This window comes from Streptomyces sp. NPDC020965 (assembly GCF_044333555.1).
Taxonomy (GTDB): domain Bacteria; phylum Actinomycetota; class Actinomycetes; order Streptomycetales; family Streptomycetaceae; genus Streptomyces.
This window is the reverse complement of sequence record NZ_JBIRRE010000022.1, coordinates 1-51,534: the sequence shown is the minus strand read 5'-3', so window position 1 is coordinate 51,534 and position 51,534 is coordinate 1. Positions and strand designations below refer to the sequence as shown.

The 51,534-nt window shown below is 69.6% G+C and carries 32 protein-coding genes and 1 pseudogene; 8 read left to right on the top strand and 25 right to left on the bottom strand.

Annotated elements, in window-relative coordinates:
* From ACH4S7_RS36325 to ACH4S7_RS36295, 7 genes and pseudogenes are all read right to left on the bottom strand, one after another.
* Positions 1-2,087 (bottom strand): type I polyketide synthase (locus ACH4S7_RS36325; RefSeq protein WP_398525704.1); only part of this gene is annotated, 2,087 nt, incomplete at its 3' end.
* Between the two features lie 94 nt (positions 2,088-2,181).
* A complete protein-coding gene (locus ACH4S7_RS36320) occupies positions 2,182-14,760 on the bottom strand; it encodes a type I polyketide synthase (RefSeq protein WP_398525703.1) in 12,579 nt (4,192 codons plus the stop codon).
* An 846-nt stretch (positions 14,761-15,606) separates the two neighbouring features.
* Positions 15,607-17,724 (bottom strand): FG-GAP-like repeat-containing protein, encoded by a 2,118-nt coding sequence (locus ACH4S7_RS36315; protein ID WP_398525702.1) that lies wholly within the window; start codon positions 17,722-17,724, stop codon positions 15,607-15,609.
* Between the two features lie 147 nt (positions 17,725-17,871).
* Positions 17,872-19,035, bottom strand: a complete 1,164-nt coding sequence (locus ACH4S7_RS36310) for a low temperature requirement protein A (protein ID WP_398525701.1) — start codon at positions 19,033-19,035, stop codon at positions 17,872-17,874.
* A gap of 159 nt (positions 19,036-19,194) precedes the next feature.
* A pseudogene (locus ACH4S7_RS36305) lies at positions 19,195-20,302 on the bottom strand (alkene reductase).
* 117 nt (positions 20,303-20,419) lie between these two features.
* Entirely contained in the window at positions 20,420-21,424 is a 1,005-nt protein-coding gene (locus tag ACH4S7_RS36300) for an LLM class flavin-dependent oxidoreductase (RefSeq protein ID WP_398525700.1), read from the bottom strand.
* Positions 21,425-21,754: 330 nt separating this feature from the next.
* Positions 21,755-22,519, bottom strand: a complete 765-nt coding sequence (locus ACH4S7_RS36295) for a hypothetical protein (protein ID WP_398525699.1) — start codon at positions 22,517-22,519, stop codon at positions 21,755-21,757.
* A 164-nt stretch (positions 22,520-22,683) separates the two neighbouring features.
* On the opposite strand from ACH4S7_RS36295, the gene ACH4S7_RS36290 reads away from it, so the two are divergent.
* On the top strand, positions 22,684-23,286 hold the full coding sequence (locus ACH4S7_RS36290; protein ID WP_398525698.1) for a TetR family transcriptional regulator: 603 nt from the start codon (positions 22,684-22,686) through the stop codon (positions 23,284-23,286).
* A gap of 393 nt (positions 23,287-23,679) precedes the next feature.
* Positions 23,680-24,903: a thiolase family protein gene (locus ACH4S7_RS36285; RefSeq protein WP_398525697.1), complete on the top strand. Its 1,224-nt coding sequence runs from the start codon at positions 23,680-23,682 to the stop codon at positions 24,901-24,903.
* A 58-nt stretch (positions 24,904-24,961) separates the two neighbouring features.
* Here the strand turns inward: ACH4S7_RS36285 and ACH4S7_RS36280 are convergent, their stop codons facing one another.
* The 5 genes from ACH4S7_RS36280 to ACH4S7_RS36260 all read right to left on the bottom strand — a co-directional run bounded on the left by ACH4S7_RS36280 (position 24,962) and on the right by ACH4S7_RS36260 (position 28,423).
* The gene (locus tag ACH4S7_RS36280; protein ID WP_398525696.1) at positions 24,962-25,816 is read right to left on the bottom strand and encodes an alpha/beta fold hydrolase; all 855 of its coding nucleotides are present in this window, start codon (positions 25,814-25,816) and stop codon (positions 24,962-24,964) included.
* A gap of 313 nt (positions 25,817-26,129) precedes the next feature.
* The gene (locus ACH4S7_RS36275) at positions 26,130-27,152 is read right to left on the bottom strand and encodes an iron-containing redox enzyme family protein (protein ID WP_398525695.1); all 1,023 of its coding nucleotides are present in this window, start codon (positions 27,150-27,152) and stop codon (positions 26,130-26,132) included.
* Positions 27,149-27,388 (bottom strand): CDGSH iron-sulfur domain-containing protein, encoded by a 240-nt coding sequence (locus tag ACH4S7_RS36270; protein ID WP_398525694.1) that lies wholly within the window; start codon positions 27,386-27,388, stop codon positions 27,149-27,151. Before ACH4S7_RS36270 ends, ACH4S7_RS36275 begins: the two co-directional genes overlap by 4 nt.
* Positions 27,369-28,046, bottom strand: a complete 678-nt coding sequence (locus ACH4S7_RS36265) for a HemK2/MTQ2 family protein methyltransferase (protein WP_398525693.1) — start codon at positions 28,044-28,046, stop codon at positions 27,369-27,371. Before ACH4S7_RS36265 ends, ACH4S7_RS36270 begins: the two co-directional genes overlap by 20 nt.
* 221 nt (positions 28,047-28,267) lie before the next feature.
* Positions 28,268-28,423, bottom strand: a complete 156-nt coding sequence (locus ACH4S7_RS36260) for a DUF6131 family protein (protein WP_398525707.1) — start codon at positions 28,421-28,423, stop codon at positions 28,268-28,270.
* Between the two features lie 337 nt (positions 28,424-28,760).
* Between ACH4S7_RS36260 and ACH4S7_RS36255 the strand changes: the two genes are divergently transcribed.
* The gene (locus ACH4S7_RS36255) at positions 28,761-29,279 is read left to right on the top strand and encodes a hypothetical protein (protein ID WP_398525706.1); all 519 of its coding nucleotides are present in this window, start codon (positions 28,761-28,763) and stop codon (positions 29,277-29,279) included.
* Between the two features lie 103 nt (positions 29,280-29,382).
* Here the strand turns inward: ACH4S7_RS36255 and ACH4S7_RS36250 are convergent, their stop codons facing one another.
* Positions 29,383-30,567, bottom strand: coding sequence for an acyl-CoA dehydrogenase family protein (locus tag ACH4S7_RS36250; RefSeq protein ID WP_398525692.1), 1,185 nt, complete (start codon positions 30,565-30,567; stop codon positions 29,383-29,385).
* A 306-nt stretch (positions 30,568-30,873) separates the two neighbouring features.
* Between ACH4S7_RS36250 and ACH4S7_RS36245 the strand changes: the two genes are divergently transcribed.
* Positions 30,874-31,848 (top strand): TerC family protein, encoded by a 975-nt coding sequence (locus ACH4S7_RS36245; RefSeq protein WP_398525705.1) that lies wholly within the window; start codon positions 30,874-30,876, stop codon positions 31,846-31,848.
* Here the strand turns inward: ACH4S7_RS36245 and ACH4S7_RS36240 are convergent.
* Positions 31,772-33,142, bottom strand: a complete 1,371-nt coding sequence (locus tag ACH4S7_RS36240; RefSeq protein ID WP_398525691.1) for an acyltransferase family protein — start codon at positions 33,140-33,142, stop codon at positions 31,772-31,774. The two genes, ACH4S7_RS36245 and ACH4S7_RS36240, sit on opposite strands and share 77 nt — an antisense overlap.
* Positions 33,143-33,301: 159 nt before the next feature.
* Entirely contained in the window at positions 33,302-34,126 is an 825-nt protein-coding gene (locus tag ACH4S7_RS36235) for an SGNH/GDSL hydrolase family protein (RefSeq protein WP_398525690.1), read from the bottom strand.
* A 447-nt stretch (positions 34,127-34,573) separates the two neighbouring features.
* On the opposite strand from ACH4S7_RS36235, the gene ACH4S7_RS36230 reads away from it, so the two are divergent.
* The 3 genes from ACH4S7_RS36230 to ACH4S7_RS36220 are packed head-to-tail and all read left to right on the top strand — an operon-like array spanning position 34,574 to position 37,295.
* Entirely contained in the window at positions 34,574-35,275 is a 702-nt protein-coding gene (locus tag ACH4S7_RS36230) for a response regulator (protein ID WP_398525689.1), read from the top strand.
* On the top strand, positions 35,272-36,744 hold the full coding sequence (locus ACH4S7_RS36225; protein WP_398525688.1) for an ATP-binding protein: 1,473 nt from the start codon (positions 35,272-35,274) through the stop codon (positions 36,742-36,744). Before ACH4S7_RS36230 ends, ACH4S7_RS36225 begins: the two co-directional genes overlap by 4 nt.
* On the top strand, positions 36,741-37,295 hold the full coding sequence (locus ACH4S7_RS36220) for a GerMN domain-containing protein (protein WP_398525687.1): 555 nt from the start codon (positions 36,741-36,743) through the stop codon (positions 37,293-37,295). Before ACH4S7_RS36225 ends, ACH4S7_RS36220 begins: the two co-directional genes overlap by 4 nt.
* 223 nt (positions 37,296-37,518) lie before the next feature.
* On the opposite strand, the gene ACH4S7_RS36215 is transcribed toward ACH4S7_RS36220, so the two are convergent.
* The 6 genes from ACH4S7_RS36215 to ACH4S7_RS36190 all read right to left on the bottom strand — a co-directional run bounded on the left by ACH4S7_RS36215 (position 37,519) and on the right by ACH4S7_RS36190 (position 46,254).
* On the bottom strand, positions 37,519-38,595 hold the full coding sequence (locus ACH4S7_RS36215) for a trypsin-like serine peptidase (RefSeq protein WP_398525686.1): 1,077 nt from the start codon (positions 38,593-38,595) through the stop codon (positions 37,519-37,521).
* A 15-nt stretch (positions 38,596-38,610) separates the two neighbouring features.
* Entirely contained in the window at positions 38,611-39,735 is a 1,125-nt protein-coding gene (locus ACH4S7_RS36210; protein ID WP_398525685.1) for a trypsin-like peptidase domain-containing protein, read from the bottom strand.
* A complete protein-coding gene (locus ACH4S7_RS36205; protein ID WP_398525684.1) occupies positions 39,732-43,049 on the bottom strand; it encodes an AAA family ATPase in 3,318 nt (1,105 codons plus the stop codon). The genes ACH4S7_RS36210 and ACH4S7_RS36205 overlap by 4 nt, the downstream gene beginning before the upstream one ends.
* Positions 43,030-44,196 carry a hypothetical protein gene (locus ACH4S7_RS36200; RefSeq protein WP_398525683.1) on the bottom strand — a complete coding sequence of 389 codons (1,167 nt, stop codon included), beginning with the start codon at positions 44,194-44,196 and terminating at the stop codon, positions 43,030-43,032. Before ACH4S7_RS36200 ends, ACH4S7_RS36205 begins: the two co-directional genes overlap by 20 nt.
* Before the next feature lie 51 nt (positions 44,197-44,247).
* Positions 44,248-45,195, bottom strand: coding sequence for a hypothetical protein (locus ACH4S7_RS36195; protein ID WP_398525682.1), 948 nt, complete (start codon positions 45,193-45,195; stop codon positions 44,248-44,250).
* 168 nt (positions 45,196-45,363) lie between these two features.
* Positions 45,364-46,254 carry a DNA/RNA non-specific endonuclease gene (locus ACH4S7_RS36190; RefSeq protein ID WP_398525681.1) on the bottom strand — a complete coding sequence of 297 codons (891 nt, stop codon included), beginning with the start codon at positions 46,252-46,254 and terminating at the stop codon, positions 45,364-45,366.
* Between the two features lie 181 nt (positions 46,255-46,435).
* Between ACH4S7_RS36190 and ACH4S7_RS36185 the strand changes: the two genes are divergently transcribed.
* Positions 46,436-47,239: a caspase domain-containing protein gene (locus ACH4S7_RS36185; protein ID WP_398525680.1), complete on the top strand. Its 804-nt coding sequence runs from the start codon at positions 46,436-46,438 to the stop codon at positions 47,237-47,239.
* 63 nt (positions 47,240-47,302) lie between these two features.
* Here the strand turns inward: ACH4S7_RS36185 and ACH4S7_RS36180 are convergent, their stop codons facing one another.
* The 4 genes from ACH4S7_RS36180 to ACH4S7_RS36165 form a co-directional block, all read right to left on the bottom strand.
* Positions 47,303-48,244, bottom strand: a complete 942-nt coding sequence (locus tag ACH4S7_RS36180; protein ID WP_398525679.1) for an ATP-binding cassette domain-containing protein — start codon at positions 48,242-48,244, stop codon at positions 47,303-47,305.
* A 121-nt stretch (positions 48,245-48,365) separates the two neighbouring features.
* Positions 48,366-49,586, bottom strand: coding sequence for a cytochrome P450 (locus ACH4S7_RS36175; protein WP_398525678.1), 1,221 nt, complete (start codon positions 49,584-49,586; stop codon positions 48,366-48,368).
* A gap of 83 nt (positions 49,587-49,669) precedes the next feature.
* Entirely contained in the window at positions 49,670-50,491 is an 822-nt protein-coding gene (locus tag ACH4S7_RS36170) for an ABC transporter permease (protein ID WP_398525677.1), read from the bottom strand.
* Positions 50,485-51,534, bottom strand: a 1,050-nt coding sequence (locus tag ACH4S7_RS36165) for a thioesterase domain-containing protein (protein WP_398525676.1), incomplete at its 5' end; no start/stop codon positions are given. The genes ACH4S7_RS36165 and ACH4S7_RS36170, both read right to left, overlap by 7 nt.

Below are 51,534 nucleotides of genomic sequence, written 5' to 3'. Positions count from 1 at the left end.
TTGGGCAGGGCCTGCATCAACCGACCCCGAGCCGCGACGACCTCGGCCGCGTCCTCCAACGACCACACACCCGCCACATACGCGGCAGCCAGACCGCCAATGGAGTGACCCAGAAGGTAGTCCGGGGTCAGGGACCACGACTCGACCAACCGATACAGCGCAACCTCAACGGCAAACAACGCTGCCTGCGTGAACGCCGTCTCATCCAGCAGCGCCGCAGCCTCAGTGTCAGGCTCCGCGAACAACACCTCACGCAACGGACGCTCAAGACGGGCGTCGAGCTGAACGCAGACCTCGTCCAGCGCGAACGCGAACACCGGGAAACGCTCCGCGAGTTCACGACCCATTCCCAGCCGCTGCGCGCCCTGCCCGGTAAACAGGAACGCCACACCACCACCAGCCCCCACAGACGAACCCACCACCACACCCGGCCCCGGCTCACCCTGAGTAGCCGCCGCCAGACCATCCAACAACGCCTCGCGATCCGAACCGAGAACAACCACCCGATCCTCAAAAGCCGACCGCGACACCACCAACGAATGACCAACATCAACCAAGCTGTGCTCAGGGTGCTCAAGCACCCACTCCCGCAGCCGAGCGGCCTGCGCCCGCAACGCGTCCGCACCACGCCCCGACACCACCCACGGCAACAGGACATCGCCCTTCACGGCCGGCTCGGGAACCTCGACCTCCACCTGAGGGGCCTGCTCGATAATCGTGTGAGCGTTGGTACCACTGATGCCGAAGGAGGAGACTGCCGCGCGCCACGGACGGTCCACCTCGGGCCAAACGGTCGTGTCGGCGAGCAGTTCGACCGCGCCGCTGGTCCAGTCGACATGCGGCGTCGGCCCATCGACATGGAGGGTCGCCGGGAGGACGCCGTGCCGCAGCGCCATCACCATCTTGATCACACCCGCCACACCGGCAGCCGCCTGGGTGTGTCCGATGTTGGACTTGATCGAGCCCAGCCGCAGCGGCCGATCCTCGGGACGGTTCTGGCCGTACGTGGCCAGGAGAGCCTGCGCCTCGATCGGATCGCCCAGCGCCGTACCCGTACCGTGCGCCTCCACCACATCCACATCGGCGGACGACAGATCCGCAGCCGCCAGAGCCTGACGGATCACCCGCTGCTGCGACGGACCATTCGGCGCCGTCAACCCATTACTCGCACCATCCTGATTCACCGCACTCGAACGGATCACCGCCAGCACGGGGTGACCCAGTCGCTGCGCGTCCGACAGCCGCTCGACCACGAGCACGCCGACGCCCTCGGCCCAGCCCGTACCATCCGCAGCCGCCGCAAACGACTTGCACCGGCCGTCCACCGCCAGACCCCGCTGACGGCTGAACTCCACGAATCCCGTCGGTGTGGTCATCACGGTGACACCGCCGACCAGCGCCATCGAGCACTCGTCCTGCCGCAGTGCCTGACCGGCTAGGTGCAGGGCCACCAGCGAAGACGAACACGCCGTGTCCACCGTGAGGGCCGGGCCCTCGGTGCCGAGGACATACGCCACCCGTCCGGAGACCACGCTGTTGGCGGTACCGGTCAGCAGATAGCCCTCGACGTTGTCGTCCGGCGCGGCGTCGTAGAGGCGGGGGCCGTATTCCTGGTTGATGGCGCCGACGAAGACACCGGTCCTGCTGCCCTTGAGGGAGAGGGGGTCGATTCCGGCGTTCTCGATCGCTTCCCAACTGGTCTGGAGCAGCAGCCGCTGCTGCGGCTCCATCGCCAGCGCCTCACGCGGCGAAATCCCGAAGAAGGCGGGGTCGAACTCCCCGGCGTCATGGAGGAATCCGCCTTCGGAGGCGTAAGAGGTTCCCGGGTGGTCCGGATCCGGGTGATAGAGCGAATCGAGGTCCCAGCCACGCTCGGTGGGGAATCCCGATATGCCGTCCCGGCCATCAAGTACAAAATCCCACAGCTGTTCCGGGGAGTTCACACCGCCGGGGAAGCGGCAGGCCATGCCCACCACAGCCAGCGGCTCGGCCCAGCGGCCCTCCAACTCCTTGACCCGGTGACGGCTCTCCCGAAGGTCAGCGGTGACCTTGCGCAGGAAGTACTGGAGCTTTTCCTCGTCAGCCATTCCAGAAACACCTTACTCAGAAGACGTACTCGAAGACGTACTCGAAGACGTGCGGGATCCGTACTGGTTTTCTGTATGCGAAAAATCGGTCAGGTCAGGAGATACCGAACTCATCCCTGAGAAGTCCAAAGACTTCGTCGTCGCTCGCCGACATGAGATCGGCAATTTCGTCCTGCTCGTCCTCAGCGGGATTCGCAGGTTCGGACGACCTGACTATTTTCGACAGCCGAGCCAGCACGTCTTCCGACAATGCCCGGTTTCCCGCGACGAGTTGCAACTCGTTCTCCAGCTTGGCCAGGGTCGCAAAAATCTCGGGGGTGGTACTGGTCAGCTCCCGTTGCAGATGCTCGGCGAGCAGGACCGGTGTGGGGTGATCGAAGATCGTTGTTGTGGGCAGCACCAGACCGGTGGCGTTGTTGAGCCGGTTCCGCAGCTCCACCGCCGTCAGGGAGTCGAATCCCACGTCCCGGAAGGCCCGTTCGGCGGTGATGCGCTCCGGAGTCAGGTGCCCCACTACCGAGGCCGCCTGGACCCGGACCAACTCCAGCACCGTCTTGTACTGCTCCGTGTCGGACAGACCGGCGAGCTGACCGGCGAATCCGGACGCGCCCTCGGCGGAAGCGGGCTGGTCTACGGCTGCGAGCGCTGCCGCGACCTGGGGAATGTCATGCAACAGGGGCCGGGGGCGGGCGATCGCGAAGGCCGGATAGAAGCGCTCCCAGTCGGCGTCAACAACCGTCACCGCCGTCTCGTCGTGCTCCAGGGCCCGGCGCAGGGCGTGCACCGCCGACGCGGGCGCCATCGACGCCAGGCCCCGCCGGTCGAGTTCCCGTCCCAGCTCTCCCTCGGCCATGCCGCCGTCGGCCCAGGGGCCCCAGGCCACCGCCGTGGCCGGCAGCCCGGCCGCACGGCGCTGCTCCGCCAGCGCGTCCAGATAGGCGTTCCCGGCGCTGTACGCGCCTTGGCCGCCGCTACCCCAGATCCCGGCACCGGACGAAAACAGTACGAAGGAACGTATCTGCGGCTGATCCACCAGCAGCTCGTCCAGCACGGCGGCACCGCCGACCTTCGCCCTGATCACCTCGGCGAACGAGGCCGTGTCCAGCTCCGTGAGCGGGACCGGCGCGCTGGCGCCGGCGGTGTGCACCACCGAGGTGAGAGGGTGTTCCTCGGGGATTCCGGCGAGGACCCCGGCTACCGCTTCACGGTCGGCGATATCGCAGGCAACCAGGTCAACCTGGTTCCCGGCGGCCTCCAGCTCGGCCATCAGTTCCCGAGCGCCGGGGGCGTCGGGGCCGCTGCGGCTGAGCAGCAGAATGTGCTGCGCACCGTACTCGGCCACCCAGCGGGCGACATGGCCACCCAGGGCACCCGTACCGCCAGTGATCATTACCGTACCGCCGTCCGGGGCCCATCCGGGGCCGGTGGCCCGGGCCGGCAGAGGAGCGGGCACAAGCCGGCGTACGAAGATTCCCGAGGACCGGACCGCCACCTGATCCTCGGCACTTGCACCAGCACCAGCACCAGCACCAGCCAGCGTGGCGCAGACCTGTTCCCAGCAGCGCGAATCGGGGGTCGCGGGAAGGTCGACCAGACCGCCCCAGAGTTCGGGGTGTTCCAGGGCGACGACCCGGCCCAGGCCCCAGAGCAGTGCCTGTGACGGCGATCGCAGCAGGTCGGAGCCGTCGATGCTCACGGCGCCCTGGGTCAGGCACCACAGCGGAGCCCGCAGGCCCGCGTCGCCGAGTGCCTGTGTCAGGGCCAGTAGCCCGGCGGCACCCTGGGGCACCTCGGGGAAGTGAGGGTGCGGCTCGTCCGCCAACCCCAACAGCGAGACCACCCCGACGGGTTCGCCGGTCTCCGCGAGCACGCCCGCTACGGTGGCGTGCCAGGCTGCACGGTCGGCAGAGTCGTCCGTGCCGGACCGAACCACCCGTACGACCGCACCCCGGCGCGCCAGGGCGCCGGCACACTCGTCGACCACGGCCAGACACTCCGGGGCCGCCGAGGTGATCAGCAGCCAGGTGCCGGTCAGCGCGGCTGGCGCTGCGGGCTGGGCACCGGGGGCGGGCTTCCAGACGACCCGGTAACGCCAGGAGTCGGCGGCGGCCTGCGTCCGCTGTATCTGACGCCAGGTGGAGAGCGCGGGCAGGACGGACTCCCAAGCCTGCTCCGGCACGTCCAGGCCCACCTCAGCGAAGGCATCGGCCAGTTCACCGGCGTCGGAACGTTCGACGGCAGCCCAGAACCGGGCCTCCTTGGGGTCCGCTTCCTCGGGTGCCGGCTGTGTCTCCGTTCCGGCCGCCAGCCAGAAGCGCTGGTGCTGGAAGGCATAGGTCGGCAGGTCGATCCGGCCGGCGCCTTCGAAGAGTGCGGTCCAGTCGACATCCGCGCCGTTGACATACAACTCGGCCAGCGCGGTCAGCGCCGTTTCCGTCTCCTCCCGGTCCGAGCGGAGCAGCGGGGTGGCCTGTGCTGCGTCCGGGGCGCTGTGCTGGACCATGGCGCTGAGTACGCCATCGGGGCCCAGTTCCAGGAAGCTGTTCACGCCTTGGTCGGCCAGATAGGTCACCGCCTGGTGGAACAGGACGGGCTGACGGACATGCCCGACCCAGTACGCGGGAGAGGTGGCCTGCTCCGCCGTGAGAGGCAGGCCAGTGGAGTCGGAGATGATCGGAATCCGCGGCGGGTTCAACGTGACCCGGGACAGGACCTGCTCAAACTCGGCGAGCATCGGCTCCATCAACACCGAATGGAAAGCATGACTGACCGTGAGGCGCTTCACCTTCCGACCCCGGGCCCGCCACTCCTCCGCCACCGCCGTGACAGCGTCCTCATCGCCCGAGATGACGACCGCCTGCGGACCATTCACCGCGGCGATCGACACCCGGCCGCCCAGCGACTCCACAACCTCGTCCTCAGCGGCCTGGAGGGAGACCATGGCTCCGCCCTTGGGCAGGGCCTGCATCAACCGACCCCGAGCCACCACGACCTCGGCCGCATCTTCCAACGACAACACACCCGACACATACGCCGCGGCCAGACCACCAATCGAGTGACCCAGGAGATAGTCCGGCGTCAGCGACCACGACTCCACCAACCGATACAGCGCAACCTCAACGGCAAACAACGCCACCTGCGTGAACGCCGTCTCATCCAACAGCGCCGCAGCCTCACTACCCGGCTCGGCGAAGAGCACGTCACGCAACGGACGCTCCAGACGAACATCCACATGCGCACAGACCTCGTCCAAAGCCACAGCGAACACCGGGAAACACTCCGCGAGTTCACGACCCATCCCCAGCCGCTGCGCACCCTGCCCCGTGAACAGGAACGCCACACCACCACCGGATCGTTCCGTGCTCCGGGCGATTCCGGGCCGGATCTCGCCCCGCGCAGCCGCCGCCAGACCATTCAACAGCGCATCCCGATCCGAACCGAGAACAACGAGCCGATCGTCGAAGGCCGACCGCGACGTCACCAGCGAATGACCGATGTCGACCAGACGCTCCTCAGGGCGCTCGAACACCCACCCGTGCAACCGTGCGGCCTGTGCCCGCAATGCTTCCTCACCACGGCCCGAGACCACCCATGGCACCAGGGCGCCGTCATGAGCGACGGGTTCAGCGGCGTTGTCAGTCTCCGGCGTCTGCTCCTCGGGGGCCTGCTCCAGGAGCGCGTGCGCGTTGGTGCCACTGATACCGAACGACGACACGGCAGCACGACGTGGCCGGTCCACTTCGGGCCAGACCACCTGATCGGAGAGGAGTTGTACGCGGCCGGCCGTCCAGTCGACGTGTGGTGTCGGCTCATCGACATGGAGGGTCGCCGGGAGGACGCCGTGCCGCAGCGCCATCACCATCTTGATGACACCGGAAATACCGGCAGCCGCCTGGGTGTGTCCGATGTTCGACTTCAGCGAGCCGAGCCAGAGCGGACGGTCGTCCGTCCTGCCCTGGCCGTACGTGGCCAGCAGTGCCTGCGCCTCGATCGGATCGCCCAGCGCCGTACCCGTACCGTGCGCCTCCACCACATCCACTTCGGCGGACGACAGATCCGCAGCCGCCAGAGCCTGACGGATCACCCGCTGCTGCGACGGACCATTCGGCGCCGTCAGACCATTACTCGCACCATCCTGATTCACCGCACTCGAACGGATCACCGCCAGCACGGGGTGGCCGAGGCGTTGGGCATCCGACAGCCGCTCCAGGAGGACCATGCCGACACCCTCGGCCGGTCCGAATCCATCCGCCGCGGCGGCGAAAGCCTTGCACCGGCCGTCCACCGCCAGACCGCGCTGACGACTCATCTCGACGAACGTGCCCGGCGTCGCCATCACGGTGACGCCACCGGCGAGCGCCATGGAGCACTCGCCCTGACGCAGGGCCTGGCCCGCCAGATGCAGCGCGACCAGCGACGACGAACACGCCGTATCCACCGTCACCGCCGGACCTTCCGCACCCAGCACATACGCCAGTCGGCCGGATGCCACACTGCTCGTGGTACCGGTCAGCAGATAGCCCTCTACGTTGTCGGACGCGTCGGCGACATGCATACGCGGCCCGTAGTCCTGCGTCATCGCGCCGACGAAGACGCCGGTCCGGCTCCCGTGCAGAGACAGCGGGTCGATTCCGGCGCGCTCCACGGCCTCCCAGCCGACCTGCAACAGCAGCCGCTGTTGCGGGTCCATCGCCAGCGCCTCACGCGGCGAAATCCCGAAGAACTCGGCGTCGAACTCGGCCGCGTCGTACAGGAAGCCACCGGCCCGTGTGTACGAGGTGCCCGGTCGGTCCGGATCCGGGTCGTAGAGCCCCTCGATGTCCCAACCACGGTCCGTGGGCAGCTCGGAGATCACATCGCCGCGCTCCATGAGGAGCTGCCACAGCCGCTCCGGCGAGTTCGTACCACCGGGCAGACGGCAGGCCATGCCCACCACGGCCAGCGGCTCGTCGTGGGAGTGGGGTACGGATCCCAGCGCTGCCGCCTCGTCGTCAGGGCTCTCTCCGCCCAGCTCCAGACCGCTCAGAATGTGTCCGGTGATCACCTCGGGCGTCGGGTGGTCGAAGGCCGCTGTGCTGGACAACTTCAGTCCGGTGGCCGTGTTGAGCCGGTTGCGCAGCTCAACGGCGGTCAGCGAGTCAAAACCCAGCTCGCGGAAAGGGCGTCCGGCGACGATACGGTCGGTGCCGGTGTGGCCGAGTACCGCCGCCGCCTGGGCGCGTACCAGCTCCAGTATGGTCTTGCGCCGCTCGACCGGGGAACGGTCCGCGAGCCGGGCGGCAAGGGGGGACGGAAGGTCGGCGCCTGCTGCGCTCTCGCCGGCCACCAGTACCGCCGCGACCTGGGGAATGTCATGCAGCAAGGGCCGGGGGCGGGCGATGGCGAAGGACGGGTAGAAGCGCTCCCAGTCGGCGTCGACCACCGTCACCGCCGTCTCGTCGTGCTCCACCGCGCGCGCCAGTGCACCGACGGCCGTCTCCGGCCGCATCGGCGCCAGTCCGCTCCGGGCCAGCTCGCGGCCCAGCTCTCCCTCGGCCATGCCACCGTCGGCCCAGGGGCCCCAGGCCACCGCCGTGGCCGGCAGCCCAGCCGCACGGCGCTGCTCCGCCAGCGCGTCCAGATAGGCGTTCCCGGCGCCGTACGCACCCTGGCCGCCGCTACCCCAGATCCCGGCACCCGACGAAAACAGTACGAAGGAACGTATCTGCGGCTGATCCACCAGCAGCTCGTCCAGCACGGCGGCACCGCCGACCTTCGCCCTGATCACCTCGGCGAACGAGGCCGTGTCGAGTTCGTCCAGCGGTCCCATGCCGTTCGCGCCCGCGGTGTGCACCACCGCGATGAGCGGCTGCTCCGCCGGGATCCCGTCGAGAATCCCGGCCACTGCGTCCCGGTCGGCGATATCAGCGGCGACGATCTCGACTTCGGCACCCGCGCTCTCCAGCTCGGCCGCCAGCTCACCGGCGCCGGGCGCAGCGGGACCGCTCCGGCTGACCAGCAACAGCCGTCGGGCGCCGCTCTCGATGACCCAGCGGGCGATATGCCCGCCCAGCGCACCCGTACCGCCAGTGATCAGTACCGTACCGCCGTCCAGGGCCCATCCGGGCCCGGTGGCCCGGGCCGGCAGAGGAGCAGGCACAAGCCGGCGCAGGAAGACTCCCGAGGACCGGATCGCCACCTGGTCCTCGGCATCAGCACCGGACAACACGGAGCAGATCCGCTCCCAGCAGCGCTGGTCGGCGTTCTCCGGAAGGTCGATCAAGCCGCCCCAGCGATCGGGGTGTTCCAGCGCGGCTGCTCGGCCCAGCCCCCAGACCAGCGCCTGTTCAGGCGACCGCAAGGCATCGGAGCGCCCCACGGACACGGCGCCACGCGTCAGGCACCACAGTGGAGCAGAGACCTCCAGGTCACCGAGCGCCTGGACCAGACCCAGCACGGCTGCCGCGCTCCGTGGAACGACGGCGGAGCCGGTCGCCGGAGATCCGGCCTCGGTGTCCGCGCTCACTGCGGAGAGCGACACCACACCGGCCAGACCGTCCGGGCGGGCCGTCAGCGCCGTGTTCAGCAGATCGCGCCACCGCGTCCGGTCGACCGGGGTACGGCCGTCGGGGCTGATCAGCTCGACGGAGGCGCCGTGGTCCGTCAGTGCGCGTACACATTCGTCGGCGAGGTCGGTGTGCTCGGGCGAGCCAGGGGCGATGACCAGCCAGGTACCGGAGAGGGCAGCGGGGTGGGTGCCGGTACGGGGCTTCCAGGTGACGCGGTAGCGCCAGGAGTCCGCGGCCGAACGGGCCTGCTGAGCACGCCTCCAGGAGGCCAGCGCGGGAAGCATCGGCTGCCAGGCATCGGCCGATCCGGCCTCGTCCGCGACACCGAGGGCTTCGACCAGTTCACCGGCGTCACCTCTCTCGACGATCTCCCAGAAACGTGCTTCCACACCATCGGCTACAGCAGCCTCGGCAACGGCTGTGCCGGCTTCCAGCCAGAACCGCTCAGTTTGGAAGGCATAGGTGGGGAGGTCGACTCGGCGGGTGTCGAGGTCGGCGAAGGCGGCCGTGTGCCAGTCGATGGGGAGGCCGGCGACGAAGAGTTCAGCCGCTGCGGTGAGGAGGGTTTCGTGCTCGTTCTGGTCTCGGCGGAGGGTGCCGATGGAGACGCCGGTGGCTTCGGCCTGGTCGAGGGTGTCCTGAACGCTCATCGCCAGGACGGGGTGAGGGGAGACCTCTACGAAGGCGGTGAGGCCGTCGGTGATCAGGGCCTGGACGGTCTCGTGGAAGCGGACCGTGCCCCGGATGTTGTCGAACCAGTACGAGGCGTCCATCCGCGACGTGTCGATGACCTCCGCCGACACCGTGGAGTAGAGCGGGATACGGGAGGTCTTGGGCTCGATCCCGGACAGCAGGGACGCCAATTCCTCACGGATACGCTCCATATGGGCAGAGTGGGACGCGTAGTCCACCAGCACCCACTTCGTCCGCACACCCTGAGCAGTCAGTCCCTCCACCACGGGGGTGAGGGCAGACCGGTCCCCTGAGAGGACGACGGACGACGGTCCGTTGACAGCGGCCAGCGACACACCGTCCCCGGTCAACGCCTCAGCCTCAGCGGCAGGGAGCGCGACAGACACCATCGCACCGTCACCCGCCATCCCCCGCACGGCACGGCTCCGCAACGCCACAACCTGCGCCGCATCCTCCACCGACAACGCCCCCGCCACACACGCAGCGGCAATCTCACCCTGTGAGTGGCCCACCACCGCGGCCGGGACAACACCCCACGACTCCCAGACAGCCGCCAGGGACACCATCACCGCCCAGAGGACGGGCTGGACCACGTCCACCCGCTCCAGACCGGGCGTGCCCGGCTCACCCCGTACAACATCGATCAGGGACCAGTCCACCAGCGGATCCAACGCAGCCGCGCACTCGTCCAACCGCGCCCGAAACACGGGCGAAGATGCGTACAACTCCCGCCCCATCCCCACCCACTGCGACCCCTGACCTGGGAAAACGAACACAGCCCGGCTCAGCGACACATCCCCAGACGACTGAACCAACCCCGGCCACGGCGCCCCCTCAGCAGCCGCCGCCAGCCCATCCACCAAAACCTGACGATCAGAACCCAGCACCACCAACCGGTCCCGATGCAACGACCGCGACGACAACAACGAGAAGCCGATATCCGTCGCACTGTGCTGCGGGTGCTCCAGCACCCACTCCCGCAACCGCGCCGCCTGCGCCCGAACACCATCAACACCACGACCTGAAACAACCCACGGCACCAGAACACCGTCACGCACTACCGGCTCAGCGGCGTTGTCAGTCTCCGGCGCCTGCTCCAGAATTGCGTGGGCGTTGGTGCCGCTGATGCCGAATGACGACACCGCGGCCCGGCGCGGACGGTCCGTCTCGGGCCAGGGCGTCGCCTCGGTCAGCAGCTCGACCGCGCCGCTCGCCCAATCGACGTGTGGCGTCGGCTCATCGACATGGAGGGTCGCCGGAAGAACACCGTGCTGGAGCGCCATCACCATCTTGATCACACCCGCCACACCGGCCGCAGCCTGCGTGTGCCCGATGTTCGACTTCAGCGAACCGAGCAACAGCGGCCGGTCCTCGGGACGGTCCTGACCATAGGTCGCCAGCAGGGCCTGCGCCTCGATCGGGTCACCCAGATTCGTCCCCGTGCCATGCGCCTCGACCGCGTCCACATCGGCGGTCGTCAGCCCGGCCGTCGACAGGGCCTGACGGATCACCCGCTGCTGCGACGGACCATTCGGCGCCGTCAACCCATTACTCGCACCATCCTGATTCACCGCACTCGAACGAACCACCGCAAGAATCGGGTGACCGAGCCGCTGGGCGTCCGACAACCGCTCCACCAACACCATCCCAACGCCCTCGGACCAGCCCGTACCATCAGCGCCAGCCGCGAACGCCTTACACCGACCATCCGGCGCCAACCCCCGCTGACGACTGAACTCCACAAACATCCCCGGCGTCGCCATCACCGTCACACCACCGGCCAACGCCATCGAGCACTCACCCTGACGCAACGCCTGCGCCGCCCAATGCAGCGCGACCAACGACGACGAACACGCCGTATCCACCGTCACCGCCGGACCCTCAGTCCCCAGCACATACGCCACCCGACCGGACATCACACTGCCGGCGTTACCGGTCAGCATGTAGCCATCGACGGTGCCCGAGCTGTGCGGCTCGTGCAATCGAGGGCCGTAGTCCTGTGTCATGGCACCGGTAAACACACCGGTGTCGCTGCCCTTCAGCGACAGTGGGTCTATGCCCGCCCGCTCCACTGCCTCCCAGCTGGTCTGGAGCAGGAGCCGCTGCTGGGGGTCCATCGCTAGCGCCTCACGGGGCGAAATCCCGAAGAAGCCCGCATCGAACTCACCGGCCTCGTGAAGGAAGCCACCCTCGTTCGCGTACGAGGTCCCCGGGTGATCCGGATCCGGGTGGTACAGCGACTCAATGTCCCAGCCACGGTCAGTGGGAAGACCGGAGACGGCATCAACGCCCTCCGCGACCAGCCGCCACAACTGCTCCGGTGTGCTGACTCCGCCCGGGAAGCGGCAGGCCATGCCCACGATGGCCACTGGCTCATCAGGATCGGAAGCCGCCGTTCGCGTGCTGGGCAGGGAGTCCGCTTCGCCGCCCAACAGTCGGGTCAGCAGGAAATCCACCACCACCGCGGGCGTCGGGTGGTCGAACACAAGAGTGGCGGGTAGCCGTAGCCCGGCTGCATCGCCGAGCCGAAGCCGGAACTCGGTCGCGTTGATCGAGTCGAACCCTAGGTCTCGGAAGGTCAGCGCTACGTCGATATCGGAGTGGTCGGTATGACCGAGCACGGCGGCGGCGTGCGCGCGGACGAAGTCCGTTACAGCCTGGTGCCGTGCGCCCTGCGGAAGTCCGGCCACTCGCTCGGCCAGGCGCGATCGGCTGCCGGGGACTTCAGGACTTTCGGTGGGCGCGGCTGCAGGCGCACCAACCCGCACTGTCTGCGCGACGGTCTCCAGCCAGTAGGGCCGACGCTGGAAGGCATAGGTGGGCAGGTCGACCTGGCGGGTGTCGAGGTCGGCGAAGGCGGCCGTGTTCCAGTCAATGGGGAGGCCGGCGACGAAGAGTTCAGCCGCTGCGGTGAGCAGGGACCTCTCTTCGTTCTCGTCGCGGCGCAGCGTTCCGATGGACAGACCGGTGGCTTCGGCCTGGTCGAGGGTGTCCCGGACACTCATCGCCAGGACGGGGTGCGGAGACACCTCCACGAAGGCGGTGAGGCCGTCGGCGATCAGGGCTTGAACGGTCTCGTGGAAGCGGACGGTGCCCCGGATGTTGTCGAACCAGTACGAGGCGTCCATCCGCGATGTGTCGATGACCTGCGCCGACACCGTGGAGTAGAGCGGGATACGGGAGGTCTTGGGCACGATCCCGGACAGGATCTCCAACAGCTCGTCGTGGATGCGGTCCATATGGGCCGAGTGGGACGCGTAGTCCACCGGCACCCACTTCGTCCGCACACCCTCGGCGCTCAGTCGCTCCACCACGGGAGTGAGGGCGCACCGGTCCCCCGACAGCACCACGGACGACGGACCGTTGACAGCCGCCAGCGACACACCGTCCCCGGTCAACGCCTCAGCCTCAGCAACGGGGAGCGCGACCGACACCATCGCGCCGTCACCCGCCATCGCCCGCAGAGCGCGACTCCGCAACGCCACGACCCGCGCCGCATCCTCCACCGACAGCGCCCCCGCCACACACGCAGCAGCAATCTCACCCTGCGAATGACCCACCACAGCAGCCGGAACAACACCCCACGACTCCCACACCGCCGCCAGCGACACCATCACCGCCCACAACACGGGCTGAACCACATCCACCCGCTCCAGACCAGGAGCCCCGGACCCACCCCGCACCACATCGATCAGCGACCACTCCACCAACGGGTCCAACGCAGCCGCGCACTCATCCAATCGCCCCCGGAACACAGGCGAAGAGGCGTACAGCTCACGCCCCATCCCCACCCACTGCGACCCCTGACCCGGGAACACAAACACAGCCCGATCAGCAACCACACCACCACCCGACCCACCCACCACACCCGGCCACGGCGCACCCTCAACAAACGCCGCCAGCCCATCCACCAACACCTGACGATCAGAACCCAGCACCACCAACCGATCCCGATGCAACGACCTCGACGACAACAACGAGAAGCCCACATCCACCGGACGGTCCGCAGACCGCTCCAACACCCACTCCCGCAACCGCGCCGCCTGCGCCCGAACACCATCGACACCACGGCCCGAAACCACCCACGGCACCAGAACACCGGCCGAGGTCTCCGGCGGTGTGTCAGATGCGTTTTCCGTGCTCGGTCGTGGTGCCGACGTGTCAAGGTCCAGTGCGTCCGACACCACGACATGGCAGTTCGCCCCGCCCATGCCGAACGAAGAGACACCCGCCTGAACAGGGGACTCTCCGCTGTCGCCGGCCAGGTCTCGGACCGAGGTCGCGACCTCAAGGCCCAGGGCGGGGAGATCGATGGCGGGGTTCGGCTCAGCGAAGTTGCGACTCGGCGGGAGCTTCCGGTTCGTCAGGCTGAGCACTGTCTTGATCAGCCCGACCGCGCCCGAGGCGGCGTCCAGATGGCCGATGTTCGTCTTCACCGACCCGACCAGCAGCGGGGACTCCCGTGGGGTGTCACCGGCGAAGGCCGCGCCGAGTGCGGTGGCCTCGGTGGCATCTCCCGCCTGAGTGCCCGTTCCATGCAACTCAACGAACCGGACATCGCCGGGAAGGACATCAGCAGCGCGGTGCGCCTGTCTGATCACCGCTTCCTGTGCGGCGGGGCTCGGCGAGGAGAGTCCAAAGGTGGCACCGTCGTGGTTCAGGGCGGTACCTCGAATGACGGCGTGCACCTGACCCCCGTCGGCGAGTGCAGCGGACAGGTCCTTCAAGACCAGGACACCGCCGCCTTCGCCGGGCACGAAGCCGTTGGCGCGGGCGTCGAAGGTGAAGCACTCACCGTCCGGAGAAACGACCCCCAGGGATTCCAGCATGTGGATGCGGCGCGAGGAGAGGTTCAGATTGACTCCCCCGACGATCGCCGTGGTGCACTCACCCCGGCGGATACTTTCGCAGGCCATGTGCACCGCGACCAGGGAGGAGGACTGCGCGGTGTCGACCAGCAGGCTCGGACCAGTGAGGTCCAGTGCGTGAGACACCCGGTTGGCGATGACCGCCCGGTTGGTGCCCGCAGCCAGATAGGGGTTGGCGTCCGCGACGGTTCCCGCGCCGGGGTAGTCGTCGCCGGACGCGCCCAGGAACACCCCGACGGAGCTGCCCGCCAGTCCGGCCGGGGATATCCCGGCGTTCTCCAGCGCCTCCCAGCTCAGTTCGAGGATCAGCCGCTGCCGGGGGTCCATCGCCGTAGCTTCCTGTGGCCCCAGGCCGAAGAAGGACGCGTCGAACAGGTCGACCTGCTGGAGATAGCCCGCCCTGCGGGGCTCATGGGAGTCATCGAGTCGACGCGAACGGTCCGAACCGGGCAGCCCCACACCGCTGCCCGAGGACATCAGCAAATCCCAGAATTCTCCGAGATCCAGGGCCCCTGGAAGTCGGCAGGACATGCCAACGACAGCTATCCGACCTGTGGCTGACACTGCATCTCCCCCGTTATGCAGAACGGGCCCGAAGGCACCATCTGAGCCGATAGTTACAGCCCGCAACCGCCTTGATCGAAATCGCGATTGGACCGTAACTGAGCGCCCGGTTGACCGTCAAGATCCAGCAAGATTGGTTCAATCGCGAACAATGCAGCCCCCTAGAAACACTCTGAGTTACCGTCAGCACTGCGGCTTGAAAATAACTTTGACTTGATATCCGCAGGTCAGACGTCTGAACATCAATAGATGGCCACTACACCGTGTAATCAGTACGGCCATCGACCTCTTCATTTTCACGCCACATCAAGCGCTTTCCATGGATCCCGCCATGTGGCCGAATGCTCAAGAACCGCGAGTAACACGCACGGATTTGGTGAGGATTTTGACAGGGACCCCTCATCGACTTGCATCCTTCAGCCAAGTGTGGGACTGGTTTCGGACACACCGCCGACCGGATCGATTCGCTCTACATTGGCTAATTCATGGATTGACAATCCACTCCGGGACGGAAAAGCCGGGTAAGCAGAAGGCTGTACGGGCCACCGGAGATATCACGGAGACCGGGCACCGGCGGCCAGTACGACGGGAGACGCACGCCGGACCCGGACACTCCACTCCCACCCCCTGACCGATGAGGCTTTCGAGAGCACCTGATTCAGGCAGGACCCACAGCCGATGCCCACCTGACCGACGACCGCACATGGGTCCGGGCCCTACCGGCGAGAGGGCGATTCACGAGAGACGTCATGGACATGTCATGCAGCGCCGGTCAGTGGCCCTCCCCGAATGAATCCCGTGCCCCCCGGCCGAGGGTGCCTCACACCCTCGGCCGGGGGGCTGGTGTCAGGAGGTGCTGTACCTCTCGATGGTGGTGACGTTGCCGAAGGTCCAGTGGCCGGGCGCCGACTCCCATCCGTGGAGGGGTGCGTTGAGGGTGCCGTCGGACTTGGACGTCCAGGTGATGCCCTTGACGGTGCCGGTGCTGTAGCCGTAGAGAGTGCCGATGTCGTCGCGGCCGTCGCCGTTGAAGTCACCGGTGACGATCTTCATGCCGGGGCGGTTGTAGTTACCCGCGGCGGCGGTCCAGATCTCCTTACGGCCTCCGAAGGTGCCGTCCTTGCCGCTCGGGCTGAAGCTGATGACGGCGTCGCGGCCGTCGGCGTAGTCGTACCAGGTGGCGATCTCGTCGCGGCCGTCGCCGTTGAAGTCACCGGAGTGGACGCTGGTGCGGTCGAAGCTTCCCCAGTCGGGGCTGGTCCAGCCGTTGTGGAGGGGGTCGTTGAACCCGCCGTCCGGCTTGGCGGTGAAGGTGAACAGCTTGGCGCTGCCGTCGGTGTAGCCGTAGAACGCGCCGATGTCGTCGCGGCCGTCGGCGTTGTAGTCGCCGGTCGCGAACTTCATGTTCGCGGCGGACCAGCCGGTGTCGCGAGTGAAGGAGGAGAAGGGGGCGTTGAATCCGCCGTCCGCCTGGGCGGTGAAGGTGAACAGCTTGTCGGAACCGTCGGCGTAGTCGTACCAGGCGGCCAGGTCGTCGCGGCCGTCGCCGTTGAAGTCACCGGCCTGGACGGAGACACGGGAGAACGTCCAGTTACCGGCAGGTGTCTCCCAGGACGCGGAGGCTCCGCCGAAGGTGCCGTCGTGGCGGCCGAGCCAGGTGTATGCCTTGACCCTGCCATCGGAGTAGCCGTACAGGGCCGCGATGTCGCCCCGTCCGTCGCCGTTGAAGTCACCGGTGGTGTGCTTCATGTTGGATGCGGTCCAGGTGCCGGCCGCTGCTTCGTAGGAGGCGGCGGGAGCGTCGAACCGGGCATCGTTCGCGCCGTTGAAGGTGCGCAGGGCGTCGCGGCCGTCGGCGTAGTCGTACCAGGCGGCCAGGTCGCTGTAGCCGTCGCCGTTGTAGTCGTGGCGCGCCGCGGTGCCGGTCGACCAGACGGCGGCGTTCTGGGCGTTGTGGACGACGAGGTTTCCGCGGTTGTGGAGCCGGACGTATCCGCCGGTCGCCGTGGTGTTCGACTCCCAGAGGGTCCGGGTGCCGTCGGCGCTGGTGACGGTCAGGTTCCCGTCCGTGCCGAAGGCCGCGTACGCTCCCGGGTTCCCGCCGGTCCCCGTGGACCACAGGCTTTTGCCGGCGTTGGAGGTGATGACGAGGTTGCCGTCAGGCTTCATGGCCAGTTTGGCCGAGGTCGAGATCAGAGTGTCGCCGGGCAGCAACCGCGTGCCGGCGGCGAGCCGGGACCCTGTGGTGATGTTGTCCGTGCGGGCCGCGATGGCGCTGTTGCGGGTCTCGGTCTCATTGAGGCAGCCACCCTGCCAGGAGCGACTGCTCACGCCCACGAGTTCGTACCGGCCACCGACGGTACGGAGGATGGGAGCGCCCGCGTCACCGGTGCAGATGACGTCGGCCGCGGTCACACCCGATATGCCGGCGCTGGTCGCGTCGAGGGAGTCGACGGTGAAGTTCGCCGTGTGCAGCCGGTTGGGGATCCATTCGGACTTGGTCCGCCCGTACCCGGCGACCTTGAGGCGCTCACCGGTGGCCGGCGCCGTGTCGGCGACGGTGACGGGGGTGACCCCGGTGGCGGGTGTGGCCAGGCGCGCCATGACGAGGTCACGGTCGGCGCGGGGCACCAGCTCCAGGACCTCGCTCACCGCACCGCCGGTACCGACGAGGTTGGTGCGGCCCACGGTCGCCGTGGTCTTGAGCGTGGGCTTGCCCGCGGGGACAGCACCGGGCTGCTTGGGATTGGCTGCGAAGCAGCTCGCCGCGGTCGCCACCCAGTACGGGTCGATGAGGGCGCCCGAGCAGATGCGGGCCTGAGCACCGCTGCCGATGTCGAGCTTCACAGCGAAGGCGAACGAGCCTTCCGCGGCCGGGGCTCCGACGACCGCCTGCGCGTTCGGCGCCGCGAGTACCGCCGCCGCAGTGAACGTGGCGAGCAGAACGGCCTTTGATCTGATCATGAGTCGGGGTCTGGGCACAAACTCTTCCTTACATCTTTCATTCTTGTCTGACCTGCAACTTTGGCATTCTTCCGTACACCGAAGGCGAGGTCTCATCCGGTCGTCCACACTCCGTGCGCACCCCTGGCTGGGCGGCGGTGCACGTGGCTACGGCCCGCGGCGCCGTCGCCACCGGGGACGGGAGGTGAACCACAGATGGCCGCCGTTGAGCAGCGCGGCAACGGCCACGGTCGCCCAGGCGGTCAGGACCAGCCCGACGGGGTACAGCACGCCGAGGTTGAGGACCAGACAGAGCGGATACCAGGACGCCAGGGCGCGGGGGCGGTCTCCGAAGCGCAGGGACAGAGCGGCGTTCGCGGTGTGGAAGGCGAGAAGGCCGCCGCACAGGGCCCAGAGGGCGCCCGGCGGCAGTGTGTGCCGGGGTTCCGCGACGGCGGTGCCGAGCGCGGCGGCGATCACGGCGATGCCGGAGAGGAGAAGGAAGGGCAGGTATATGACGCTGTCGCGGATCGTGCCGGCCGCTTGGGTCCGCTCGGCCAGGTCCAGGATGCGGGCGGCGCTGGGGGAACCCCGGAGGTAGTAGTCGCCGGCGAGGATGGTGATGGTGGCGAACCCGGCCAGGGCGGCGGTGCCGGAGGCGAGGGTGAAGCTGTCGGCGAGGGTGGTCACGCCGGTGAGAACGCTCTCACCGAGGGCGATGACCACGAAGAGTCCGACCCGTTCGACGAGATGACCCGCGGACATGGCACCGAAGGCCCCGGACAGCCCCCCTCCGACGGTGAGCAGGAGGATCTCCACTCCGACGGCCACTGCCCACAGGGTGAACCGGACCGCGCCCGGAACCGCGGCGGAGGCGGCCCACAGCACACCGGGCAACAGGCCGTAGAGCAGGGGTTGCCACGCGGGCAGCAGGGCGTCGGCGCGCCGGGCCCGGGCCCACCACAGGGGCAGGTAGGCAAGCCGTACCCAGGCCGCGCCGAGCGCATAGGCCCACGCCCGGTCGCCCAGCCCTTCGGGAGAGGCCGCGGCCATCAGGCCGAACCCCGGCATGGCGGCCACCAGCATGACGAGGGCACGCGGGTTGGTCGGGCCGAAGACATTGACGGTCATCATCAGGTTCACCCAGCCCCACCAGGCCGGGAAGAACAGGACGAGGAATGCACCGAAGTCAGCCAGGGACGGATCGCCGTGCAGTTCGTGGGCCATCACGTAGAGGGTGGCCACGAAGACGAGATCGAAGAAGAGTTCGAACCAGTTGGCCCGGTGCTCCTGCCCCCGCGAGACCGGGCCCGGCCGGGTTGCGTTACTCACCTCTTCAGGCTGTGCGCATGACGGCCTCCGGAACGGCCGACACTCCGCGGAGCCTCTGTCGTGTCATCCGCACGACGCCCTCCGCCCGGAACCGCCGCGGGGCGCACCGGATCAACTGCCACGATGCCTCCACGGACTCGGCACCGTCGGTGCCAGGTTTCAGCCTTCGGCGCTGCTGGAAGCAGGTGCGGGCGCGGTGTGGTGCCTGATGGTGGGGTAGTCGGTGTAGCCGTGCGCTCCCCCACCGTAGAAGCCGGTCGGCCGCGCCTCGTTGAGAGGTGCGCCGATGCGGCAGCGGGTGACCAGGTCGGGGTTGGCGAGGAAGTCCCGGCCGAAGGAGACGAGGTCCGCGCCGCGTTCGAGGGAGTGGGCGGCGGCCTCGGGTTTGTCGCGGTCGGCCGGGAGCGGGGTGACCATCAGCGCGGTGGGCCACAGCTCCCGTATCACCGGATCAAGTTCCGTACCCGTCTCGCCGTGGTGCAGATAGGCGATCCCGAGCGGGGCGAGTGCGCGTACGAGGGCGGTGTAGGTGCTGTACGGGTCGGTCTCGGTCAGGTCGCCGAAGGGGTTGGACGGTGAGATGCGCACCCCGACCCGGTGGGGGCCGATGGTGTCGGCGACGGCCCGCGCGATCGCGACGGTGAGGCGGATGCGGCCCTCGGTGTTCCCGCCCCAGCGGTCGGTGCGGAGGTTGGCGTTCTCGGTGAGGAACTGGTGAAGCAGATAGCCGTTGGCGGCATGGATCTCCACCCCGTCCAGCCCGGCGGCCACCGCCCGGCACGCGGAGTGGACGAAGCCGTCGATTAGCTCCCGTATCCCGGCGTCGGTGAGCGCCCGCGGGGTGACGGCCGGCACCCGGCCGCCGGAGGTGTGGACGAGGGTGTCGGCGGCCACCGCCGATGGGGCCACCGGGTGGGCCCCGTCGGGGAGGAAGTCGGGGTGGGCGAGCCGGCCCGCGTGCATGAGCTGGAGGAAGAGGTGTCCGCCCGCCTCATGGACGCCGTCCGCGACCCGGGCCCAACCGTCCTGGTGGGCGTCGGTGAACAGGCCCGGTGCGCCGGGGCCGATGGCTCCGGCGCACCGGGTGGGTGCCCTCGGCCACGATCAGCCCCGCCGATGCGCGCTGGGCGTAGTAGTCGGCCATCAGCGTGCCGGGGGTCCCGTCGGCGTCCGCGCGGGCGCGACTCATCGGCGCCATCACCATGCGGTTGGGCAGGGTGAGGTCGCCGAGCCGGGTGGGCTCGAAGAGGGCGGCGGGCGCGTTCACGATGGGTCCCTTCCGTGTTTCTGTGGTGAGTCCGGGCTTCGGTCTACTGGGGTGAGTCCGGGTTTCCATATTTCTGTGGTGAGTCCGGGGTTCGGCCCGCTGGGGTGAGTCCGGGGCTCAGTGGTTCCAGGTCTTGGCGAGCAGTTCGTAGGAGCGCAGCCGGGCGTCGAAGTCCCATGCCTCGCTGACGATCATGAGTTCGTCGGCGTCCGTGCGGTCGACGAGGTCTTCCAGGCCGCGGCGGACGGTCTCCGGGGTGCCGGTGAAGGACTCGGTGAGCATGGCGTTCACCGTCTGTGCCTCCTGCGGGGTCCACAGGGCGTCGATGTCGTCGACCGGCGGCCGGAATTCCATACTGCCCCGGAAGTGGGTGAGGAACTTCTGCTGCAGGGAGCTGAAGATCCGTATGGCTTCGTCGTCGGTGTCGGCGACGACCGCGTTGGCCGCGACGACCGCGTACGGCTTCGCCAGCGTCGCCGAGGGGCGGAACGCGGTCCGGTACAGCGCCAGCGCGGTGCGGAGCTGGTCGGGCGCGAAGTGGGAGGCGAAGACGAAGGGCAGTCCCTCGCGGGCGGCGAGGGCCGCGCCGAAGGTGCTGGAGCCCAGGATGTAGACGGGCAGGTCGATGCCCTCGCCGGGGATCGCGCGGACCTTGCGCTCCGCGCTGCCGGGGGCGAGGTAGCCGCGCAACTCCGCGACCTGCTCGGGGAAGTCGGCGCCGCTCTGGTGCTCGCGCCGCAGGGCCCGGGTGGTCCAGGGGTCGGTTCCGGGGGCGCGGCCGAGACCGAGGTCGATCCGGCCGGGGTGGTAGGTGGCGAGGGTGCCGAACTGCTCGGCGACCACGTACGGGGCGTGGTTGGGCAGCATGACGCCGCCGGTGCCGACCCGGATCCGCTCGGTGGCGGCGGCGACCTGGCCGATGATGATCGAGGTCGCGGAGCTGGCCATGGCCGGGGTGTTGTGGTGCTCGGAGATCCAGAAGCGGTGGTACCCGTACGCCTCGGTGGCGCGGGCCAGTGCGACGGTGTTCGCCAGGGCCTCGGCCGCGGGCCGGCCCGTGCGGATCGGGGAGAGGTCGAGGACGGAGAGCGGAATGCGGGAGGGGTCGAGGGAACGGGTCATGACGGTTCTTTCGGGGTGGGCGGGGCAGTCCCCGCGCGGGGGTGGTGGGGCCGGGTTCCGGTGACGGAACCGGGCCGTGGTCGGCCCGGTGGCCGGGCCGGGCTCGTCAGGACGGGTCCGGGACGGTCTTGCGGGCGGGGGGGTCCGGTGTATGGGGCGAGGATTCGGCCGCGTCGGTCCGGTCGCCGCGCCACACCGCGCGGGTGCGCGGCCTCCTGGCGGGGGCGATCCGGACCACACCGGGGCCGGGGGCCGCCCGGCCGGAACAGTGAGGGTGTTCCGGCCGGGCGCACTTACATGCCGTTCTGGCGGTTGGACCTGAGACCGCGCTCAGATCTGCGGCTTCGGGTGCGGCGGGGACACGTCGAAGGACGAGTGCGCCCCACCCAGCGCCCGGGACTCCGGCAGCCAGGAGGAGATGATCAGGCTGGTCCGGTCCATCAGCTGCGCGGCGCCGAGCTCCGCGGGCAGGAAGCGGCCGAAGGCGTCCAGCCGCTCCAGGTACTCCAGACCCTTGGAGATGGCGACGGACTGGTCGGCGTCGCCGGCCTTCTCGGCGACCGTGAGGATGCCGATCTGCTTCTCTTCCGGCTGGAACATCAGCCAGACGCTGGACAGGCCCTGCTTCTCGGCCTCGTCGCGGATGGCGGGCCAGACCTGCGCCAGCAGTTGCTCGACGCCGTCGTCCGTGTAGGAGTAGCGCTCGAACCGGTTGATGTGGTGCGCGGTGGCCATCGGCTTGAAGTCGTGCGCGCCGGTGACCTTCCAGTAGTGCTTGTCCACGCCGGGGAAGCGCGACCAGAACTTCACACCGGGCTCCGGGAAGAGCTCCTCGTTGGTGAAGTGGTTGTAGTCGAGAACGTTCTCCCAGGTGTCGAAGAGGTAGCGACCGCCGATGTACTTCACGCCGGTGGCCGGGTCGAACCGCAGCGGGGTGTACTTGTGGCGCATACCCGGGCGGATGTCCATGTTGGGGCGCTCGCGCTCCAACATGTCGACCAGGTCCTGGGTGGAGTAGCGGTCATCCAGGGGGAAGTCGGAGGTGAAGGCCGCCTCCGCCTTGATCGGACCGGTCTCGTAACCGCGGACGTCCATGACTGATTCCTCTCGTTTCCTGATGGTGCATAGCGATGAACACGCGCCCCGGCTTCACAACCGGACCGCTCGGTCACGTTTTGAACCGTAGCACAACATGACCGCACGGTCCGGTTAGCCGTCGATGAATGTGACCGATCGGTCCGGTTATGTACGATGGAGGCATGACGAGAGCCGACGCCGTGCGCAACAGACGCCTGCTGATGGATGCCGCGACCGCCGAGTTCGCCGAGAACGGCATGGATGTGTCGATCACCCGCATCGCCACCCGGGCCGGAATCGGCAAGGGGACGGTGTTCCGGCACTTCGACACCAAGGAACAACTGCTCGCCGAGATCTTCAGTGACCGCCTGGAGGAACTGGTCGCCGCCGGGGGCCGGCTCACCGAGTCCGACGACCCGGCCGCCGCGCTCTTCGAGTTCATGACCATCGGCACGGAGATCCAGGCCCGCGACCGGTCCTTCTGCCAGGCCGCCGCTGCGCTCTCGCGCAGCGAGGCCGCCGTCCGGGCCTCCCGCGAACGCCTCGCGGACGTGGCCGGGACCCTGGTCGCCAGGGCGCAGGGCGCGGGGGCGATCCGCGCGGACGTCACGGGCCTCGACATCGTGCTTCTGCTCAGCGCCGCCTCGCAGGCCGTGCTCAGCATCAGCGAGGACGCACCCGGCCTCTGGCAGCGCTATCTGGCCATGGTCTTCGATGGCCTGCGCCCCCAGAACGCCCACCCGCTCCCCGTCCCCGCGCCCACGAAGGCTCAATTCATGGGATAGCCGGGCCACTGGGCGGTAAGGCTCCGAATCATCAGGGCCGATGCTGAAAACGCACGCGGTGTGGCGCGGCGACCGGACCGACGCGGCCGCGAGCCTCATGACGCGACCGGCTGCGACCGACCGCGGGTCCGCACTCCCCCGCCGTACGCCGGCAGCCCGATGCCCGCGATCCGGGAACCCCACCTCCGTCGGGTGTCGTCCACGCGGGCTTCGGGCCAGTGGTGCGGGTCGCCGCCCTCATCACCTTGCCCACCGACCGAACATTCGGTTAGCGTGCGACACGCCCAGTAACCCAGCCGTCCCGCTGCCTGTCGAGAGGTGGAGCACGGTGCGTCACCAACCGCTTCACCGTCCGGCAGCCGCGACGTCCCGTTCCCGCTGAGGAGTCCGCCCGTGTCTGACGAGGTCTTCCTGATCGACGGCGCCCGCACCCCCCAGGGCCGCTACGGCGGCGCGCTGGCCTCGGTACGCCCCGACGACCTGGCGGCCCTGGTGGTCGGGGAGGCCGTACGGCGTGCGGGCGTTCCGGGCGAGGCCGTGGACGAGGTGATCCTCGGGGCCGCCAATCAGGCCGGCGAGGACAATCGCGATGTCGCCCGGATGGCGGTGCTGCTCGCCGGGCTCCCGCTCACCGTGCCCGGTTACACGGTCAACCGGCTGTGCGCCTCCGGGCTGACCGCGGTGGCCTCGGCCGCCCAGGCGATCCGCTCCGGCGAGGCCGGGATCGTGGTGGCCGGCGGGGTGGAGTCGATGACCCGCGCGCCCTGGGTGATGGCCAAGCCAGGCACCCCCTGGGCCAAACCTGGTGAGGTCCACGACACCTCGCTGGGCTGGCGGTTCACCAACCCCCGCTTCACCGCCGCCGACCGCGCGGTGCCCGCCTGCGCCGGTCCCCAGACGGAGAAGATCACCCTGTCGATGGGCGAGACCGCCGAGGAGATCGCCGCCCTCGACGGAATCACCCGCGCCGAATCCGACGCCTTCGCGCTCCGCAGCCACCAGCGGGCCGTCGCCGCCCGGGAAGCCGGGCACTTCGACCGCGAGATCGTCGGAGTGCCGGTGAAGGACGGCACGGTGACCCGCGACGAGGGCCCCCGTCCGGGCACCACCCTGGAGAAGCTGGCGGGTCTGCGAACCATCTTCCGGGCGGACGGGATCGTCACCGCCGGCTCCGCCTCACCGCTCTCCGACGGCGCCTCGGCCCTGGTGGTCGCGAGCGGTGCGGCCGTACGCCGGCACGGACTCACCCCCAGGGCCCGGATCATCACCTCCGCCTCGGCCGGCGTCCCGCCCCAGCTCATGGGCCTCGGCCCGGTGCCCGCCACCGAGAAGGCACTCACCCGCGCCGGGCGAGCACTCGGTGATGTGGACGCCGTCGAACTGAACGAGGCGTTCGCCGTCCAGGCGCTGGCCGTGATCCGGCGGCTCAAGCTGGACGAGGGGAGGGTCAACTCCGATGGCGGTGCCATCGCCCTCGGGCACCCCCTCGGCTCCTCCGGCGCCCGCATCCTGCTCACCCTGATCGGCAGACTGGAGCGCAACGACGCGCGGCTCGGTCTGGCCACGCTGTGCGTGGGGGTGGGTCAGGGCGTCGCCATGCTGGTGGAGCGGGTGTGAGCAGCACCAGGAGTGCTCGGAACGCGCCCGGCCGCACCGCGGACCGTCTGGCGGTGTGTCAGCGCCCCGCGAGGTCTACGAGCAGTTCGGCGGCGGGCTTCGGGTGGACGAGCCAGCTCAGGTGACTCCCTTCAAGTGTCCGGACGTCGAAGGGGTTGCCGGGGGTGAGCGCGTCCGCTTCGCGAATCATGCGGTCCTGTACGGCGAGGGGAACGCTGGCATCGGCGGTCAGCCGCACATAGGTCTTGGGAATCCGGCCCCAGGTCGTGGCCTGTGCCCGGTCGGCGGACGTGCCGGTGTCGAGGTTCTCATCGGGTTGGAAGGTGTTCAGGAAGGTCCGGAACTCGTCGTCGGTGAGGTCCGCGGCGAGCGCCCGCTGGAACGCGGCGAGCGACTCCGGGTCGGCGGTGCGGAAGTTGGTGCGGAGCAGGCCGAGTTCGGCCGGGTCCCCGACCAGCGTGCCGGCCAGGGCTGCCACGTCGATGTCCGCCATCTCCGGCTGAGCGTAGTAGTCGCCCACGTCCAGATCGACGGGGCACCAGGCGGAGACGTAGACGATCCGGTCGATCAGCTCGGGCCGGGCGTTGGCGGCGGCGGTGGTCGTGATGCCGCCCCTGCTGTGGGCGACGAGGATGGTGGGGCCGTTCCGTTTGGCCCGTTCGAGGACTTCGATCACGCGGGCGACGTTGTCGGCGAGCGTGACTCCCTTGATGCTCCCCGGTTCCGCGGCGAGGGCGTCGAGATCCTGAGGAGCCTGGTAGGTCGCGGGGAAGCTCGCCTCGAATCCGTGCCCCGGAAGATCGACCGCGAGCGAACGGTGCCCGAGCAGGGCGAGCTCGGCCTGTAGCGGCGCGAACGAGAACGAGTTGGCGAAGGCGCCATGAACGAATACGAAGGTCGGCAGATTCTGCATGACTCAGGCTCCAACAGAACGATCTTCAGAGCAAGGGCAAGAGTTCACGACGGCTGTGATACACGGCCAGCGAACGCATCGACACCGACCCCGGTACGTCCGCTTACGAGGCACACGGGCGCTTCAACGCCTCCGGGCCAGGGGGATGCCTTCCCGCCCGGGTACGGCGGATGACGGATGAGAAGAAGTTGCCGCTCGCTCACCCGGGGGCCTGCCCCTGTCCGGTACTGCTCAAGGGGCTCGGCGCGCACTGCTCAAGGGGCTCGGTGCGCCGACGCGAAGGACGCCTCCGCAGGGGGACGTTGTCCTTGGTTCACAGGGGTGTGCGCAGTGAGGTGCGGCCGTCTCGCCAGGCGGTGAGGAGGTGGTCGCCGAGCCGGGTCTCGGTCCATTCCGTGGCGTCTGCGCCGAAGGCGATGTCCTCGTCGAGGGAGGGCTCGGTTTCGAGGAGGCCGCCGACGACGTCACGGCGGACGATCTGCTCGTGGACCGCGTCGGCTTCCACGTGCTCGGCGTAGAAGTGGACGGCCGCGGAGCCCGCGCCGACCCGCTCCAGGCCGTGTGCGAGTCGTCGTGAACCGGGCGAGGAGGTGGTCTCCACCGCGGCGAAGTGGCCCACCAGCGCTCCGCGCAGCGAGCGGTGGAGTCCGAACAGGGACATGAGATTGACGCTCGTCAGCGTGGGCGCCGCGGCGTGGTCGACGTACCGTCCGTAGGTGGTGTCCAGTCCGAGGTCCGCCATCAGGTCGGCGAACAGCCGGGCGTGGACGCGTTCGGCCCGTCCGGCGCCGAACTCGTCGTACTCCACCGCCGCCATCGCGGCCTTCGCCCGGCCCGTCAGCCTCGGAATGACCCATACATGCGGGTCGGCCTCCTTCAGGTGGTAGAGGGAGCGATGGGCCGCGTACTCACGGAAATGCAGCAACTCGCCTTGGTCCTTGAGGAAATGTGAGACTCCCCTTCCGTCGACGGGTTCGACGGTGATCTCCGCCAGCGCCTCCTCCGCCGTCCTCGGCGGGCCGCTGTCGGCCCGGAGCGCGGACAGGAATCGGTGCTCCATCGCTGCCCGCAGCGCCAGTAGTCCGGGCTCCCACTCCCACTCGGGGTCGATGCCGGCGAAGCCGCGGTAGTGCAGTTCGTAGCAGAGGTAGAGAGCCAGTTGCAGATCGCCGCCGTACGGGTCCGCGACGGCTGCCGCTGCCGTCGCCGGCCCCGGCAGGGACGCTCCTACGGGCTGGGGCAACGCCTCCAGGACGGCGCGCGAGAGTTCGCCCCTGCTCTGCGGCAGTACGGGGAACGCGGTCCGGTCGGCGGCAGCCGGTGCGGGGGCGGTCATGCGGTGGGCCTCTTCTGTCGGCGGCGGTGGCTGGTGTCGCACCAGGGGAAGGTGCGGCTGCGCCGGCAGACGCAGAGCGCGACGGTGAAGCGGTCGGAGACCGCGGTGCTCCCGTCGTCGAGGACGACCTCGACCGGCCCTTCGATGAGCACCGGACCGTCCTCCGTCACCGTGACGCGGCGCGGTCGGGCAACTGGCTCATGGGTATCCGGTTGTTCAGCGGGACCGTTCGGCACGGATGATCACCAACTCTTCGTTCTCCGCACGGGCGTCGATCAGTTCCCGGTCCCGCAGCCAAGCCTGGCGCGAGCGGAGTACGGGGCCGAAGGGCACCTGACGCCGGTCGATCACCTGGGCCCGGAGCCCCGACCTCTCCAGAGCTGCCAGTGTCGGTCCTGTGCCGCACAGGGTGGAGTGCACGATCAGCAGGACGCCACCGGGGCGCAGTGAGGTGTGCGCGCTGTGGCAGATCCGGTTCAGCAGCAGTCGTCCGTCGACGCCCGCGTCCCAGGCCACCGAGGCGTGGTGGCGGCGCGGGGTGGTCCCGGGGCCGGGGACGTAGGGCGGATTGCTGACGATGAGGTCGAACCGCCGACCGCCGACCGGGGCGAAGAGATCACCGCGGAGGACTTCGACGGGTAGTCGCGCGAGCCGGGCGTTGAGTCGGGTGGCGAGGACGGCCCGGTGGGTCATGTCGACGGCGGTGACGCGGGCGCCCCGTCTGGCCGCGGCCAGGGCGAGGGCCCCGGACCCGGTGCCCACGTCGAGGACGGCGGCTCCCGGCGGCAGGTGTTCCCGCTCCAGGGCCCGGGCCAGCAGAAGCGTGTCGTGCTGCGGGGCGTACACCGTCCACGGAGCCAGCACCCGGCCGCCTCTGCTGTCGTTCCGTGTCATCACACCGAGCATGTGCACCTCGCAGCCCGCGCCCCGTCCCAGCACCGGACCCACCCGTCGGGAAAGGTCGGTCGATGCGGTGAGGGCGCTCCACGGACGTGCCTCGTACGGCACACCCGACCATTGCGTCACATTGCCGCCTGCCCGCCGAATCGGCCTTCACACGACCGCTCGGCCCGGGGCTCGCGAATCACCCCGTCTGCGGACGGGGATCCTTCCGGCTACCAGTAGTGCCGTCGACCGCCCACCGCGTGCCCCAGGGCCCCCAGGATCCACAGCACGAGGCCGATCCCTACCAGGATGATCCCGATCGTCCAGAGAACGCCGACGCCAACCACCAGGCCGATGATCAGAAGAATGAGGCCGAGGATGATCATGATGCCTCCGGTCATGGAGCAATCCCCCTGGTCCCAGGGTTGCCCGGTTCGCCCGGCCACACAACAGGAACGGGCATTCCGGCGGGGGAGCACCTCCGCTCCGCGCCTGGCGGCCCCGAGGCCCCCCGCGCCGCAGACGCGGCGCGGGCGCTCGTCTCCGGGGCCCCGGACCGTGTCGGACGGGACATCGTGGGTACGCGCCGCTGCCCCGCGCCGCCCACATATTTATTCGTACAGGGTCGTGTCAGACCCCCATGCCATGGTTTCCATGGACGCCGACCAGCGCGCCCGCCTCAGTACCGACCGCAGCCGCACGGCTGTCGAAGGGGTGCACACCATGCCCGGAACCGACACCAGCCGCACTTCCCTGGCAGCCATCGCGGCGCTTCTGGCACCCGATCGCCCAGCCGTCGCCGAGCAGGTGCTGCACGCACACGACGACCCCACGGGTTATGTCCGCGCGTACGCGGCGCGGCTGGCGGACCGGGGCATCGACGGGCCCTTCCCCGCCCTGGCCTGGATAGCACTCGTCGACGCACTTGACGAGCACCGGCTGCTCGCGGAGTTCGACTGGAAGGAGGATCCGGAGGAGATCCGGAGCCGGCTGGGCGCGCTCGTGTCCCGTCCGTCCGTGGATCCCTGGGTGCTGGTCGAGACCGAAGAAATGCTCCTGCCGACGGACGAGTTCCTCCATGCCTGCGGTCGGCACTACCGCGAGATCGGTGCCGCGCTCGTCGTTCTCGACATCGACTCCGACTGCTGTCCCGTGGTGTGTCTACGGGGCGCGCGGGTCGCGGAGTTGGTGTCGCTCGCGACCCGTGCGGGCTTCACCGCGGAGGTTCTCGGCGCGCGGTGAAATGAGTCGGGTACCACCTGCTGCCCCGCGGGTGCCGCTTCACGGCGGTGGTGGCCGTACACCGCCGACATCCCAACCGCCCTGGAGGAGCCCTAGAGGAGCCCTAGAGGAAGGGTGTATGAGCGTCGAGCCCCGACAGCACCCTGCCGTACAGCTCCAGGTTGGTGGTGGGGTTGACGAACGAGTGCAGGTTCAGGGCGTTCAGGTCCCGCACGATCCGCTGGATCGGCACCTCCCGGTGCAGGGACGAGGCACCCGAAGCGGACCCGATCAGGTCGCCGGCCTCCTTGCACAACCGCGCCAGATACCCGCACTGCGCCCTGACCCGGGCCCGCTCCTCCGTCGTGTACGGCTCACTGCCGGCCGCCTTGGATTCGATCAGCTCCACCAGGTCGGCGGCGAGCAGCTCCGCGGATGAGACCTTCATCGCGGCCTCGGCGAACTGGAGATGCGTCACCGGGGCGTCGTGCTGGCGCTCGTAGAAGGTGTACGTGATGCCCCGCTGATGGATGCGCTCGCTGAACTCCGTCAGAGCCGCCCGTGCCAGACCGAGGGCGTTCGCGGCCGTCCAGGCGCAGAACATCAGCAGCAGCGGCATCCGGTAGAAGGGGTCGGTGCTATTGCTCCGCGACGGAAACGCCCCCGCCAGCAACGGCCCCACCGGCAGGACGCGATGGGCGGGCACATGAACGCTCTCGGCAACGACGGTGTTGCTGCCGCTCCCGGCCAGACCGGAGACGTTCCAGTCGTCCAGCACCTTGAGGTCGGTCATGGGGATCGCCAGCCACAGCGTCTCCGGCTGGGCCTCCCCCGTGTCGGCCAGCGCGGTCAGCAGATGCCAGTCGGCGTCCTGACAGCCGGTCGCGAAGGGAGATTGTCCGCTCACCACATAGCCGCCGTCCACCGGAACAGCCTTCGAGCTCGGGATGAGAGTGCCACCGACCCGGACATCGGGGCTGGTGAAGATCTCATCCTGAGCCTCGTCGGGGAAGAGAGCCGCGATGAACGCACCTCCGGCCTGGATCAACGCCATGTATCCGGCCGACCCGCACGCGGCGGAGACCTCGCTCAGCGCATCGACCTGAGTCCGCAGTGAGGTCTGGTAACCCCCGTAGCGCCGGGGGATGTTCATACGGTGGATCCCGACGCCCGTGAGAGCCTCGACGACCTCGCCCGTCACCCGCCCTTGCTGATCCGCGCGCGCGGCGTACGAGCGGATGAGTGGCTGGAGCTCACGTAAGCGTTCGACGAGGTCGGTGTCCGAACGAGGTGCTGACGAACCGGCCACGGTACGACCTCCGGTCTCGGGCCACAGAAGGACCCTCACCGTGACGTCGATGCCGACGACTGTCAATGCCCCCTCAAAACGGTGAACCGTGTGGTGCCCCGCACGCCACCTCAGCGATCGCGAGTGCAGGGCCTCGCCGCTCCCGAATCGCGCAACTCACCACCCTCCGAACGGTGTCCGGACCAGACCACAAAGAGCCCACGACCAGGGATTTTCGACCCTCGCTTTACCATTCCTTGGTAATCCTTGTACCGTTGGCCGCTCACGTAACAGGGAGAGGGGCCGGGGTTGGACGTCTCAATGACCATGTGGGTGCTCACAGTTGTCGGACTGTGTGCGCTCATCGCGGCCGACTTCTTCATCGGCGGTCGGAAGCCGCATGAAGTTTCGATCAAGGAAGCGGGCGTCTGGACGATCGTCTGGATCGTTCTCGCCGTGCTCTTCGGCCTCGGGCTGCTGATCTGGGGGGACGGACAGGCTTCCGGCGAGTTCTTCGCGGGCTATGTCACCGAGAAGTCGCTCAGCGTCGACAACCTCTTCGTCTTTGTGCTGATCATGGCGAAGTTCGCGGTTCCGTCGATCTACCAGCAGCGCGTGCTGATGATCGGCGTGCTGATCGCTCTGGTGCTGCGCGCCGTCTTCATCGCCTTGGGCGCCGCCGCGATCAGCTCGTTCGCCTGGGTCTTCTTCATCTTCGGCGCCTTCCTCATCTGGACCGCCTGGAAGCTCATCCAGGAGGCGCGGGCCGGCGAGGAGGACGAAGACTGGGAGGAGGGCCGCCTGATGAAGGCCATTCAGCGGCGCCTGCCCTCGACCGACCAGTGGCACGGCACGAAGGTGTTCGTCCGCGAGAACGGCAAGCGGCTGGCCACCCCGATGCTCATCGTCATGCTGGCGATCGGTGTCACGGACGTGCTCTTCGCGGTGGACTCGATCCCCGCGATCTTCGGCCTGACCCAGGATCCGTACATCGTCTTCACGGCGAACGCCTTCGCGCTGATGGGTCTGCGGCAGCTGTACTTCCTCATCGCCGGCCTGCTGAAGAAGCTGGTCCACCTGTCGTACGGCCTGTCGATCATCCTCGCCTTCATCGGCGTGAAGCTGGTCCTGCACGGCATCCACGAAACGACGAGCCTGCATGTGCCGGAGATCTCCCTCCAGGTCTCGCTGGGCGTCATCTGCGGGGTGCTGATCATCACGACGATCACCAGTCTGGTGGCGTCGAAGAAGGCCGAGGCCGCAGAGGCGGAGTCGGCCGACAAGGCGGACACCCAGGGCTGAGACCCTCGGACAGGAGTCCGATCGCCCCCGAGCCAACGCCGGGGGCGGTCGGGCTCGTCGCGTTCGGAGCACCCCCACGGCGCGGTCCGTCCACGGCGGAAGGTGCCGGCCCCCCGGAGACGAGGCGGGTGACGTCGACGGACCCGGCTCCGGTCCGTGGTTCGGGGATGCGTGCCCACAGGGCTGCCAGTGCGATGAAGGTGGCGAGGAGGACGGCTGCTCCTGTGCGGCCTCGTGCCCAAGGGGCCCGGAACCGGACGGGGTCCTCTACGAGCGTCTTGGAGGCCACGGCCGCCGCGATGGATATGCCGAGGATGAGGGCGGTACGGCCCCAGCCGGCCGTGCCGAGGCGTTCCTCGCTGAGCATCAGATAGACGGGCCAGTGCCACAGGTAGAGGCTGTAGGAGATCAGGCCGAACCAGCGCAGGGTGGGTGTGCCGAGGACCTTTCCGAGGGGAGTGCGCGGGGCCCGGGTGAGGCAGCCGATCAGCAGGGCCGCGGCCAGTGCGTGGAGGAAGAGCCCCCCGTGGAAGAGCGAGGGGGAGTCCTGTCCGGTGGCAGTGATCCAGTAGGCGCCGATCCCGCAGGCCAGGATGAGGCTCCACCAGCCGGCCGCGCGTTCGCTGACGCGGTCCAGGAGGCGGGACGCGGGGGCGGTGGCCATGAGTGCGCCGAGGAGGAGGGAGAAGGCACGGGTGTCAGTGCCCTCGTAGACGCGGGTGGTGTCGACCGGATCGGTCAGGGCGATCATGACGATCAGTGAGAGGGCGGCGCCGGTCGCGGCCACCGCGGCGACACACCGGTCTCCGTGCCGGCCACGGGCCGCGAGGCCGATCACCAGCGGCCACAGCAGGTAGAACTGCTCCTCGACGGCGATGCTCCACAGGTGGCCGAAGACCCGGGTGTCACCGGCCTGCCAGTAGCCGACCTGATCGGCGATGAAGTGCCAATTGGTGAGGTTCGACATCACCCAGGGGGTGTCGTCGAGGGCATGGCGGAGCAGGGACGGCGGGCCGAAGGCCCACAGGAGGAGCAGCGTGCCCGCGATCGTGACGGCGAGCGCGGGAAGCAGCCGGCGTGCGCGCCGTGCCCAGAAGCCGAGGAGGTCGATGCGGCCGTTACGGGCCCGTGCCTCCCTCAGCAGCAGGCCGGTGATCAGGAATCCGGACAGGACGAAGAACAGGTCGACGCCGAGGAAGCCGCCGCTGAAATGGCCGGCGTGGAAGAACAGCACGCCCAGGACGGCGAGCCCGCGGAGTCCGTCGAGCGGTGCGATGTGCTGCCCGGCGGGCAACGGCGGGACGGTGGTCCGGGGGCGGGGGCGTCGGTGGGAAAGGGGTGTCCGGGCGGTCATGGGTCTCCGTCGGGATGGGCCGGGGGCCGCGGCGCACATGGGCCGCAGCACCCCTACGTCGGTGTCCGCTACGGGCAGGTGTCTGCGGTCGCCCGCCGGCTATGAGCAGCCGAACTTTCCGTACACCTTCTCGGCAGTCCATGTCCCGGTGGCCCACTGGCCGACCGCTGCCGGGGTGAAGGGGTAGAGCGTGTTGAGCTTCTTGCCGAACCACTGCGCGAACGCCGCCGAGCCCTGCTGGCAGGAGTGGATGCCGTCCTCGCTGCGCTGCGCCTTGGCGGCGGCGCTGTCGGTGCCCCACAGCGTTGAGGCATCGAGGAAGTGGACGGTGTCCGGATGCCGGCCGGCGACGCTCTCGGCCGACTTCGGTGCGGTGTTGATCGCGGCTGCGTGGGGCTTGTAGAAGGCGTCGATCTTGAAGGGGGGTGCGGAGACGATGACGAGTTCGGCGCCCGCGTCGTTCACGGTCTTGGTCAGGCGCTCGTAGCCGGCGCGTTGCTCCTCGGGAGTGCCCCAGTCGAAGGTGGTGATCTGGTAGGCGACGACGTCCGGTTTGAACGAGGCCAGTTCTTTGGGGAGCTTCTCCCAGGTGGGAGCGGCCATCTCGCCGATGACACCGCCGCCACCGGCGGCGGCCAGGGACATGAATTCCAGGCCGCTGGCGGTCATCGCCGCCCCGAGAGCCGGGGCCTGTGCCTCGCCGATGGAGTCGCCCATCCACAGGAGTCTGTTCGGTCCCGTGCCCTGCTTCTCACCGCTGGCGGACGACTGGTCGCCGGGTACCGCGGCTGTCGTGGTGGTGCCACCGGTACGAGCGTCGCCGGCACCACCGCAGGCGGTGAGCGCAAGCGCGCCCGTCACCACGGCGAGGGCGAGGCCGACGGTGCGCCGGCGTCGGGGGGAGGAAGAGTTCGTGCTGTTCATGACTCCAGCGAAACCGGCCGGGTGGGATGGCCGGGAGGGCTGTCGTCGTCTCGTCACGTCCTGGGATACGTGTCGGCATACGTTGCCAGCGCCCTGGTCACCGAAGCCGAAGCACCGTCCGGGCCTGCCTGTCGGCACCGCCCGGGGGGCGAGTACGTCCCGTCCGGGACGGCTCCGACGGTCCACTCGACCCGTACGGGCAACGAATTCGACCCCGCGTCGGGATCGAAGGTATCGGTGAGTGAGCGCCATGGGGCTCGGGGAAACCTGCCGCGCGCCGGCCGCCGTGTGTCAGCGCTCCTCGCTCCGGCGGAACCGGTCATCGACCGACAGCGTCCGATTGTCATCGTTTCGTCATGAAGCGCGAGGATAAGCGTCATACCCTTCGAACATCCTGGTCGAACACGCCTCGCCCAGATCGAGCAGATGGAGAAGTGAGCACCGCCCATGGCACGAGTCCTGCTCATCGAAGACGATCCCGCCGTGCAGAAAGGCGTCTCGCTCGCGCTCGGGCGCCGGGGGCATGAAGTGGAGGTCGCCGCCCGGGGCGAGACCGGACTCCTCGCCCTGGAGCGCTACCGGCCCGACCTGGTGCTGCTCGATCTGATGCTGCCGCAGATGAGCGGGCTGGAGGTATGCCGCCGGATCCGGGAGAGCAAACAGGTTCCGATCATCATCCTCTCCGCCCGGGGCGACGAGATCGACATGGTCGTCGGCCTGGAGGCGGGCGCCGACGACTACATCACCAAACCGGCCAGCGGCGGGATCATCGAAGCCCGGATGAAAGCCGTCCTGCGCCGGGTCGCCCCCACCCAGGACACCCGGGGGGCGCTGCCTCCGGCAGGAGTGGAGCGCTATGCCAACCTCACGGTGGACCGCACCACCCTGGTGGTGACCAGAGACGGCACCGAGCTGCCCCTGGCCCCTTCCGAACTGAAACTCCTGCTGTTCCTCACCTCCACCCCGGGGCAGGTCTACGGCCGGCAACAACTGTTGGAACAGGTCTGGGAGTACGCCTTCTACGGAGACGTCCGACTCGTCGACGCCTGTGTGACACGACTGCGCGCCAAGATCGAGACCCACCCGCGCCAGCCGGTGTACGTACAGACCGTACGCGGCTTCGGCTACCGCTTCGGACCGGTGGCGTGAACACCCGACTCCACCTCCCCCGGGGGCTACGGGCACGACTCGTCGCCGCCTTCCTCCTGGCCGCGGCCTTCGGCGCCCTGCTCACCGCGGGCCTCACCTTCCAGCAGGCCCGCTCGGCCATCCTGGAACGCACCCAGAACTCCGCCGTCGACGACCTGCGCACCCAGCTCGGCTCCCTCACCCCCGACCTGACCACGCCGCCCAGCAGCAAAGACCTACGCGACCTCACCCTCCAGCTCGACCGAGCCGGAGGCGCCCGGGCATGGCGCTCCACCGCCTCCTACCAGGGCGCCGATCCCGTCTCCGTCTCCCCCGACGCGCCACCAGTGCCCCGCAGACTGCGCGAAACCGTCCAGGACGAGGGCCAGGCCGCATACGAACGCACCGAACGCGACGGCCGTCCCTGGCTGACCGTCGGTACACCCGTCGCCTACACCCACGACCCGCCACCCCCCAAGGGCACGAGCAGACTCTCCGGACTGACCGTCTACGCCTCCTTCCCACTCGACGACGACCAGGCCGATATCGACGCTCTCGTCACCGCCGCCCGCACCGGAGCGATCCCCTCACTCGTCCTCGCCGTCGTCCCGGCCCTGTTCGCCGCCCGCAGTGTGCTGCGCCCGGTACGACGACTGCGCAGCGGCGCCGAACGCGTCGCCGCGGGCAGGTTCGACACCCGCCTCGACGCCGAGGGACACGACGAACTCGCCGATCTGACGCGCTCCTTCAACACCATGGCCGCGACCCTGCAGAAGGACGACGCCGAGCTGCGCCGGATGGAAGCGGGTGCGCGCCGTTTCGCCGCCGACGTCGCCCATGAGCTGCGTACTCCGCTCGCGGCCATGGTCGCCGTCACGGAGGTCCTCGACGAGGACGCCGCGTCCGGCGCCCTGCCCACCGACACCGCCGACGCCGTCCGGCTGATCAGTGGGGAGACCCATAAGATCGCCCGGCTGGTCGAGGACCTGATGGAGGTGTCCCGTTTCGACGCCAAGGCCGCCCCCCTGGACGCGGAGGATCTTGACCTGCGCACCATCGTGTCCAAAACCCTCCGGCTACGCGGTTGGGCCGACGATGAACGCGTCGGTACCGACCTGCCGACCTCGGTTCCGGTGCACGCCGACCCCCGCCGTATCGACGTCGTCCTGGCCAACCTCATCGGCAACGCCCTGCTCCACGGCAGGGCCCCCGTCACCGTCGCCGCCCGGGTCGAGCTCGACACGGCGGTCGTCACCGTCACCGATCACGGCCCCGGCATCCCCGCCGACGTACTCCCCCATATCTTCGAGCGCTTCTACAAAGCCGACGCGGCACGCACCCGCTCGGAAGGCAGCGGCCTGGGCCTGGCCATCGCCCACGAGAACGCCCGACTCCACGGCGCCACCCTGACCGCGGGCAACACCCCCGACCACGGAGCCGTCTTCACCCTCACCCTCCCGCTCGCCGCCGCCCCCCAGGAACAACCATGACCCACCACCCCCGGGGACGGCACGCCCTCCGCACCTGCGCAACCGCCCTGCTCATCGCCGCGGCCACCGGCTGTGGCATCAGCACCACCGGACCCGTGCAGGCGGGCGCACCCGCCACCGGCATCCCGCAACCCGGCACCCAAACCAACTCCGTCCGCATCTACTTCACCGACCCCTACGGCCCCCGCGCCATCACCCGCCCCACAGACCAGCCGCTCGACCCACAACACGCCCTCGACCTACTCCTCAAAGGCCCCACCCCCGCCGAACGCGAACGCGGCCTCACCACCCAGGTCCCGCCGCCGACCGGCCGGCTCACCGCCACCACGACAACCGGCACCGTCGACATCTCCCTCCCCTTCGAAGTCGCCTCGGACCTCGACGTCACAGCGGTCAGCCAGATCGTCTGCACCGCCGCCCACGCCCGGATCCCGGGCGACAGACCCGCGACCCAGGTCGACATCCGCATCCACGAGAACAACATCCGCTCCGCGAAACCGTGGACGGTCCGCTGCGGCCCCAACGGCAACGCCATGCCCGTCATCGACTGACACCCGCACGCTCACCAGTCCCCGCACCGCACGGTCGCGACGACGGACGTCGAATCGACACCGATCGTGCAGCTTGCCGTACTCAGGTGCGGTCAGGCCGCGCGACCGCCCGGCACCACGGCGCGGAAACCCCGGACCGCGATAGGAACCGGTCCCCGTCGGTGCGGTGGCCATATCCACAGATGCGCGGACCGGTTCCGGTTCACCGGGCGTGGCGGCCCGTTCAGACGAAGTTCGCCCCGGCGCGGATCAGCAGGGGGTCGTCCACCAGACTCCAGAGCGGTACGGCGTAGTTGCCCTCACCGTACCGGCCGCCGAAGTGCAGTCCCAGCACCCGGTGGTCGGTCAGGTCGAAGACCGGTGAGCCGCTGTTGCCGCCCAGGGTGGAGCAGTCGTGGGTGAGGACGGTCCGCTCGGGGAGCAGCCCGGTCGTGGTGCCCGGCTGGAGCCGTTTGACGTTGTACACATCCATGAAGATCCGGCTCATCGCGACCGGTTCATTGCGGCGGCCGTCATAGGCCGGGTAGCCGACGCAGTAGACCGGGCGGCCCGGCACATCGGGCGGGGCGACGGCGGCGACGGCGAGCGGGGTGAGGGAGTCGCCGGCGCCGCTCGGCCCCGGGGCGATCCTCAGGAGGGCCAGATCGTGATCCGGGTGGATACCGAGGACATCGACGACCTCGTACGCCACGCCGTCGCCGGCGGTGGACTCCTCGTATCCCTCCGCGGTGCTGATCCTGGCGCCCATGCCCTGTTTGAAGGTCCAGCCCGCGCCGGTGTCCCGGGCGAACTCGGCCGCCACATGGCGGTTCGTCATCACCGCGTCGGGGCCGACCGGGAACGCCGTGCCGAGCCAGTCCAGGCTCGGATGGCCCTGGACCTCCACCCGGCCGACCCGTGCGATCGAGGCGTCGATCGCGGCCCGGTGGTCGTTGAGGACCGCCCAGTCGCCCTCCTGGGGAGGGAAGCCCTGGTCCTGGACGAGGAGGGCGGGTCGGCCTTCGAGGAGGACGATGGCCTCCATGCCGAAGGACTCGTCGTCGCTGATCTCGTCCGTACGGCCGTCGGCCAGCTTCTCCAGCCCGTGCGCCCCGGCCGTGAGCACCCGGTCCCGCTCCTGCTGGGCGAGTCGGGACACCCGCTCGGCGGCCTCCTCGTCGGCGGAGAGCCCGGAGAGGTCCTCGGCGGACTCGGGCATCTCGTGCGACAGCCCCTCCCGCACGCGCCGCAGGACCTCGCGCAGATCGGTGAAGACCTGCTCCGGAGCCGTGCCCACTGGTGATCCTCCGCGGCTGCCCATGTCGTACTCCTCGGTTCAGTCCTGTTGTGCCCGCTCGATCTCGGCGTGGATGTCCGGGGTGTGGGCCGCCAGATGGCTCATGACGACGCTCATCCGCGTACCGACGTTGACGAAGGCGGTCGTCCGGCCCTGGAACATCACGTCCTCCACCCGGCGGGTGCCCCGGTGCAGCGCGACCACCTTCCAGTCGTCGTCGAGTACGGGTGATCCGGAGGAACCGCCCCGGGTGTCCGTGAAGTAGCGGACATCGTGTTCGTCCGCCGCGTAGACCAGGTTGTTGCGGAGCGCGACGCGCTTCGGCTGTCCGCCGGGGTGCTGGATGATGTTCACGGGCACGACCTCACCGTCGGTGACGGTCAGGGGGCGACTCGCGAGCCGTAGCGCGGGGTGGGTGCGCTCGGCGGTCAGCCGGAGGATCGCGTAGTCGAGTTCCCCGTCCGCCGCGACGAGTTCGCCGACCGTGGCCTCCTCGGTCTCCTCGTCGTCCGACTCGAAGTCGAACCGGGCGAGGGCGTGCCGGGCCTGGAGGTGAAGATCGCCGTCGGCGGCCAGGGGGCGCGCTCCCCCGGTGCCGGAGCGGGCGTTGACGACATGGTGGTTGGTGACCAGGAGTGTCGGCGTGATGAGCCAGCCCGTACCGGCGTGTGGGTAGCCGTTCGGCCGGGCCGGTTCACCATCCTGGTAGGGGAACACCTTGAGCCGCGCGACCGCCATCCCCGCCAGGTCGCCGCCGCGCAGGAATCCGAAGGGGACGGTGTCGTCCCGGTGGACGATCTCCTCCTTCACCTCCGCTCCCGCCGGGGGCGCCACGATCTCCGGCTCGCCCCCGGCGCTGCGCGCCACGTGGTCCAGAGCGCCCTGGAGCAGGGCGAGCGCGGCGGCCTCGGTGGTCTGGGCGACGGCGTTCCGCAGCCAGATCTCCAGCGGGACCGAGCCGTCCACGAGTCGCTCCACCTGGCTCATGTGGTTCAGGTCGGAGTGCACTTGGCGGCCGGGGGCCGCCAGCAGCGGCAGGGTGCCCCGGTAGAGCGGCATGATCCCGTCGAAGAGCAGCGGCCGTACGGTGGGGTCGGCGAGCCCGGTCTCCAGGGCCGTGTCCCGGAGGCTGAGGACCTCGTCCGGCGTCAGATAGCCGGTCATGACGGGACCTCGGGGGCGGCCCGCCGCGGGCCGGTGGTACCCGCCCCCATCGCGGCGGCGACCGTGGCCCGGATCTCACCGCTCTCGTCGGGCACGGCCAGCAGGCGCCGGGCGAGGGAGTCGATCGTGCCCCGGTCACGGGCGAGTCGCAGGATGCCGGTGGTGCTGGAGGGGCCGGAACCGGAGGGCGTATCGGCTGAGCGGTCGGACGGCGAGGTCCCAGCGGCGGGTCCCGGTGGGCCGGCCGCGTCACGCAGGATGGTCATCAGCGGCCCCAGGAGCGTGGGCTGACGAGTGGCGGCGGCCCGGATCGCGACGCCGAGGGTCTCCAGCGCCTCGTCGTCCGTGGGCAGCCCCACGACCTCCAAGGCGTGGTCGAGGGCAGCGGGGTCCCTGACGTACACCTGCGAGGCGACGGCGCGGACGAGGGCGGGCTGACCCGCCAGGACCGAGTCGGGGGTCTGGCGGAGTCTGAGGGCGAGTTGGCATTCGGGGTCAGGGGCGGGTTCGGCATCGGGCGTGGATTCCGGGGCGAACTCCGGGGCGGGGGTCGGTGCGTCGGGGGTGGGGCGGGCGTCGGTGGACGGGCTCGCGGGGTCCGGGGCCACGGGGATACCGCCGGGGGCGCGGTGCTGCCCGGGGGTCTCGGCCCCCTGTGCGGCGCGGGGTTCGGCCGCGGCGCGGCCCGCACCCCCGGCTGCCGCTGCCACGGGGGCCGGGGAAGCCGTGGCAGCGGCAGCCGCGCTCCCGAGCCGCGCCCTCGCCAGCAGCGCGCCCATCGCCTCCAGGTCCTGGCCCAGACTGACGGCGACGTCCTCCGCCTCCCTCAGATCGCGTTCGCCCGCCGCGAGATCGCCGGTGTCCTCCGAGAGCCGGGCGGAGAGCAGCAGCAGTTCCAACTGCCGTTCCCCGCAGCGCGCCTCCCGCGCCCCCGTGATCGCGTCCGCCACCGTGGCCCGCGCCTCCTCCCGCCGCCCCAGCCGGTCGAGCGTCTCCACGAACAGCGGATGCAGGAGGCTGCACGGCGTCCAGGGCCTGCGCTCCCCCAGCCGGACGAGCGCCGCCTCGTCGAAACCCTGCGCGAGCAGGTCCTCGATCTCCCGGGCGGTGATCCGCTCCCAGTCCTCCTGGTCGGCCCCGGCCAGGACATGGTCGGGGGTGTCGCCGCCGAGCTTGGCGGTGAGCAGGCCCGCCGCGCGGTGGGGCATGTCCTGCTGGGCGCCGTCGAGCAGCCGTTCCACGCCGGGGAGCCAGCGTTCCTCGACCGTGCGCGGGTTCTCGTCGAGCCGGAGCCGGTGGTAGATCTCCTCGGCGCGTGCCTCGATCCCGTCCCGGCCGGCGTAGTAGGCGACGGCCCGTCGTTCGACGGCCCGCATCACATCCGTACGGTCGCCCCCGGGAAGCCGGAGCATGATGGCACGGACGTCGGTACGGTGGCGCACGGCGTCCGGGCCGACGCGCTCCACCAGGTCCAGCCGGGAGAGTTCGCCGAAGAGACGGCGGGCCTCGTCGGCGGTGTCGACCCGCAGCCCGCAGGGCTCGGCGAGCACCTCCTTGATGATGTCGGAGGTGATGACCCGCAGGACCAGTCCGGGGCGGGCGAGCTGTCGCACCGCACGGTCGGCGATGTGGTGAAGGATGCGGTCGTAGAGGATGCCCTGGACGAGCATCTGGTCGACCCGGCGGAAGAACTCGTCGCTGCGCCGCGCGGGCAGACTGCGGAGCAGTTCGTCCGTGCCGCCCGACGTGACGCCGGACCCGTTACCCGACCCGGTGCCGGGCGCTCCGGACCCGGTACCGCTCGCCGGCACGGCCCCGGACTCCGATGCGGATGCGGATGCGGCAAGGACGGCGGCCCGCGCCGCCAGCTTGAGGCTCAGTGGATGGCCCCCGACCCGTTCGGCCAGCACTCGTGCCACAGTGGGGTCCTTGACCCCGTTCGACTCCAGGAGGCCGACGGCGGCGGCCGGGTCGAGTTCGGTGAGTTCGATCTGCGGAGGCTCACCGGGGAGCATGGGGTGGTCGGCGGCCCGGCCGCAGACGACGATCCGCGCCCGGGGGTAGACGCTCTGGAACGAGGCGTTCATCGCCCACATCCGGCCGATGACGGGCGAGGCCCGGTACTGGGCCTCCTCGAACGAATCGATCACCACCACGAACGGGGCGTCGCCCTGCCCCGCCTCCGCCACCGCTTCGACCAGGATGTCGGCGAGCCTGCGCACGAGCGCGGTCTCGTGCTCGGCGGCCAGGGTCTGGAATGCCTGCGATGAGGTGCGGCCCAGCACGGACCGGGTGGTGGCGAGCTGATGCAGTTGGGTGACCCGGTCCTGGCCTTCCCGCTGGCTGCGGGCGGTGCGCTGGCACTCCTCGACCAGGGCGTCCAACCCGGCGCGGTGTCCGGGGTACTGGACCGCGAGTTGGCGTCCCATCTCGGCGATCAGGGTGATCGGTTCGTGGACGGAGAGCGTGGGCCGCTCGAAGTCGATGTAGGCGAAGGGGAAGCCGGAGGTGTCGTCGTGGATGCTGTCGAGGAGGAATTTGGCGAGGAGGGTGCTCTTGCCCATGCCCCCGGGGCCGTGGATGGCCAGTCCGCGTGAGGGCGCGCCCGTGGGGTCCAGCGGAGCGCGGACATGGCGGCGCAGGGTGTCGAGTTCCCTGGTACGGCCCTGGAACGGTAGCCGTACGAGGCGTTCCAGCGGCTGGAGCAACCGGGCCCGCTCCAGCGTGCGTTGCAGCTCGGCCGCGTCGGGCAGCCCGGTCGTGCCCGGCACCCGGGAGAGCCAGAGCACCGCCTGGAGGATGTCGGCGAGTGCGTACGGATCGGTGGTGTGCGGCGGCGGGCGGCCGTGCAGGCAGGCCAGACAGATCCGCTCCGGGCCGGGCTGTTCATCGGGAATGGCACCGATGTTGGCCTCCAGCGCCTGCCGGGCGGTGTCGGGGCCGGGCAGCCCGCGCAGAGTGTGGTCACGGATCTCGGACTTGAGGCTCCAGAGTGCGTGGTCCTTGCCGCCGACGGTTCGGCAGTCGTCGAGGAGTTCGAGGACCGCACCTCCGGTGGGGTGGTCCTCGCCGGGGAGCCTGAGGAGCATGGGATCGAAGTGGGTGAGGAGGCACGCCGCCCGCCGATAGTCCCGTCGGATGTCGGCGACGGGCGCGGCACGGGTGTCGTCGGCGCGGAGTTCCTCGCGGAGCCGGGAGACGAAGAGGGTGAGCTTCTCGGCGGAGGCGGCGGGGAGGGAAGGGGAGGGTTCGGTGGACCCGCCCGGCTCAGAGGCTTCGGTGGACACGCCCGTCTCAGAGGGTTCGGTAGACACGGACCGCCCCCTCCGCCGCCGTACAGACCCTCCGCATATAGCCCTCACCGACGCCCTCACCGACGCCTTCGCCCGCGCTCCCGACGCCGTCCGCCGCCGCCACGGCCCGGAGCACCTCCCGTACCGCCGCGTCCACGAACGCCGCGATGGTGGCTTCGCCGGGACGGCCGCTTTCGAGCGAGGCGGGTGGTGATTCATGGAAGTACTGGTTGAAGAAGTCGCGCAGATCGTCGGGTTCGGCGATCCGCGCGGTGTCCCGGCAGACGCTTCCGCGCACGTCGTAGGGGAGTTGCCGCATGGAGGGCCCGTAGCCGAGCAGTACCAGCCGGGGCGCCTGGTCGCCCCGGACGGCGGCGTGTTCATAGATGGCGAGGGCCAGTTGGCCGATGAAGTCCCAGACCTCGGAGCTGGGGTCGAGCCGGTCGCATTCGTCGAGGACCAGCCAGAACCGGTCCTCGACGGCGGTGGCCCGGCCGACCACCCAGTGGGCCGCCTCGTCGATGGACGGCAGTAGATCATTCAGCTCGGTGGGGTTGAGCGGGGCAGCTCCCCCGCCGTCCCCGGCGCCGGGGTCGGTGACGAAGTCCGCGAGACGACGGACGACCTTCTCGGCGGTGGAGGTCCGCGACAGGGTGACGCGCGCCGGGCGGAATCCGTAGTGCTGTCCGACATGGCGGATGAACTTGTAGGTGTACGACCTACCGCTGCCCTCGTCGCCGTCGACCAGGAGCACACTCTTCTCCGGGTCGTCGACGAAACGGCGCAGCGTCTCACGCAGATCGGCGCGGTCGATGAAGACCTCGGTCCCGTTCTTGAGGACACAGGTGCGGAAGTTGTCCTGGGAGGCATGGGCGCGGCAGTCCTCACGGAGCCGGTTCTGGAATTCGATGGCCTTGGCGATATCGGGGAGGACGGCGAGCCGGTCGATGGTCGTCAGATTCTCGACGAGGGTGAGCTGACGCTCGATACTCTTGCGTGAAGCCTCCACCAACGCCCGGGCATTCTCCGTACTCACCGCGGTGAGTCGGAATGTCGAAACGAATTCCGACGAAAAACCGTGTTCGACGAGCCGGCTGTACGGGTCGGTGGTGTCGAGGAGATATTCCCGCGCCCACAGGGTGACCAGGTCCCACTCTGTTTCGGCCAACGGCATACCGCACCTACCCATCAGCGAACATCTCTCATGCTTCCACCGGGGTCAGCCTTGTGCAAGGTCGGTGAAAAGTCGCTGGAACGGCTCTCTGACCTCCCGATTCACCAGGTACTCGCGGATTCCGTGGTGATTCTCGCTGTTGTTGGGCACCAGGATCTCGGTAATGCGGTCCTCCGGTTGGTAGGCGGGCTTGAGCGTATGGTTGAGGGCCACGAGATCCCGCAGGTCGGACGTGTTGTACCAGGAGCGCACCCCGCGCGGGACGGCTGGTGGGGCCGCCAGGTGGTCCCGGATCTCGGTGACCGCGAGGGGCGATCCGAGGGTGAGGAAGAGTTCGACGTCCTGCCCGCGTTCGGCCAGTACCTCATAGGCGACCACGGAGCCGAAACTGTGTCCGATGACGGCGACCGGGGCGCCTTCGAGGTCGTCCAGTTCCCGGCGCACCACTTCGCGTATCGCCGGGCCGACGTCGCCGTAGAAATACGCGTGGACATCCTTGAACACGCATCGGACGACCACCCGGAAGACGGTTTTACGGGCCGCTCGGGGCAGCGGGAGCAATTCATCCGTCGGCGCGGTCTCCTCCGCATGTGCGAGCGCGTCGGCGAGATGGGTCATCTGGCCGAGCCAACGGCCGAAGGGGTCCCCGGTCGGTTCGACGGCGGGGCGGCCTTCCGGGTGCCCCTCCGCGGGGATGCCGGCGATGTCCGCGGGGAGGTCGAGCCGCGCCTCGGCGAGGACTCTCGCCATGAAGTCGGCGGCCGGCTCCCGATCGCCGCCGGCCATCGGTCCCTCGGTGTCCCCCACTCCACCGTCCAGCGGATCGGAACGGATATCGGGCAGCGGGGTGGCGTGTCGGAGCGAGGCCCAGTACGCCATACGGGACTGATCCGCCATGTCCCTTCCGAACAGCGCCCTGTCCCACTGGGATTTGAGCGAGTCCGCGCGGATCTTGTTCCCAATGCCGTGGACGTAGACGACGATCGGGTGCATCGTGCCTCCCGACACCGCCCTTCACGACATCTCACGACGCCTCATGGGCGCCGACGGCGGTCACCACCAGTATCGGCCGACGGCCGGGTGCCCGCCATTCGAGGACGGGCCGGGGCCGCCGCCTCTCGATCCGGGGCCGCCGCCCCTCGATGGGCGGGCCGTCCGGTGCTACGGGCCGAGGACGACGTCGTCGTACGACTCCAGAGGCTTCCAGCGGGTCTCCGGGGCCCGGCTGAGCGGCATCAGGTCGACGGCGGGCAGCGGGCCGAAGTCCAGTGCGGTCAGGTCCACGACGTCGCTGACCGGCACCTGGTAGGTCCGGAAGGCACCCAGCGGCGGCGGGTCGCCCGGCTTCGCGCCGGCGAACGCCCGGTCCGCGTCCCGGGTGAGGTCGGGGCTCTGATCGAGGACGTACGCGGTCGACGCGAGCGCGCCGCCCTGGAGGAAAGCGGCCACCTTCCAGAAGCGCAGCGGCACCTGGACGCCCCGGTAGGGCGGATCGGAGTCGTGCAGCACGGGGCCGGTGAGCACCGTCAGCTTCCGGTCGAACTGCGCCGCATGGTCGAGGAGGTAGTTCTCCAGCCCCTGCCAGAGCAGTTTTCCCTGGTTGAAGACGTCGGCCTGGGGTGCCGCGTTGGTGAAGTGGAAGGTGTCGTCATTGGCCTGGACGGCCTCCGGCCGATCGCCCCACACCGGGTCGAGGCGGCGCACCAGATGCCCCCGGTCGAGGGAGTTGTTCGCATACACCGCGTTGCCGGTCTGCCGTTCCTCGGGGAGTCGGGGGTCCAGCCGCCAGTTGTCCTCGCGGGGCACGTCGTCCAGCAGCCGCGCGCCGTCGATGCAGACGGCGGTGGCCGCGGCGAGGCGGCGATCGGGGCGGAGCACGACGGTGAAGTGGGTGTAGGGCAGGATCACGGTCTCGACATCGGGGCGGCTCGGCACCGGCAGCGGTACCGGGGGCCCGAGGAAGAGCTGGTCATACCCGGTACGGCTGGTCAGCGACGACCGGGGGCCGGCCCCGGAGCCCCCCTCCGTCGCAGAAGCGTCTGATGGGCTCATGAACGGTGGACTACCCGGTACGGGAGCGATCCGCCCGGTGCGGGGGCCGACGCCACTCCGATGGTCCTGAGCCAGTGGGCGCGGGACCGTTCAGGCGGTTGACGGCGGCGCGGGATTGAGAGGGCGGGCCGTCATGGAACGCATCCAGACGATTCCGCCACCCACCCGAAGGAGCCCCCGCATGGCCACCGGCCTCTCCCTCCACGTCGGACTCAACAGCGTCGACGCCGACCAGTACGGCGGCTGGGACGGCGCCCTCAGCGCCTGCGAGAACGATGCCCGTGACATGGCCCGGCTGGCCCGGGCGGCCGGGTTCGATGACACCAGCCTGTTCACCGCCGACGGCACGGTCGAGAACGTCACCGCCGCGCTGCGCGAGGCGGCCGGGAAGTTGAAGAGCGGCGACATCCTGCTGTTCAGCTACTCCGGCCACGGCGGACAGGTCCCCAACCGCAAGGACTCGGACGACGAGTCCGACGACCTCGACGAGACCCTCGTCTTCTACGACCGGGAGTTCCTCGACGACGAGCTGAACCGCGAGTTCGCCCGGTTCGCCGACGGCGTCCGCATCCTGGCCTTCCTGGACTCCTGTCACAGCGGCAGCGCCGTCGAACTGCCGGCGGAGGACGAGGGGAACACGCCCCGGCTCATGCCCGTCCACAAGCAGCGGGAGATCTACGAGCGGGACAAGGAGTTCTTCCAGGGGCTCCAGCGGGAGCTCCGGGCCGATCAGGACGGAACCAAGGCCGACGCGCTGCTGATCGCCGCCTGCCAGGACGATCAGTTCGCCATGGACGGTCCGGTCAACGGCAAGTTCACCGGGACGCTGCTGAAGGTCTGGCAGGACGGTGGCTTCAGCGGCGACGGGTACCGGGCCTTCCACCAGGACATCGCACGCCGGATGCCGGCGAGCCAGAGCCCGAACCTCTATGTGACGGGCCGGCCGGGCGAGGACTTCCTCGCGCAACGGCCGTTCACGGTGTGAGCGGGCGGTGGCGGATGCGGATGCCAGGGACCGCAGCGCGGCATGGTGTGGCCCTCCGCGGGCTCAGGGCTCGGCCTTCCCGGTGAGGTGGGCGAAGACATCGTCCAGCGTCGGCCGGCGCAGCGCGAAATCGGCGACGCGGATGTCCGCGTCGCGCAGCGCCGCCGTCACCGCGGCCACCTCGCTCAGACCGTCGGTGAGCGGGATGGCGACCCGTCCCCGCTCCCGGTCGACGGAGGGTTCCGCGACGAGCACCGGCCGGAGGGCGGTCAGCACCTCGCCGATGCCGGACGCCGCGTCCACGGTCAGTTCGAGCCACTCCCGGCCGACCTTGCGCTTCAGCTCGTCGGGCGCGCCGTCGGCGATCACCCGGCCCGAGTCAACCACCACGATCCGGTCGGCGAGGAAGTCCGCCTCCTCCAGGTACTGCGTCGTCAGCAGGAGGGTCGCGCCCTCGTCCACGAGTTCCCTGACCAGGCTCCACAGCGCCATCCGGCTGACCGGGTCCAGGCCCGTGGTCGGCTCGTCGAGGAAGAGCACGGGCGGGGAGGTGATCAGACAGCTCGCCAGGTCGAGGCGGCGCCGCAGCCCGCCGGAGTAGGTCCGTACGGGACGGGTGGCGACGGCCGTCAGCCCGAACCGTTCCAGCAGTTCGTCGGCGCGCCGGCGGGCGGCACGGCGGCCCAGGTGCAACAGGGATCCGAGCAGGACCAGGTTCTCCCGGCCCGTCAGGATCTCGTCCACGGCCGCGTACTGCCCGGCGAGTCCGATGCACCGCCGCACCTCCCGGGGCTGCCGGACCACATCGAATCCCGCCACCTCGGCACGGCCGCCGTCTGGTTCGACCAGAGTGGTGAGGATGTGCACGGTGGTGGTCTTCCCGGCGCCGTTCGGACCGAGCAGACCGAGTACGGTGCCGGCCGGCACGGTCAGATCGATACCGGAGAGCGCTTCGACACCCGCGTAGCGCTTACGGATGCCTTCCGCCCGGATCGCTGTCTCCACTGTGCGCACTCCCCGTCTTGTGACACCCGGTTCCGCCCGTCGACTGTCGCAGTCCGCGCTGACGCCGTGCTGATGTGAGCGGGGTCCCCACCTGGGTGGGAACACCGCGCCCCCGTACCGGTCACGCCGTCAGCCGCACCGGCAGGCCCACGTAGCCGTGGACGAAGTTCGAGTAGAGGCGCAGTGGGCTGCCGAGGATCTCGATGCGGCCGACCCGTGAGCGCAGGGCGGCGAGCATCGCGTCCACATGGGTCCGCCCCAGGAAGGCGCCGAGGCAGAAGTGGGGACCGTACCCGAAGGCCACGTGCTTGTTCGGGGTCCGGGCCAGATCGAAGCGGTACGGGTCGGGGAAGACCTCCTCGTCGAAGTTGGCGGAGCTGTTCCACAGGGTCACCACGTCACCGGCGCGAAGGGTCCGGCCGCCGATCTCGACGTCGACGAGGGCCCGGCGGCCGAAGTGCATGGCCGGGGTGGTCCAGCGCAGCACCTCCTCCACGGCGGCGCCGGGTTCGACGGCGCCGTCCTTCAGCGCCCGCCACTGGTCTGGATGGTCGGCGAGCGCGATGAGCGCGCCGATCGAGGACATCCGGCTGGATTCGTCCCCGCCGATGATCAGGCTGTAGCAGTTGAAGATGATCTCTTCCTCGCTGAGCGGCGCGCCGTCGACCGTGCCGGTGGCGAGGGCGCTGATCACATCGTCCCCGGGCCGGCGCCGGCGTTCGGCGGCGAGGCCGGAGAAGTAGAGCAGGATCTCGTTGCGGGCGAGCCACTCCTCCGTCTCGCTGTCGTCGGCGCTGGTCCGGGAGAGGGTCAGGGTGTTCCAGTGGACCAGTTGCTCGCGGTCCTCGGCGGGGACGCCCATCAGATCCCCGATGGTGTTGATGGGGATGTGGTCCGCCAGTTCGGTGACGAAGTCGAGGGTGCCGCGTTCGAGTGCCTGGTCGAGGAGCGCGCCCGTGCGCCGGTGCACGCCCGCCACCACCGGTTCCAGCACGCGGGGCGAGAACGACTTGAGCATCAGGTTGCGGATCTCCCGGTGCCGGGGCCCGTCGGTGACCGCGAGCATCTTCCGGGACGCCGAGTCCTCGCCCTGGAGCAGGGTGGCGAGGACATTGCCGCGTTCGGAGGTGAACCGCTTGTTGTCCCGGTAGACGGCCAGCACATCGGCGTGCCGGGAGAGCACCCAGAACGGGGGCGCTCCCCCGGTCGCCGGGTGCCGGTACACGGGCTGTTCGGCGCGGAACCGGGCCCACATCGCGTGCAGATCGGTCTCGATGAATGTGCGCGGATCGGTCAGGTCGATGCTCTCCAGACCGGCCGCCGTCGGTACGCACTGGGTCATGACGTCCTCCACTCTTCGGGTACGGGGCGGGCGGGGCCGCCCCCGCCAGTTCGGGCCGCCCGTCGGTGCGGGCCGCGCCGGTGTCAGGAGGCCGCGCTCCGGTAGCGGCGCAGACTCAGCAGGACGGTGACGGTGAGGACGGCGCCGAGGGAGAGGACGACGGCCCAGGAGACGTGCTGGCCAGGGAAGCCGCCCCCGGTGGCCACGGGGTTGCCCCACAGCCGTCGTACCGCGGTGACCACGGCACTGACCGGGTTCCACTCCGCAACAAGCCGCAGCCAGCCCGGCAGCCGGTCCACCGACTGGAACGCGTTGGACAGGAAGGTGAACAGCACCGTGACCAGTCCGGCGGTGACGTTGATGGTCTCCAGGTTGCGCGAGACCATCCCCAGCAGCACACCGACCCAGAGCATCACGTACATGAAGACGGCGAGCACGGCGAAGCCGGCGAGCAGGCCGAGCGGTCCGCTCGTCGGGCGCCAGCCGAGGAGCATCCCGACGCCCGTGACCACGGTGAGGCCGATCATTCCGACGGCCAGATCGCCGAGCGTGTGACCGAGGAGCACGGCGGACCGGGAGATCGGCATGCTGCGGAACCGGTCCACCAGCCCGCCGCGCAGATCCATCGCGATGGCCACCGCGGTCGGCCCGATGCCGGCGAGCCCGACCTGGGCTGCCACCCCCGCGAAGATGTACTCCTGGTAGTCGCCGCCACCGGAGATCGCCAGCGATCCCTGGAAGAGGTAGCCGAGCACGATCATCGAGACCAGGGGGTTCATGATGACGCCGATCAGCCGGCCGGGGCCCCGGCGCAGCCGGCGCAGCCGGCGGCCGGCCACCGCGGCGGACTCGACGGCGAACGCGACGGGCGCCGTGGGGCGCCGGGTGTCCGTCAGGGTCACCATGTCCGCTCCGCCCCCGGGTCGCCGTCGAGGCGTCGGAGTACGGCCGCGACCACCCGGCCGATATCGGCCTGGGGGCCGGGGTGCATCAGATACTCGTGACCGCAGTCGATCCGGTGGACCCGAAGTTCCCCGCCGACATGGGGCTCCCAGCGGCCGATCTGTTCGGTGAGTAGATCCGGCGTCCGTTCGCGAGTCGCGGTGAAGAGGTGCATATCTCCGTCGAAGCGGCCCGCGTCGAATCGCTCCATCAGATCGCCGTGGACTCGGGCGACCCGCAGGAATCTCAGTATGCCGTGCTCACCGAGTTCGCTCAGCGGATGGTTCTCCCGCCGCAGGATGTCCAGGATGTCGGCCGGGGTCACCTCGTGCCCCGTGAAGCGGCTCCGGGGGTGGCCGAGTGTCTCCAGCGCCCGCAGCAGTAGTTCCTGGTCACCCTGGCCAGCGCTGCCGCGTCCGGTGTCGCCGAGATAACCGTCCAGATTGGCAAGGAAATCGACCTCCGCCCCCGCCGCGCGCAGTTGTACGGCGATCTCGTGGGCGAGCACCCCTCCGTAGGACCAGCCGAGCAGCCGGTACGGGCCGTCGGGCCGGAGTCGCCGGACGTGTTCGACGTACTCGGTGGCGACCTCGCGGATATCGTCCGGTGGTGGCACGGCGCCGGTGGCGGCCCGTGACTGGAGACCGTGCAGCGGATAGCGACCGTCCAGGTGCTGGGCGAGCCCGACGTACGGCAGGCTGAGGCCGAAGCCGCTGTGCACGAAGATCAGCGGCGGTCGGTCGCCCGCCGGCCGGATCGGCAGCACGGGGGCGAAGGGGTCGAGCCGGGTATCGCCGGCCGATTCCATCTTCTCCGCGCGGACGGCCAGTTCGGCGACGGTCCGGTGCAGGACGACGTCCGCGACGGACAGCCGCAGACCGGCGGTCCGGGCCCGGCCTGCGAGTCTGACAGCGAGGAGGGAGTGGCCGCCGAGGTCGAAGAAACTGTCGTCGATCCCCACCCGCGGTAACCCCAACACCTCCGCGAACAGACCACACAACACCTC

Coding starts and splice junctions, on each gene's coding strand:
- ACH4S7_RS36315 (WP_398525702.1), bottom strand. CDS start 17,724: ATGATCAGATCAAAGGCCGTTCTGCTCGCCACGTTCACTGCGGCGGCG.
- ACH4S7_RS36300 (WP_398525700.1), bottom strand. CDS start 21,424: ATGACCCGTTCCCTCGACCCCTCCCGCATTCCGCTCTCCGTCCTCGAC.
- ACH4S7_RS36295 (WP_398525699.1), bottom strand. CDS start 22,519: ATGGACGTCCGCGGTTACGAGACCGGTCCGATCAAGGCGGAGGCGGCC.
- ACH4S7_RS36290 (WP_398525698.1), top strand. CDS start 22,684: ATGACGAGAGCCGACGCCGTGCGCAACAGACGCCTGCTGATGGATGCC.
- ACH4S7_RS36280 (WP_398525696.1), bottom strand. CDS start 25,816: ATGCAGAATCTGCCGACCTTCGTATTCGTTCATGGCGCCTTCGCCAAC.
- ACH4S7_RS36275 (WP_398525695.1), bottom strand. CDS start 27,152: ATGACCGCCCCCGCACCGGCTGCCGCCGACCGGACCGCGTTCCCCGTA.
- ACH4S7_RS36265 (WP_398525693.1), bottom strand. CDS start 28,046: ATGACACGGAACGACAGCAGAGGCGGCCGGGTGCTGGCTCCGTGGACG.
- ACH4S7_RS36260 (WP_398525707.1), bottom strand. CDS start 28,423: ATGATCATCCTCGGCCTCATTCTTCTGATCATCGGCCTGGTGGTTGGC.
- ACH4S7_RS36255 (WP_398525706.1), top strand. CDS start 28,761: ATGCCCGGAACCGACACCAGCCGCACTTCCCTGGCAGCCATCGCGGCG.
- ACH4S7_RS36245 (WP_398525705.1), top strand. CDS start 30,874: ATGTGGGTGCTCACAGTTGTCGGACTGTGTGCGCTCATCGCGGCCGAC.
- ACH4S7_RS36235 (WP_398525690.1), bottom strand. CDS start 34,126: ATGAACAGCACGAACTCTTCCTCCCCCCGACGCCGGCGCACCGTCGGC.
- ACH4S7_RS36230 (WP_398525689.1), top strand. CDS start 34,574: ATGGCACGAGTCCTGCTCATCGAAGACGATCCCGCCGTGCAGAAAGGC.
- ACH4S7_RS36220 (WP_398525687.1), top strand. CDS start 36,741: ATGACCCACCACCCCCGGGGACGGCACGCCCTCCGCACCTGCGCAACC.
- ACH4S7_RS36215 (WP_398525686.1), bottom strand. CDS start 38,595: ATGGGCAGCCGCGGAGGATCACCAGTGGGCACGGCTCCGGAGCAGGTC.
- ACH4S7_RS36210 (WP_398525685.1), bottom strand. CDS start 39,735: ATGACCGGCTATCTGACGCCGGACGAGGTCCTCAGCCTCCGGGACACG.
- ACH4S7_RS36195 (WP_398525682.1), bottom strand. CDS start 45,195: ATGCACCCGATCGTCGTCTACGTCCACGGCATTGGGAACAAGATCCGC.
- ACH4S7_RS36190 (WP_398525681.1), bottom strand. CDS start 46,254: ATGAGCCCATCAGACGCTTCTGCGACGGAGGGGGGCTCCGGGGCCGGC.
- ACH4S7_RS36185 (WP_398525680.1), top strand. CDS start 46,436: ATGGCCACCGGCCTCTCCCTCCACGTCGGACTCAACAGCGTCGACGCC.
- ACH4S7_RS36175 (WP_398525678.1), bottom strand. CDS start 49,586: ATGACCCAGTGCGTACCGACGGCGGCCGGTCTGGAGAGCATCGACCTG.
- ACH4S7_RS36170 (WP_398525677.1), bottom strand. CDS start 50,491: ATGGTGACCCTGACGGACACCCGGCGCCCCACGGCGCCCGTCGCGTTC.